The following is a 57,671-nucleotide window of genomic DNA, read 5'->3' on the forward strand; positions in this document are numbered from 1 at the left end:
CCTACCAACGGGGACACAGCATGACCATTAGGGACGCGCTCGACACCGCCATCGCCGCAACCACCGACCCCGACGGCTGACGCACATTCTGTGCTCAAGTCCGTGCACTGAAGCGCCATGCGATGGCCATATCGCGAGACATGGGCGTTTCCACCCGGTCATCGGCACGGTCGATCTGGCAAACCTCGGTCGGCTGGGAGCGGAGCGCATCCAGACGCTGCTCCGGACCTGCCACCGAGCCGCCGGTCGCGTGCCATGGTTCGTGCCATGAAATCGCGTCAAACAGAGCGGTCAGAGGCTGTCAGGGGGCCGGAATGCGAAGTACTGGCGCCTGAAGGCGGCCTATGTGGCAAGTGGCGTGGCTCTCATAATCCCTTGCCCTCGACTGCACTCCACTTCCCTGCCGGTGAGGCTGCGTACCTGGGCCGCTGGGCACGATTTGGAGGGGTGTCCGGACTAGTTCAGCGCGCCGGCATTTGCCGCCGGGCTGGACAGCCACAACACCCGTTCACGCCCCGGTTCGCTGGCAGTGTGGATGGCGCAGCTCGTTATCGACGTCAACCTGAGCCGTATCGACGAGCGCCCGATACGTCTACGATCATCTGGCGACAGCTCTGCTTTGGGAGGGGAAGAGCATGTCAGGTTCCGATCGTGGCGACAGAATCCATCGGGGTCTCAGCTCGGCAGCGGCAGCGGCAGCGATACTGACCTTCGTCTTGGTCGCGTTCGGGGTCAAACACTTCGCCAGTGACTCGCCGCATGCAGCACCGCCCAGCACCGGTATCACGAGCAGTGCTGGTCTCGCGCCGTCGAATTCGTCACCCGCTCCAGCAGTGGTTACGACCACCGCCGATCCAGTGCCGACCGACAAGATCCTCAGTGTCACGGCCGAGATCTCGTCAAGTTACCGAGTGGGACCGAACGAAGGTAAGGCCTGTCTCGATGAATTGCATGGTTCGTACTGCCTAGCGATCGAGCCCACCGTGCTCTCGGATGCCGGTCCCCTCGAGGGGCCTACGGGATGCTACCTCTCATGGGTCATCTACCGCGTGGGAGTCAAGGCGCCGGTTGATGCTGGCAACGGCGTCAGGTGTAGTAGCGACTACATCTCCGCTGGCGGATCGGGAACAATGGTTCCCGGCCATTACCGTCTTGTCATGACAGTCAGGACCGACGGCGGGCAAACTGTTGTGAGCCGCTATGACTTCGCTCTGGTGAAGTCGGACAGCTAGGCCGAATGCTGAGTCGGCTGCACGGTTCGAAGGCCCTCAGGGCTCGATCGTGTGCACCCCGTCCGTTCTCCGTGAGCAGTTCAGCGGGGAACAGTGCGGGAACGAGGAGGTGTCGAATCGAGTCAACTGGAGTCGAGACGGGCCGAACTGGTGATGTCTCGTTAGGCGTGAAGAGGCGGGTGTCGACGGAGCCCCTCGGTTTCCTAAACCGTCCATCTGAAGCCGAGCTGCGGCTCCAAGCAGCCGGACTCGTCCGCGTTGCCTACCTGCCGCGCGCGGCGCCTGCGGCGAGATCGCGGATCCACGACGCGCGATCTCTACGAGCGATGCCTTCCAATGCTATGTCTGCCCCCTCACTGCCAATGCGGGCCAACGCCTTGACGACGGCCACCCGGACTTGCTCGAATTCATCGTCCGCATAACGCATGATCGTGGTGAGGTTGGACTCGCCTCCGACGCGACCCAGAGCGTCGATCGCCGCGATCCTCCCTTGGCGGTCGAGTCCCGGCAGGATTCGCTCAAGGACCCCTGGAAGGGCGGGGTCCTCCCACCGCCCAAGGGCGTAGATGGCCCTCGCACGGCTATTCGGTGCATCGACAGCGATCTCCCCGAGCGTAACGGCCCGTAAAACTGCGAGATCCTCCTCGCGACCCGAGCGCACTATCTGGTCAAGTTCGCCCGACTCATCGGCGCTCAATGCCCTGGCGACTCTCACCGAACCTTCCGGGTGTTCAGACATGGTGCTCCAAATGACACATGCGACGGACCTACAGATTGAGGACGATGGAGGAGAGGTCTAACAGCGCGGGATCACTGAGGATGCGCTGGCATTGTTCCGCGGTGAGGTCGGGCGGCGGATTTGTGATGGTTCCGGTGTTGCTGATCATCAGGTTGTCCGTGTCGGCGACGTGTGGGTTCCCGCCCACCACATGCGTGAGCTCGTGGATGAAGGTCCACTCGGTGGCGGAGTCGCCGACCCAGCAACCCCTCCGGCCGGGCGGATGAGCTGCGCAGCCACGGAACCCAGCCACGTCGGACGCAATGTAATAGACGACGACATCTGCTCCGGCGCCTCGCCCTAGATCAAAGAGCCGGTCCTCCTCTGCACTCACGACGTGACCTGTCCTCAGGCAATCGTCCTGGTCCAGAGTTAGTAGTTCCGGACGATCGGCGGTGATCTCCATGACAACGTCCGCCCAGACTCCAGCTTGCTCCCCCCAAACAAGGTTGCCGTTGGCAAGGTCACTATCTAGGTCGGCATCGGCTCCCTTGAGGGTCACGATCGCCGCCGGCAGGATCACCGTGGTCACTCCTTGGCCATAACTTACAAGTCAGCAGACGGCATGGAGCACGTCCCTTAGAGTCCACCCAGGAGAACGTCCGTGACCTCGGCGGAGTTGTCAGGGTGGAAGACGGTGACCGTCGAGTTGTTAGTATGTGCCTCACGCAATATCGACAGCCACATGCTGTGCAGCACCCGGGTGAACGAGGTCACCTGCGCCGGGATCTGAGCGCCGGGATTGAACCAGAGGATCAACGTCTCCCGTGTTCCGTCGGCCTCTTCGATCTGGGTCCACCCTGCGAAGTCACCAACCTGCACACAGCGCACGGTGCCCGTAATGCTAGCCATCGGCGCCCTCCTTCGGTCCCAACTGACCGGTTCCTGCTTCCTTGTTGCGCAAGCGCCTAGCCAGCAGCCTCGCGAGCCGGAGGTCTCCTCGTACCCTGACCGTGCCCAGCCCCATGGCCTCAACCGGTGCCAGCCGCCCGGAGGCGATCTGCATCCATGTGGCTACGTCCGTGAGAATCTCAAGCTGCGGACGTTCTGACCTAGCTTCGAGAACCTCACACCCCTTGGGCGTGAGCACGAGACTCCAACTGCGCACGCCTTCCGTCTCCCGGATGGTGACTTGGATTGAGCCGGTGACGTCGCTGCCACCCATGATCGAGGCCATCCGATCGAAACCGCTGCCCAAATCTTGCGCGCCACCGAGAACGTCCTGGAAGGGAGTCACAAAGTCGGACAGAAGTGGGTTTGAGGCGAAATGTTGGGCAATCTCTGCCAGAGTGGCTGGTTGACGACTAGCCATGAGACCCCGCAAGGACAGGAGAGACTCTCGCCGGGATGACGCCGAGCGTGCCATAGGCATCGACCGACGCCACAACGGCCCGATTCATAATCGTCCCACTGCATGCCGCACGTGTCTAGCGATCACCGCGCCTTCGCGCCGCTGTGGAAGCCGTGCGAGCGAGCGCCAGGTCGACTGCGTTGTGCACTCGCTACTCTGCCCGCGTCCCGCTGCCGAGCGTTGGAAGGGGGGCGGCTGGAGGATCGATGCAACGGTCGTCAACTTCGCGCCCTTGGCGACGGCTTGACGGTCTCGGACGGCGGGGCTGATCCTGAAATCGGGAATGCACCCCAGATTGCGTCGGAAGGTCGCCTTCACCTCGAATGGATGCTATATGCGTCGGGGAGTCGCGCGAGGCGCCCGGGTTGCACCGCAAATCGGGAGGGAACGAAGGGAATGTCCACTCCAACGAGCGACGTACCAACGAGACCGGACGACCCTCTGTTCCCGTGGTTTTGTCCTAAGCCAACGGTCCGCATCTTATTTTACACCGACGACTCGTTGGTCAATCTTCTCGACGACGTCGAGGCCAACGAGTTTGGTGTGCGGATCCTGCGGGACCTCATCGTCAGTCAGGGCGCCGACATCGCTGATTTCCAGATCACCCGACTCGAGCGAGACCATGCCGTACCGAACCCCGCCACACAGCTGACGCCAAAGGTGCTAGCGGGATACGACCAGGTGTGGTTCTTCGGCACGGCGTTGGCGAACAGACACAATCAACCGAATAACGAACTCACAGACGCTGAGGTCACCGCACTGAACAACTGGATGACGTCCGGCGGCGTGCTCATGACCGGCGACCACTCCAACCCTCGTCAGGCCGACGCCGACCCGAACCTCAACGACCTGCTCGGTCTAGGCCGCGCCATTGGTCACCGAGTACCGCGTGCCGGCCTGCTGCGACGATGGGAGGGCAACCCACCGCAGTTCGACACCGTCCCGGACGAGATCATCGGTCTCGGACCCCTCCAGGACGGCGCCCCGGTAGGCGACGTGGCCGAGACCTACAACACTCAGGTGCCGACGGGACTGGCGCTCATCAACGACCTTGCCCTGCAGCAGGACAGCTGGCCACAGCGGCTAGTCCTCAAGACATATCCCGACCCCAATGGTTCGCCCGATCCCACTGCGTTGCCGGGTCGACATGTCCATCGATTGTTCTGCGGGCGAACGGGACCGATCACAGTCTTCCCCGACCACATGCATGAAGGCCACCTCGAAATACCGTCGCAACTGCCTGCCGCCACGTGGCCGGCCGGGCCTACTGGTCAACCTGTCCCTGAGGTAATCGCACGCGGCATTGACCACGCCCATGGCAGGATCCGAGATCTTGTCATCGCCTACGACGGCAGCCCCGCCGGCGTCGGCCGAATCGTGGCCGACTCGACCTGGCACCACTACTTCAACACCAACCTCACGGGCTTCCCAGCCGGTGGTTTCGTCCGCACCCAGCTAGGCGAGTTCTATGTGAACCTCGCGGTGTGGCTCTGCCCACCGGCCAAGCGACGAGCGATCGCTTGCTGGCAGCTGTGGAACCTGCTCCGCAACCCCACCGTCCAGATGACCTTTGGGAACTCGCGCCCATACTTGGGCAAGGTTGCCGCCAACGTCATGCTGCAAACGATGAGTCCGTGTGTGCTCAGGGACGTCGTCTTAGGCATCGCGGGCGCCCCTCAGCCGGCCGTCGGCAGCATAGAGCCGCCGATCGAACTCATGCTCGGTGGAGTTGTGCACGCGCACCTAGAGGTCTTCGAGCGCGCCGAGGCTGGACACAGCCCAGACCGCGATGACGATTCGGACAATCTGCTAGTCCGCGGTGTCCGCGCCGCCCACGACGACCTGCTCGATCATCTCGAGCGGGTCACCGCCCGCGCCGAGCGAGCTCGCGTGCTTTTTGAGGAGAGCCAGAGACGCGACGGCCGCCAATGACGACAGCGACGGCCACCCGCGCCAGCCGTCCGCGCCCGCCGCGCAGCAAACGGCAAATTTCGGTCGGCAGCGGATATTGAAGCGCCTCAGGTTTCCTGCCGCTCTTATGCGGGTCGCGGCTGTGGGGTGAGAGCCGCGTCGTTGCCGGGCTAGGGCCCGTACCTCCTCCTCGCGAGCGGTATCGCGGTTAGTGGTCGGGGAGTCGTCCTTATCAGGACTTCCTATCAGGCGACTGTGCTTGGCAGTCTTGGATAGCAAGCGACGAAACCTGGCGACCTGGGCAACGAGCAGCTGCATTACGGGCGACAGGCGCGAGCGTTGGGAGGCGGCTCGGGCTCGAGTTGTGATCCTGCATGTCGCGTATCAGAGGACGCCTCACATCACTCCGTATATTAAAGCGGCCTTGTTTTGAGCGGGGCCGACCCTCGCGCTAGACGATCAGACACTGGTTTCGCCGATCATATGTAGCGGCCGGACATGGTCGCAGAAAGGGGACGCTGCTGTGTTCACCATCATGACCTGGAACGTGGAGAACTTCTTCACGCCGAAGCCAGCTGACCGCGCGGCATACGACGCCAAGGTGGCAGAACTCGCAAGCGTGATCAATGCAGCCGCACCGGACTTGCTAGCGCTGCAGGAGGTAGGGGACGAAGACTCGTTCGAGGCGCTGCGCGCCACGCTAGGCGCCAATTGGACCGGAGCGTTATCGACGCATTTTGAGAGTCCTCACACGATCCGCGTGGGCTGGCTCTCCCCTGGAGACCTGTCCGATGTGCAAGAGGTCGTGGACCTACCGGACGCCTTGTCACCGGTGACGGTCGACGACAGCGGCACCGCGATCACCCAACTCGGTCGCGGGGCGCTCGCAGTCACTTACACGACCGCCTCCGGCACCGTGGTCCGGGCACTGACCGCGCACCTCAAATCGAAGCTCCTCACCTTTCCCGGCCACCGATTCGACACCACAGACGAGACCGAAAGAGCCCGCTACGGCGTGTACGCCCTCGACCGGCGCGCCGCCGAGGCAGCCGCCACCCGGGACTGGGCCACCGCCTCGCTAGCGGGAGCCTGGGCAGACAAGCCATTGCTGGTATGCGGCGACCTCAACGACACCATGGACGCAGCGACAACCCAGCTGCTCTTCGGCCCGCCGGGCTCGCAGATCGGCACAGGCGGGTTTAACCACCCCGACCGCGGCGACCCGCAACGGCTATGGGACATCGGCTACGCAATGCCCCCGCCCGACGACTACTCCCGCATCAACCAAGGCCGCCGCGAACTCATCGACCATATCCTCGTCTCGCACGCGATGGTCAATCGCCTCACCGATGCGGCGACCGTGTCACTCGACGTGCCCAGCGTCGGCCTCCAACCCCACACCGCACCGCGAACAGACCCACCTTCAGATCACCGACCCGTCGTAGGCCACTTCGACCTCTGACGGCCAAGCAAATCAACCCCCACTCGCCCCACCCGACAACAGCAGGACCGATGACGACGCATCTGGTGGCCCAGCTGTCACGGTCTCCCCAGACTCTCGCACCGCTACGTCCTTACTGACGAGATGAAGCGTATTCCGCGACGAACTGGTCCGGAATCCTGAACTCGAAGGGGGTGTCGCCCGCCCGCTCCATAGGAGCCGCATCCGGCAGGCTGCCCTCGGCGCCAGCTCTCGGGCGAGTTGGGGCGTCGGCGAGCAGGCCTGCCCAGCCCTGCGCTGCGGAGGCCATCGAGCACATGTGGAACACTTTGTGGAACGAACTGGCGAGTAGCAGAGTTGCCGGAGTCGACAAGAGCCGGACTCAGCGTGGCTCCTGAGGCTCAAATCGGCACCTGTCGATGAGGTCCGGCGGCCTTCTAATCCGTTGGTCGCAGGTTCGAGTCCTGCCGGGGGCCCCCAGACAAGACTGCAGGTCAGGGCCTCGTCCGGCGATACCGGCACCACACCGATCGGCTTCGCGTGGGGCCATACATGGTGCGAAACACAGATAAGAGGTGTCGATCCGCGCGGCGTTTGGCCTTGGTCAAGCGCCGACACATGCCCTCGCGGACGCATATTCAATGTGCCCCGCTGCCCTGCGCAGGTGGCACCACGCATCGTCGACCTCGTCGCTGAGTAACTCAGCCGCAGTGCAGCCGAGTTGTCCACAGGCGGACCGACATGGTCGGCCGAATACAAATAGAGCTAACCGGACTGGCCAGTGTCGAGCGCGGGCGTGGATGGTGTACGGATGTCCGTTCTTGTCACGCCGGCGTGTGACTTCGCGCGCGACCTTGCACACCCAGGTCGAGACGGACGATTTGATGTTCGGGGCCGCGAGGGATCGGCAACCTTCCTCCTTTAGGTAGCCGAGGAGCTGCGGCCGCCGGGGGTAGCGCGAGTTGAGTCCCCGATAGTGGTGTAGCGCGGTCGCCGGGTTCGTCGACAAGTTGGTCGTGGACGAGGACGCGGCCATCGCGTGATCCTTCGAGTCAACCTTCCACAGAATCCTCGAGGACCATCACGATGACCGCACCACACATTGTCGACCCTGCCGGCCTGCTTGGCGAAGCACTCGCCGAGGCCTCGCCGGATCTGATGCGCAGCCTGCTGCAATCGATCATCAACGCCTTGCTCTCGGCTGATGCTGACGCCGTCGCCGGCGCCGAGTGGGGCCGTCCCAGCCCGGGACGTGCAGCTCAGCGCAACGGCTACCGGCACCGCGACCTCGACACGCGCGTCGGCACCATCGACGTCGCGATCCCCAAGCTGCGCAAGGGCACCTACTTTCCCGAGTGGCTGCTCGAGCGCCGCAAGCGCGCCGAGTCCGCCCTGATCACCGTGGTCGCGGACTGCTACCTCGCCGGGGTCAGCACCCGGCGGATGGACAAGCTGGTCAAGACGCTTGGAATCGATTCGCTGTCGAAGTCCCAGGTGTCCCGGATGGCCGCCGACCTGGACGCGGTCGTGGAGGACTTCCGCCACCGGCCGCTGGATGCCGCGGGCCCGTTCACCTTCGTGGCCGCCGACGCGCTGACGATGAAGGTCCGCGAGGGCGGCCGCGTGGTCAACGCCGTGGTGCTGCTGGCCACCGGCGTCGACGGCGACGGGCACCGCGAAGTGCTCGGCATGCGCGTGGCCACCAGCGAGACCGGGCCGGCGTGGAACGAGTTCTTCGCCGACCTGGTCGCCCGCGGTCTGGGCGGTGTCCGGCTGGTCACCTCCGACGCGCACGCTGGGCTGCGGGAGGCGATTGCGGCCAACCTGCCCGGCGCCAGCTGGCAACGGTGCCGCACCCACTACGCCGCGAACCTGATGAGCATCTGTCCCAAGAGCATGTGGCCGGCGGTGAAAGCGATGCTGCACTCGGTCTACGACCAGCCCGACGCGACCGCCGTGCACGCCCAGTTCGACCGGCTGCTGGACTACGTCGCCGAGAAACTGCCCGCCGTGGCAGACCACCTTGCTGCCGCCCGCGAGGACGTCCTCGCCTTCACCGGCTTCCCCAAGGACGTGTGGACCCAGATCTGGTCCAACAACCCCGCCGAGCGCCTCAACAAGGAGATCCGGCGCCGCACCGACGCCGTCGGGATCTTCCCCAACCGCGACGCCATCGTCCGCCTCGTCGGCGCCGTCCTGGCCGAACAAACCGACGAATGGGCCGAAGGACGCCGCTACCTCGGCCTCGAGATCCTGGCCCGCTGCCGCCTCACCACCGTCACCACCACCAACCCCGAGATCGGAGCCGACGACCTGCCCGCACTCACCGCATAACCCAAACAGGATCGCGCAGCGCTACACCACTACAAGGGACTTGACCGTAGCGCGTGGCCGACTGAGAGCTGGTGAGGGCCAGCCGGCGGACGAAGCTCCAGAGCAGGCTCGATAGCGAATGTCTGCTCCGGGTGCGCGAACGCTCGATCGCTCGCGAAGCTTCCCACGGCGGAAAAGGGCAGGAGTCTGCCGGTTGGTCTGGCAGGACGAACTGCTCCGTGAGTCATCCATCGGTGACATCGGCCCAGACCGGTGGATACTGAGTTCGTGGGGAAAGCTTCCCTGGGGCCAGATCATCGTCTCGCAGGTCGGGGAGTCGAACAGCAGCTCCTCGTCAGCGCTCTGGAGGGGACCGCGAGCGGTCGTCCGTGCGCGGTAGTCGTGCATGGCGAAGCCGGTGTTGGCAAGACACGGCTTCTCCATGAGACATGCGACGGTCTGGGCGCCGATTTTCAGGTGCTGTGGGGCACCTGTGTGCACTTCGGACAAGCGTCAGTTCCGTTCGCGTCAGTATCCGGCGCGCTACAGGCCTGGCTGGAACGGGCTGATGCTCCTGCGCGGGCTGAGGTGTTCTCCGAGGCTGGCGAGCTCGGCATGCTGCTGCCCGCACTGGGTGACGCCCGCATGGGCGAACCGGGGCGGCTGCTGCCCCAGATCAACCTGGTCTTCAACCGTCTTGTCGGCAGAGGTCCGACCGTTCTCGTGATCGATGACCTGCACTGGGCGGACCGTAGCTCGCTGGATGTTCTCGCGTACCTAATCACGGGTTTCCGCGAGCAGCGCATGGCACTACTGGCCACGTGTCGCGACGAGCACCGCGGCGAAGGGCATCCATTGCACGGGTGGCTCGCAGATATGCGGCGGATGCCTGGATTCACAGAGATCCACCTTGACCGGCTCGACCTGGCCGCGACTGAGGCCCAGGTCAGAGGCCTCGTGGGGAACGTCGTCGACATCGGGTTCGCGGCCCAGGTGCACGAGCGATCCGACGGCAACCCATACCTGACCGAACTCCTGGTCCGTGGGTTATCCGGGGCCGAAACGGTCCTGCCGGCGGCCGCACCGGAAGACCTGAAGGACGCGCTGCTCGCCAATTGGCACAGCTTGTCGGCCGCCGCGCGCCAGGTCACGCGGGTGCTCGCGGTGGGCGGCCGCCCGACCGAGGTCACACGGCTGGCCGACGTCGTCGGCGAGCATGGCGTACCAGCGACGATGCTCGCGGGATGTCTGACCGAGGCCCGTGATCACGGAGTCGTTCGCCCAGATGACATGGGGCGCCCCTGGTTCCGACACCCGTTACTGGCCGAGGTGCTGTACGACGGCATCCCTCCTCACGAGGCTGCCAACATCCACGCCACATATGTGCGGGTGCTCCAACCACTCGCCGGCACCACGCCGGACGGATTGGCCGACGATCTCGCAGTCCATAACCACCGAGCCGGAAGAGTCGACGACACCTATCGATGGTCACTGGTCGCCGCGAGCCACGCCGCAGACCTTCATGCCCTATCCGAGGAGGCCATCCACCTCGACCGCGCCTGCTCCTTGTGGGAAGACGTTTCACCAGGTGTGCGCGGCTCACCAACCGGATACCTGGAACTGCTCCGCCGGGCGAGCGACGTCTGCGGCCGCGTCGGCCGGCTCGACGCGGCTGTCAGCCTGGCAGAACGGGCGTTGAACCTGGTCGATCGTGAATCCCAGCCGCTCCTGACGAGCACTCTGCTGGTTGCGTGCTGGAAAGCGATGTATCAACGCTCGCTGCCCGGGAAGATGGTGGGCGACGAGCTCGTCGACGCCGTACGACTCACTGTCCAATTCCCTGACAGCCCTGAGCGTGCCCTCGCATTGCAGGCGTTGGCGTTCGCCGAGCACACGGACGGGTCCTTCGCCCGAGCGGCGACCCATTCGGCGCAGGCTGTGTTGGCTGCGCAAAGATCCGCGTCAGCCCTGGCGTTAGCGGCCGCGCTCAGCACCCGCGCCTTTGTTCGGTCCGAACCTGCCTTGAACTCGTTGGCCGACGCGCAGGAAGCCGAGCGGCTGGCGCGGTCCTGCGGCTCCACCGACTGGTTGGCGAACGCAGCCATTGCAAAGGTCAGGTGCTTGTTGTCCCTCGGCAAGAACACGGAGGCCACCGCGACGGCTCGAGCGATGTTCGAGGAGCTACTCGCGGCCGGGTCTGAGCAGGCCTACCAACTCGCCACCCTCGCTGCCAACGGACTTCTGTGGAACGGGCACTGGAGCGAGTGTCGAGACCTGCTCCGGACAGCGTTGGCGGCTCGCTGCGAAGGTGTCACAGGAGCGTCGGTTCGATTGACGGCAGCACTGTTGGCCGCCCGATGCGGGCGGGCTGAGGAAGCCAAACAACACCTGAACCGAGCTACGGAATTGGTCTCCGCACAGTTCGCGAAACATCATCAGGCCCTAACCGTGGTCGCAGCAGAAGTCTTCCTAGCCTCCGGCGAACCCCACAAGGCGCTGCAATGGCTCTACAGCCGCATCCTCCCCGAGGACGCCGCGTACAACGAGGACTTCCTCAGCGACTTCGCCCACGCCGCTGCAGAGTCTGCCCGAACTGCACGCGATGCAGGCGACGAGAACGGCGCGGCCCAGGCCGTCGCTATCCTTGAGGACCTGATCGGCAGATGGCCACACGATCCGTTCACGACAATGCGGGCGGATGCTATGACCCTTGCGGGCAAGGCACTTCTCGATGCCGAAGTTGCGCGATGCCGAAACGATGCGGGTCAGCCGGAGCTGTGGCGACGGGCGATCGACGACTGTCATACGGCCGGGTGGCCTTGGCTGGAGGCACGGTCGCGGCTGCGGTGTGCGGAAGCGATGCTCGCATCCGGGTCAGCTGTGACTGCTGTGAGTGAGCTGTTGCGGCAGGCCCACCTGGCCTTTCTCGAACTTGGCGCGCAGCCGTTGTTGGAAGAGGTCGAGTCACTCGCACGGATCACACGCGTCAACCTCAGCCCACCCGTCCAAATCGCGGCCACACCTCGAGCTCCTTCCGGACTCGCCAGCCTGACCACCCGCGAACGAGAGATCCTGTCATTCCTGGTCGCCGGCCGCTCCAACGGCGAGATCGCCAAACAACTGGTAATCAGCGACAAGACCGTCAGCGTGCACGTCTCCAACATCCTGCGAAAGACCGGCACCTCGAGTCGGGTGGAAGCAGCAGCACTCGCAGAACGGCTAGGCAGCCGACGCAAGGGTTGACGGATTTCAGGCCGGATGGCGCAGCTGGCTGGCGATCAGGTGGCGACGCCGATACAGCCACACACCGCCAAGCGCGACAGCCGCACCACCAACTGCTGAGGCTCCCAACTGAACGCCTTCGAACCCCTTGCCATCTGCAGGGCTAGCCGCGGCCGCCACCGCCAATGGGGCGACGTCGCACGCCGGATCTTCCGGGTAGGTGCAACCAGCGTTCCTGACCGCGTAGCCCGGGTAGCCGGTGCCCTCATCCGGCCACTCAGTCACCATGGTCACGCCGGGCTCAGGCTTCAGAGTCGCCGATGCTTCGCTCGCGCCAAGCACGATGACGCCCATCCCAAGTGCGGACATTGCGAAGGCTGCGTATCTGCGGTTCATGAGTCCTCCCCTGAGGGTTGCTGCGGCAGATCGCCGCCTCAACCCACGGTCGTCCCACGGACCACACAGACACATCAGGTGTACCACCTCAGAAACCCGCGGGCACTCCCTCAGAAACCGCGGGACACCCCCCTCAGATTCCAGAGATCAATCGTCCCGGCAGTTTCTGTGACGCTCGTTTGGCAACGAGCCGTTCGCCCCTTCGCACTTCACGCATCGCGCGCCACCAGCGTGCCGGGCCGTCAACTCATGTCGCCGCCGAGGAAGCCGGTTCGCATCGCCGGCCACCGCCTTACAAGTGCGAGGGTCACCCGCGATGCGGCTGCATCGCGGTGTAAATCGTGGAGATGGCGATGTCTGTAGTGCCACTTGTGGCTTCAGACGGCTCTGGTTCATTGACAGACCCATTGACAGCCGTCGTGATCGAGAGTGTGCCGGGCCAACTACACCTGCGGCCGGCCGACCCCACCCACCGACTGCTGCTCGGTGGCTCTAGCCGATACGAAAATGCCCACGACACAATTGGTCGGGAATGCGGCACAGACGTTCGGCAGCGAGCCGTCGGACGCGACCCAGGTCCGGACGCGTACATCTTCACTCTCTTGGCAGTTGGTCCGAGCCGGGCAGTTGGTTGCGCACCCACTCGAGCATCTCCGTATCCGACTCCAGGTCCGGATGCTCGACCGCCCGATCCAACTCCACGACCCGCTCCAACTCCACTACCGCCAGCTCGAGCTTCCCCCTGTCGCGGTGGATCATCGCCACATTGAACCGGGTCACCGCCTCACCGGACCGGTCCCCGACCTCCCGCGCGATCGGCAACGCCAGCTCGTAGTACTCCAGCGCCCGCCCCGACTCCTCCAACCCGTAGTACAGATGACCGAGGTTGTTCAAGGTGGTCGCCTCGCCGGCCCGGTCCCCGACCTCCCGCGCGATCGGCAACGCCTGCCCGTAGTACTCCAGCGCCCGCCCCGACTCCCCCAACCGGTCGTACACCAGCCCGATGTTGTTCAGCGTGGTCGCCTCGCCGTACCGGTCCCCGACCTCCCGCTGGATCGGCAACGCCTGCCCGTAGTACTCCAGCGCCCGCCCCGACTCCCCCAACCCGCGGTACACCAGCCCGATGTTGTTCAACGTGGCCGCCTCACCGGCCCGGTCCCCGACCTCCCGCTGGATCGGCAACGCCAGCTCGTGGTACTCCAGCGCCCGCCGCGGCTCCCCTAACCCGCGGTACGCCGCGCCGATGTTGTTCAGCGTGGCCGCCTCACCGGCCTGGTCCCCGACCTCCTGCTGGATCGGCAACGCCAGCTCGTAGTACTCCAGCGCCCGCCGCCGCTCACCCAACCCGTCGTACACGCCACCGATGTTGTTCAACGTGACCGCCTCGTTGCCTCGATCCCCAGCCTCCCGATACAGCGCCAACGCCCGCTCATACGCCGACAACGCCGCCACCGGTGACCCGGTCGCCTGATTGGCCCACCCGAGGTCATACAACGCCCCGGCATCCTCACCCAAACTCAACGTCCGCTCCGCCAACCCGGCCACATCAGCAAACCGCGAACGAGGCAGCCACAAACGCCCAACCCGATCACCGACATCCCTGGCGATCCCAGCCTCCAGCCCCGCCACCGCCAACCGATGCACCTCCACCCACCGCACCACCGACCCAGCCGCCACCATCACACCCCCGAGTCCGTGCCAGCCAACTCACGACGCACCCGCTCCAGCATCTCCACATCCGACTCCAGGTCCGGATGCTCGACCTCCCGATCCAACTCCACCACCCGCTCCAGTTCCGCCACCGACCGCGCGAGTTGGCCCTCGGCGCGGTGCACCATCGCCAGATTGAACCGGGTGACTGCCTCACCGGCCCGGTCTCCGACCTCCCGCTGGATCGGCAACGCCTGCTCGTAGTACTCCAGCGCCGGCCGCCGCTCACCCAACCCGTCGTACACCAGCCCGATGTTGTTCAACGTGGTCGCCTCACCGGCCCGGTCCCCGACCTCCCGCGCGATCGGCAACGCCAGCTCGTAGTACTCCAGCGCCCGCCCCGACTCCCCCAACCCGCGATACACGCCACCGATGTTGTTCAACGTGACCGCCTCACCGGCCCGGTCCCCGACCTCCCGCGTGATCGGCAACGCCAGCCCGTAGTACTCCAACGGCCGCCCCGGCTCACCCAACCCGTCGTACACCAGCCCGATGTTGTTCAACGTGGCCGCCTCACCGGCCCGGTCCCCGACCTCCCGCGCGATCGGCAACGCCAGCTCGTAGTACTCCAACGCCCGCCGCCGCTCACCCAACCCGTTGTACACGCCACCGATGTTGTTCAACGTGGTCGCCTCACCGGCCCGGTCCCCGACCTCCCGCTGGATCGGCAACGCCCGCTCGTAGTACTCCAACGCCCGCCGCCGCTCACCCAACCCGTTGTGCACGGCACCGATGCTGGTCAACGTGGCCGCCTCGTTGCCTCGATCCCCAGCCTCCCGGTCCAGCGCCAACGCCCGCTCATACGCCGACAACGCCTGCGTGAGAGAGCCGGTCGCCTGCTTGGCCCACCCCAGGTCATACAACGCCCCGGCATCCTCACCCAAACTCAACGTCCGCTCCGCCAACCCGACCACATCAGCAAACCGCGAACGAGGCAGCCACAAACGCCCAACCCGACCACCGACATCACGCGCGATCCCAGCCTCCAACCCGGCCACCGCCAACCGATGCACCTCTAATCGCCGAGCCTCCGAGGTCATTGGTCTTCTGTGGCTGAGGGCTCTGCCACCCATATCTCGTAAAGGGACCGAGCGGCGGCGGCGCAGGCTTCTCGGTACTCGTCGTCTGTGATCAGCGGTCGGATCAGTGGACGGAGAACGTTCGACACGAGGTACTGCGCCTTGTTGGTGTCCGGGTCGATGCCCTCCTCGAGCAGGCCTAGTTCGACCGCCCGCCGGACATGCCTCTCCGCCTCGGGGTGGTCGTGGATCGCGTACACGGTCGCGGCAGGTACGGGGAGCTCGGCCACGTTGAGCTTGGCGAGCATCCGCCCGAGTTCGATGGGTTGGGTTCCGAGGAGCTTCTCGGCGAGAACGTTCTCTCTGAACCGCTCGGCCTCGCCCTCGATGGCGGCGATCAGGCCAGGCACGTCCAGCTTCTTGTCCGCCACGATCCTGTCCAGCCAATCGAGCAAACGGGGATTGCCGCCGGCGGCCTGGATCGCCCGGTCGCGGATCTCGGCCGCAGTAGGAGCGTCGGGGCCGAGGTTCGCCAGGTTCGTGAGCTTCTTGGTCTGCTCGATGTCGGTCAGCGTCTCCAGCCCCTCCACCCGGACGCTCGTCCCGCTCGGCGCGGGAAAGCGGAATCGGCTGGTGATGATCACCCGGCTAGCACTGTTCGACTCACGGATCGCAGTCAGGAGTGCCGGCAGAATGATCGCCATCTCGCTTGACAGCACGTAGCCGTCTGCACGCTCGTCGAGATTGCCCTGCTCGAAATCGTCGAACACGAACAAGCACGGGACATCTCCCAACGGTCCGTCGAACAGGTACTGCAACCGAACCGTCAGATCGACGTCGTCCCTGGCCAGGATCTCGGTCGCCGTGACCTGCTGATCCAGGCTCGCGAACCTGACCTTCGACACCAGTTCCCGGAGCTTGGTCAGGTCGACCCGCCCGAACCACACAACCCGTTGATGGGTTGGCATCCGCTCCAGCAGCCGAGACGCGAGCGTGCTCTTCCCTAACCCGCCCATGCCCTGCAAAACCAGCGCCTGAGCGGCTCCGGGAGAACCTGACGGTTGCTTGAGCGTTCGCAGACACCGCTGGATCACCCGCCGTCGGCCCACGAAATCGGCGCGTGACGCGACGCGCGAGAGCTGCGTCTGCGGGTCCAGGAACTCGACGTCGGCGTGCCGGATCTTGATCCTCGCCCGCTTCGGCGTGTTCCGAGGGGTGACCATCGCGGTCAACGGCGACTTGTCGGCGTACATGCGCAGCAGATGCCAGTTGCGGCTGTGCTCGGCGTACAGCTGCCGGCGCGCAGCGACCACCGACTGGTCGAGCGGCACCCCCGCCGCCAACTCCTTGTACAAGTGCGATGCGAACGCTGTCGCCGCCAGATCCCCCACCGGCAACGCCCACCCCAGCACCACGGGCGCGCCGGCTTTGACGAGGCTCTCGCTCATCGACGGGATCGTCCCACGCTCCGACGCGCCCCCTGTCAGGCAACCGGAGACGAAGACCAGCCGCGGCCATTGCCCGTTCATCGCTTGCGCGATCTCGTCAGCCGTGGCGGAAGCACCCCGACCGAGTTCGTTCTCCACCACGAATCGGGGCTCACCGTCCTCGATCGTCGCATGGCCGCTGATGTGCAGTACGTCGAAGAACCCAGACCCGTACGACTGAGCCGTGAACCGAAGCCCGTCCAGCGTGCCGCTCTCCTCAACGACCAACTCCGTACCGGTGTCCGCGGTAGCGCGCAGAATGCCGGCCTCCTCGGGCTCGTAACTCAGTACCGGCTCCACGCCTTCCGGTGACGTCGCCATGAACAGCACGCGCAGAGGACGATTGCCCACCTCCACCGAGGCATCGAGTGACGCGGTCTGGCTCGCCGCTCCGACCGGAAGCACTGGTCCTGTGTCACGCACCGCCAGATACGAGCCGTCCTTGACCATCAGCTCCCAGGGAAGGTGCCGCAACTGTCTGCCTGGCGCAATCCGCAACGTTGTGCCGCGCGGATCAGCCACCGCATCGCTCAGCCATCGCTGGTCTCCGTCAAGAAAGCCGTAGAGCCTTTCACCGAGCTCGCGCAGCTGCGCGGACCCAAACACGCGCTGCGCAATCGACTCCTGCGCATACGCCTGCTCGACGATCCCCACCAATTCGTCAACCGCTTGCCGATCCAGACCACGCGTCCTCAAACCCCCGCTACCGCCGGACAGCCGAACTTCGAAATAGTCCGACGTCTGCTCGAAAATCTCCACCTCGAGCTCGTTCACAACAACTCCCCCGCACTCACGACCCCGACGACTCCGACGCCTTGTCCAGCACAACCTCTAGCTGCCTGCGATCCACACCCGACAAATCAACCTGGGACCCGTCCTCCAGCAAGATCCGCACCGTCACGCCCTTCGACCGGCGACTACTCCACCAGTCCCACAACGTCTTCGCCGCCCCCACTCCGCTGAACACCAACCCGACCACTGCGATCACCAACTCCGCGGACCGATCCACCTCAACCGGCGACACAGTCTCCCCGGCTCCAGCCAGCGCCGATCGCAACTCGCCAGCCAGGCTTACGGCATCCACCCCCGAAACCTCAATCGAGGCAGTAGCAGCATTCTTCATCCGACGTCCCCCTCCACCCGTTCGTATTTGCACGTCGTCGACTGCGCATTGCATTGCAGGCGAAAAGCGTAGGCCACTTCGCCCACAGTGATGAAGACCCTGCGTCACGATTAGCTACCTGATCCGAGCTGAACGCCAATCGACAACACCGACAGGTCCGAGTCCACTCAGCCCGGGACTGGCTACACGCCCCCGAACCCGGAATCCCCCCCCCGCCGAACTGGTCAGCCAACTCTTTGCGTACTCGCTCGAGCATCTCCGCATCGGACCCCAGGTCGGGATGCTCGACCTCCCGATCCAGCTCGACCACGCGCTCCAATTCCTGCACCGCCCGCGCAAGCTCACCTTTAGCGCGGCACACCATCGCCACATTGAACCGGGTAACCGCCTCACCCGCCCGGTCCCCGACCTCCCGCTGGATCAGCAACGCCAGCTCGTAATACTCCAGCGCCCGCCCCGACTCACCCAACCCCCGATACACCAGCCCGATGTTGCTCAACGTGGCCGCCTCACCGGACCGGTCACCGACCTCCCGCGTGATCGGCAACGCCTGCTCGTAGTACTCCAGCGCCCGCCGCCGCTCACCCAACCCGTCATACACCAGCCCGATGTTGCTCAACGTGGCCGCCTCGCCGACCCGGTCTCCGACCTCCCGCCGCATCGGCAACGCCTGCTCGTAGTACTCCAGCGCCCGCCGCCGCTCACCCAACCCGTCGTACACCAGCCCGATGTTGTTCAGCGTGGCCGCCTCGCCGGCCCGGTCTCCGACCTCCCGCCGCATCGGCAACGCCTGCTCGTAGTACTCCAGCGCCCGCCCTGGCTCACCCAGCCCGTTGTACACCAGCCCGAGGTTGTTCAGCGTGGTCGCCTCGCCGGCCCGGTCACCGACCTTCCGCCGCATCGGCAACGCCAGCTCGAAGTACTCCAGCGCCCGCCCCGGCTCCCCTAACCCGTTGTACACCAGCCCGATGTTGCTCAACGTGGCCGCCTCACCGGACCGGTCACCGACCTCCCGCCGCATCGGCAACGCCTGCTCGTAGTACTCCAGCGCCCGCCCCGCCTCCCCCAACCCGTCGTACACCGCGCCGAGGTTGTTCAACGTGGTCGCCTCACCGGACCGGTCACCGACCTTCCGCCGCATCGGCAACGCCAGCTCGTAGTACTCCAACGCCCGGCCCGACTCACCCAGCCCCCGATACACCGCGCCGAGGTTGCTCAACGTGGTCGCCTCACCGGACCGGTCACCGACCTCCCGCGTGATCGGCAACGCCTGCTCGTAGTACTCCAGCGCCCGCCCCGACTCACCCAACCCGCGATAAACCAGGCCGAGGTTGTTCAACGTGGCCGCCTCACCGGCCCGGTCCCCGACCTCCCGCGTGATCGGCAACGCCTGCTCGTAGTACTCCAGCGCCCGACGCCGCTCACCCAACCCGTCGTACACCGCGCCGAGGTTGTTCAACGTTGCCGCCTCACCGGCGCGGTCACCGACCTCCCGCCGCATCGGCAACGCCCGCTCGTAGTACTCCAGCGCCCGCCGCCGCTCACCCAACCCGTCGTACACCAGCCCGATGTTGCTCAACGTCGTCGCCTCACCGGACCGGTCACCGACCTCTCGCTGGATCGGCAACGCCCGCTCGTAGTACTCCAGCGCCCGCCGCCGCTCACCCAACCCGTCGTACACCGCGCCGAGATTGCTCAGCGTTGCCGCCTCGTTGCCTCGATCCCCAGCCTCCCGATACAACGCCAACGCCCGCTCAAACGCCGCCAACGCCCCCACCGGCGACCCAGTCGCCTGCCTGGCCGACCCGAGGTCATACAACGCCCCCGCATCCTCACCCAAACTCAACGTCCGCTCCGCCAACCCGGCCACATCAGCAAACCGCGAACGCCCCAGCCACAAACGCCCAACCAGATCCCCGACATCGCTGGCGATCCCAGCCTCCCGCCCGGCCACCGCCAACCGATGCACCTCCACCCACCGCACCACCGACCCAGCCGCCACCATCACACCCCCGAGTCCGTGCCAGCCAACTCACGACGCACCCGCTGCACGTCGAAGAGGTCCTTTGTGATCGCTACGTTCCTCGCGTTCTGTTGGGATACCTGAACCACCTTCGGATCGTGAAGGCGGTTGGCGACGACGCCTCCGTTCCGGATCTCGATCCGATCCTGGACGCCTGCGGTGCCGCTGAACAGAGGAGTCACGCTGACGTCTCTCGTCGACTGGAGTCGCGGTGGCGCTGCCCTCTTGGCGTAAGGAACCTGGGCAGCTGCAAGCGCCAGTGCGGCGATGCCCACGATCAGACCCACTAGTGCCATGCGCTCGCCTCGACTGTCCGCCGCGACAACCGTCCGTTGATCTGCATGAAAGGACGGATCCGGCTTCGGCGCGAGAAATACAGAGTGTCGAGAATCGATCGTTTTCTCGACACCACTCGCGTGATGCCGATCGGCAACCGACACGCGGGATCTGAGTGTCGAGAAGACGTGTTGCAAAGTCGGGGTGTCCAATAACCCGCCACCGCCCGTTTCTCCCACAGTCGCGGTCCTGGCGACACCGCGACCGCACCGAACCTGCTCGCAGCCGAACCCGCGGTGCTGACCGGCGCCTCGGTCGCGAGTGTCGACTCACGGCCAGCTCCTCGACGGGCAGTTGCTGAGGCTGAACGAGGCCAGCTGTATCAAGGTGCTCGCCGACAATCAGTCAGGCCGCGACGCCGACCTCCCCGAGCTCATCGCCTGCCTGGCATACCAACGCCCGGGCGACACGCTCGTCGTGCCGAGCCTCGACCGGCTGGCCGTCGCTGCAGGATCTCCTCACCATCGTCGGGGACCTTCGGTCGCGGTGTCGGGTTCCGATCACTGCACGAGGCGATCGACACCACGACAGCCGCGCCTGGCAGCTCCTGCGCCCCGAGGTTCTGCGCCTTCCAGGGCGCCAGCGATTGCGCAAAACCCCCGACCCGATCCTGTACGCGTGCGGTTCCGCACCGAAAGAGCCCCGGCGACTCCCGGACGCTGAAGATCCCCGACTGCTTCCCGACGAGAGTGCCGCCGGTCGGCTCGCACGCCATTCGGCAGCTCCGTGCTTTACCGACAGCGGCGTAGAACGACGCTGGCTGGATCGACTTTTCGCAGCCGGACGCGCGCGATGCGCGGCGCGGACGAGCGACGCGATCTCGTTCCGTTGTGATGTCACAGGCCCGGCCGCTATCCGGTCCTACTAGTGCACCACCGATCACGCCATCGAACGTGACTCTGAATCACTCGAGCGGAGGCAAGACATGAGATCGTGGTTGTCGGCGACACCGGGTTTCGCGGTCGCCGGCCAGGCGTCGGTGGCCTTGATCGACGGCACGCAGCTGAAGATCTATCCCCGGCGCGCTGTACGGCATCACCGCTGGGGCGCCGCGTCACGCGAGCTGCGTTTTCGTGCCCGCTCCGCGAGGCCCGGGGCGCTGCGCAGGTTTGCGGCCGACGGGGCCCCGGGGGGTGGCCTGAATGAGTGATACGACCGGCGGCGCCGGGCGCGGTCGCCTCGCGGAGGTCCTGGCGACGCGCGGCGGACGGGCTGAGCCCGAGGCGCCCTTCGTCATCGAGCATCGCGAGGCGCTGATCTACATGCTGTGCCAGGCCGCCGAGCTCGAGCACGGGATCATGTGCCAGTACCTGTTCGCGGCGTTCTCGCTCAAGCAGCGCGCCGACGAAGGGCTCGTCCCCGGGGACCTCGACACGGTCGCACGTTGGCGAAGCACGATCGCCCACGTCGCAACCGACGAGATGCTGCACCTCGCGCTCGTGCAGAACGTGCTCTCCGCGATCGGCGCGGCGCCGCACCTGACCCGGCCGAACCTGCCCGCACCCGCACGCCACTATCCCGCGGGCGTGAACCTGACGCTGGTGCCCTTCGGCGAACCGGCCCTCCAGCACTTCATGTTCCTAGAGCGTCCGGAGGGGATGGTCCTCGAAGGGGGTGGAGGCATCGACGCGCCCGTCCACGAGGCGGTGCCCCTGATGGCCGAAGGCGACATCGTCCCCCAGTTGCAGGACTTCGCCACGATCGGCCACCTCTATCGCTCGATCGAGCAAGGTCTGGACCACCTTGCTGAGAAGTTCGGCGAGCGCAACTTGTTCGTCGGGCCGCCGCGAGCCCAGGCGACGAGCACCGACTTCCGGTGGCAAGAGCTCGTGGCAGTGACCGACCTCGCGTCGGCCCATCGAGCGCTCGACACGATCCTCGAGCAGGGCGAGGGGGCGCGCGGGCATTGGGAGACGGCCCACTTCGGCCAGTTCGTCGCGATCCTCGAGGAGTACCGACGGATGCTCTCGGCGAGCGCGGCGTTCGCCCCGGTCCGGCCCGTGATGTTCGCGACCGTGCGTCGTGGTGAGCACGACGACTCGATCCCCCTCATCGGCGACCGCGTGACGTCCCTGTGCACAGATCTCTTCAACGTCTGCTACGAGATCCTCCTGCAGATCCTGGAGCGGTACTTCGCGCACACCGAGGAGACCGACGCGCAGCTTCGGACGCTGGCGAACGCCGCCGTCACGCTGATGGGCGGCGTGCTCGTGCCGCTCGGCGACCTGATCACGACGCTGCCGGTCGGACCGGAGCACCCGGGACGCAACGCCGGGCCGAGCTTCGAGCTCTTCTACGAAGACGACGACCTCCTGCCCCATCGGGAGTCCGCCTGGGCGCTGCTCGAGGAGCGCGTGCGCGATGCCGCAACCCTCTGCAGTGCCCTCATCAAGAACTCACCGGAGCAGGTCACGACCGCGCTCGGACCGACTCAGCGAACGCTGACCGCCGTGGCCGACTCGCTTGCCGCGCATTTCGGCGACTGGGGCGCCACCAGTCGCTTTACCAGCGGCGACGGGGCAGACTCACCGAGTATGGCCGGATCAGACGAGCCAGTCGGCTTCGAGCAGCACATCAAGCCACTATTCCGCGAGCTCGATCGCGACTCGATGCGTCGCAGCTTCGATCTCTGGTCCCTCGACGACGTCTCGACGCACGCCGACGCCATCCTGCAGCGTCTCGACGCCGGCACGATGCCGTGCGACGGAGCATGGCCCGCCGAGAATGTCGCCCTCTTCCGCCGCTGGATCGACGCCGGCAAACCCGCATAGCTCGTCGCCGGCGTCGCTCCGCCGGATAACCGGCGGCGCGGATCGCGAGCGACAGCCAGCGCTGCTACATCGCCTTCATGACAATGGGGTTGGTCGGTGGCAGTCGACCGGTCGAGCCGTACTCCCTCCCGCCGGACGGCGACGCCGCGGGGGCACTCTCCAACGTCGTGACCACGAACCAGGTCGCTTGGCCATTTACTGAGCCGCTCTTGGGTGAACTCGACGAGTTCGTCGAGCGTTGGGGGTGGGGCTGGTTCGGGCAGGCAGCCTCGAACCAACTGTCCCGTCCGAGCCACATGCCGGAGCGGTCACCTGCAAACTCGTGGCGTCAACCGCCCGGGTCCCGGCTTTGAGCATCTCGGCCGGCGCCCCGCGATCAGCCGCCGCTATGTGACGCTCAGATCGAATCTCGACACTCAGCTCTTCGGCCGGCCTAAGGCCGGCTACTCACGCCACCGTCGCCGCTCACTCGTCAACGCCTTCGTCGGCGTTGGCGAGCAGCGCGGCCAAGCTCGCCGCGGCCAACTCGTCGCCAGCGGCGGCGTGGGGGCGCAGGATCTCGATCGCTTCGTCGAACTGGCCCTGGTCGGCGAGTCCATTGGCCAACCGCCGCGCGGCGGTCGCGTCGCCGGCGGCGGCGTCGGAGTCGGCACGCAGGATCTCGATCCTTTCATCGACCAGGTCCTGGCGGCGGGCGAGCAGCCTGATGAACTGTCCGTTTGCGTCCTCGTCGCCGGCAGCGGCGCGGGCACGCAGGATATCGATCCCTTCGTCGACCCGGCCCTGGCGGGCGAGCAGGTTGGCCAACTGCCCCGCGGTGAACTTGTCGCCAGCGGCGGCGTAGGGACGCAGAATCTCGATCGCTTCGTCGAACTGGCCCTGGTCGGCGAGCACCCTGGCCAAGTGCCCCGTGGCGCGCTCCTTGCTGGTGTTGTAGTGGGCGCGCAGGATCTCGATCGCCTCGTCGACCCGGCCCGAGCCCGCGAGCAGCCCGGCCAACTGACGCGCGGCGGACCTGTCGCCGGCGTGGGGGCGCAGGATCTCGATCGCTGCGTCGAGTCGGTCCTGGTCGGCGAGCATCTTCGGGGTCGATTGCGCTTCGGCGGCGGCCTCGGACTCGTCGCCGGCGCCCAACTCTTCGTCGGCGACGGAGTGGGGCGGTCTGGCCCGGCGTGTCTGTGTCAGCGCTCGCAGGACCTGGTCCCGTTTTACGAGCAGCTCCTCAGCGTCCGCGGTGACGGTCGTTAGCTGGACACCGGGTGCGTTCGCCAGGCGTTGACGCCGACGATCAGCGGCTGCTCGCTCCAAGACTCCGGAAGGGAGCCGGTCCAGCTCAACGCTCCACCCGGCGACCTCGCGCGGTCTCCGGGAGCGCCAATCGCCCTCCTGTTTCAACGACTTGGCGAGTTCCTGGAACTCTTTGTCGGAGAGGAACGATCTGGCGATCGGCTCAAGGTCGTCGTTGGAGAGGTCGGAGCCGTACTCCGCCAGCAGCTCTCTGTACAAGTTCCTGTCCTTGAGCTTGCTCAGGATGTCCGTAAGCAGCTCCCGCCTCTGAACGCTCTTCGCGTAACCGACGATCGACCACCCGGTCACGGCCACGGTCAATGCAAACAGCAATGCGGCTGACACCCACGCCAGTCCCTGCAGATAGTCAGCGGAGGTCATGGCGACTCCGCGATCCGCCGCAGGTCGTTCGCGTAGTCGAGATGTGCCTGGCGTGACAGAGCTGCGGCGAAGCTGGCAAGGACGACCAAGTTGACCAACACGACCCAAATGGCTGCCGGCACCGGCTTCACCGTCCGTTTAGTCGTGACCGTGGGTGGACTGGGCGACGCTGCAGCTAATGGGGTCTGCGTAGCTGGAGCCGTGGTTGTTGGCCCCAGGGTCTGGCCAGCGGGGCTCTTCGCTGTCGTGCCCTGAGCAGTGGGCGTGGACGTAGGGGACCCAGTTGCCGGCGGCTTCGTCTCCGTTGAAGTCGTCTCGACGGTGGCCACAACCCCCGCCAAGACGGCGATGATCAGGGACGCCGCGAGGGCACCCAGTCCGCGAGAAATTTGCCGCCACTGATCCTCGCGCCAGGTGTAGTAGGTCTTCGCCCCCTCCGTACCCCGGTCAGCCCCTTCGCCCGGTCCGCTGAGCTTGGCGAGGGCTCTGATATCCGCCGCCGGCAATCCACGATCCAGCGCGCCCGGCGACAACACCGCATAGACCAGCAGCGTGACCGCGAGTAGCCCGGAACAGACAACTACGATCGTCAATGGCAGCGACTCGGCCCAGAAGATACAGAGCGCCACCGTAACTACCAACGAGACAACGCCCGCCGCGCCCGTGAGCACCAGAGCTAGCTCAGGCGCCGACCATATCGGCCGCCGAGACTTCCAGCTCGTGAGCCACCGAGCTGATTTGAACAGCCACCCCCTGGCCTGCGGCATGTCTCTTGTGTAGCCACGCCGACGAATACACGCAAGAGTGTGAGTACCGGCCAGGACTCCCGACGTCCGCACCGACTGCCAGCACCATGCTCCCGCCGGTTCGGGTCCTGGCCGACAACTGCATCCGCGGACGACCATCGCTCGTGCTGGCCAGGAGTGTCTAGAGGTGCCGTCGGTGGCACGCCGGACGCATAGAGATGGCAGAGTTCATGCCGTCGCGCAGCCCTTAATCCGCAGGCTCAGGGTTCGAACCGAAAGGGCCTTCCAGGCAGATTCGACACCACGCCTTCAGCAGCAGATTTCGCGGCCGGTCGGGCGCTGACTGCCGGTCCGCGTGTCTGCGCTGCGCTGGCTCGGCTTCCTAAGGGGCAGGATTGGGTGATCGCTTGGGCGGCGTCGCGGTCGGCCGCGGTGATCGGCAGCGTGTACTTGCGGGCGACCTGGAGGTATTTCAGGACGTAGGTGCACCGGTAGCTGCGGTTGATCGGCATCCACTCGCCCGGCCCGTCGTCGTTCTTGGAGGCGTTCGCCGGTCCGTCGACAGCCAGCAGATTCGCGGCCTCGTCGTTCGCGAAGTCGACGCGTCGCTTCAGCGGCCAGCGGGCCGCGCCCATGTCCCACGCCCGGGCCAGCGGATACAGGTGATCGATCTGCACCTTGGTCGCAGCGGCCTTGCGGAACTCGATCCGGCGACCGGTGTACGGGTCGGCGGGAAGGGTGCCGGCGACGACGACGCATCTGGAGCGCCCGCGGTACTGCACCGCAGTCAGCTGGGCCGCGAGTACGTCGTTGCGCGTGTCGCAGCCATTGTGACCACCGCGGCCCGCGTGATCGTCGGTCCAGGTCTGCCCGAACTGGTCTCGCTTGTAGCCAGGCACATCGGGCCGGGCAGCGATGACTCGGATCTGGCGGAGTTCGGCAGAGATCAGCTTGGCCGTGCCGGTCGCTGGCGGGGCAGCTGCGGCACTGCGGGTTGCTGTGGTCCGCGGTGGCGGGTTCGGCCCAGCCGGGTCGGCGCCGGCTACCGGATAGGCGCACCCGGAAGCCGCGAAGCCGAACACGATCACGGCGGCAAGGACGCTGCGCATCACGCGACCTTAAGCCACGCCGAGATCTCACCCGGCGCCCGTAACGGCTCAGCCTAATCTCGGTCGCCACGAGCAACACGAGCTGGGCTAAAGCTCGACAGTTTCAGCATGGGAAGACACTGGGAGCCGAGAGGGTCGATTCGAGGCAACTGAAGTCAAGAACCACCAAACTGAGGTTCGCTGGCTGCCCTGGAGGGACCAACGTAGCTGGGATGACTCGGTTTCCTAACTCCGTTCGTCGCGGAAGCTGCCGCCGCACAGAAGCTCGCGATCGCATGTCACGCGGATTGTTCGGGACGATGGTTGGTTCTCGTGCAGCCGAGGAGGGAGGTCCAGTCTCGGAGGCGGCGGAGGGCGAGGGTTAGGTCTCGGTGGAAGGCCAGCGGGTCGGAGGGGGCGGCGTCTTCTTGGTAGCAGGCTTCCCAGAAGGTGCGGAGCGCGGAGAGTTCTTCGACTACAGCGCCGTGTTCGGGCCAGCAGGGTGGGATGACTTTGTGGTCGAGGCTGTAGCGACCCACGGCCCAGATCACCCATTCCGCGAGGCGTTCTAGTTCTTCTTGGGTGCTTGTCGGATCGAGGTTGCGCCAGCAGGTCACGTAGGGATCGGTGCCTGCGGCGAGCGCGAGGGCTCTCGCTAGCTCGTCGTTCATCAGCGCAGGGTCGCGTCGTAGATGCTGTGGCGGATCTGGTCGGCATCCGGCCGATCGGTCCACGGAGTCATCTTGAGGAGGATGGGTGGGGCAGTGCGGGCGAGGAGGACGCCGGTGCCGAAGGGGAGGGTGCGGATGATGTCGGGCGGGAGGATGGGGATGCGGCGGGTGCTGGTGGAGATGGTGCGGCCGCCGTCGGCCCCACGGCTCCAGTTGCGGATCTCCTCGTCGCGTTCGCCGCAGACGGCGGCGAGGTCCTGGAGGTCGCGGGGTTGGGCGGAGCCGCCGAGGATCAGCCGGAGGGTGGCAGCGTCCCACATGGCGGCTGCGGCTTGTTCGCCCCAGCGTTCGCGGGCCTGAGCAAGCGACTGGATGACGACGAGGGTGGATATCCCAGAGCCGCCGCCGTCGGCCATCAACGAAGGCAGGGAGGGTACGGCGCAGAGGTTGGCGATCTCATCGAGGACGAGGGCCAGCGGTGGCTCGAGGCGACCGCCAGGGTTGTGGGCAGCAAGTTGGCGGGCTGATTCTGTGATGTCTTCCAGGAGTGCCGCGATGAACGCCGATGTCGCGCTCGCGCCGGCGCCTGTGCCGAGAAGGTAGATGGTGCCTCGTTCGCGGATGAAGGTGGCTGGGTCAAAGCCTTCTCCGGGTGGTGGATCAAAGGAGCGACGTACGGCGGGGTCGGCGAGGGCGGACAGGGCCGAGCGGACGGCGGCCCAGATGGCGTCTCGGGTGCGGCCGTCCATGCGGACGATGCCGTCGAGGGTGTCGCCCCAGCCTTCGGCGGCGTCGTTGGAGCGGTTGAGGATGGCGACGGCCTCGATGGCCGAGGCGGGCTCGAGGCCCCATCGGTACAGCTGGGCAATGCCGGTGTCATCGATGGCGGCCGCGTGGAGGAGGCCGCGGAGCGCCATCTCGGTCTGGCCGTGCCAGAAGGCTCCATCGCTGACGTTGCCTTTGGCGAAGCCCGCTCCAGCCGCCAGACCGCTGGCGCGGACCATCGCTGTCGTCGGGTTTTCGCAACCTCGGACCGGCGACCAGCGGATGCCTTCGACGCGACCGAGCCCTTGCGGGTCGAAGATTGCCACCGGTCCGATGGCCCGGCGTAGGTCGAGTGTGGCGGCGAGGTTGTCCGGGCGCGTGGAGGTGGTGACGACGGCTCCGGGTGCGTCGATGATCGCGCTGATGATCTGGTGCAGGCCTTTGCCGGATCGGGGTGGTCCGACGACGATGATCGAGTCTTCGACTGATGCCCAGCATGCGCGGCCGCGGGAACTGCCGAGCAAGGTTCCGACCTCAGCCGGTGCGCCAGTACGTGCAAGAGGGCGGGCCGATCGCCCTCGCCGTACGACCTGTCGACGACCCACCGCCGCCTCGACGTCTCCTTTGGAGGCTAGGCCAGCACGGGCGGCGAGTGCCCGGGCGCGGCTGCTTGCTGTCGATCGTCGGCCTTGCCAGGCACGCACTCCGAGAAGTGCAACGCCCACGGGCAGCGCGACCAGCACCGCGAGGACCGTCCAGTACGTCGTCGTGCCGAGTTCCGCGGGGTTCAGTCCAAAGGCCACAGCAGGTTTGCCGAGGTGCATGGCGACCAGGAGTGCGTCTATCCATGGGGATCTGACCCATCGTCCTGTCGTCAACAGGCTCGCCAGACCACCGGCCAGATAGAGCACGCCGGCGCACGCGAAGAGCACTCCCCCGGCGATGAAGATCATGTCGGTCAAGTCGCGAGGCGGTCGTTGATTCATCGAATCAACATCCTGGCGTCGGTGTCGAAGAGCTCGACCTCACGGGCATGCCGGACCAGCTGTACGACGAACGATCGGTTGGGCAGCCGCCAAAGCGCTCGGCCCTTAGGCAGTTTGGCGATCGTGGCGATCTCTACGTCGGTGAGGCCGAGCAGGCTCGCCGTTCGCTCGAGTTGGTCGGGCTCTTGACGAAGCATGATGCGGGTCGAGCAATCGGCGAGGAGTCCTTCGGCGAGAGCTCGGGCCTCGGATCCAAGGTCGCCGATAGCGGCGAGGTCGGACAGACGGTGGACGATCAGGACGTTGGATACTCCCCAGGCGCGCGAGAGCTTCCACTGTTCCTGCATGCGTCGCAGCAGGGCCGGGTCGCGCATGACGCGCCACCCCTCGTCGTACACGATGTAGCGATTGCCGCCCGCCGGATCCGCGACTGCCGCCTCGAGCCAGGAGGATGCGCACGCCAACGTGAGGCGTAGTGCCTGGTCGTTGCCACCGCTGCCCAGCCATGACGAGTCCAGCGTGACCATCGGCAATGTCGGGTCGAACTCGGTCGTCGAAGGCCCATCGAACATTCCGGATAGGTCACCGTGCACCAGCCGCCGGATCGCGTGGGCGACCTCGCGCGCGTCAGTGGTCAGATTCGTGGTCGTTAATCCGGCCCGCTCGGCTCGCTCGGAGTCGGGCGTGAAAAGAGCGACCACGACGTCCGGGATGGTCGGCGACGCGACCTGGCTTGAGACTGTCTCCAGCGCCAGGTCGAGAGCGGTGTGCTCGATCGCTGCCAGGGGTCGTCCGAGTGTGGATTCAGCCAATGTCCCCAGCAAGGCCCGGCGACGCGACCACACGATCCGTTCCCATTCCGCGGTGTCGACCATGGTCGGTCGGCGTCCTGCGTCGAGGGGGTTGAGGCGCGTCGGGAGACCCGGCCCGAGCTTGATGACCGCGCCACCCATCGCGGTAGCGACCGGCGTCCACTCGCCCTTGGGGTCGCACGGCACGTACGCCTTGTGGCCTAGGGCAAGGGATCGGGTGATCAGTGCCTTTGCGGTGGATGACTTGCCGCTTCCGATCACGCCGGCCAGGAGGATGTTCGGGTTGGTGATGACTCTGCGTTGATAGAGCACCCAGGGGTCGTAGGCGAACGATCCGCCGCTGAACACGTCGGAGCCGATGTAGGTGCCATCGGCACCTAGTCCCCCCTCGGCGAGGAACGGATACGCGACGCGCAGCGCTCTGGTGGTAGCTCGATGCGTGTCGACCAGTAGCCGAGGACTGTTTCCACCGCTCGAGGCAACTTGATCCAGCGGATCGGCCTGCGGTGTTCGCTGTGCGGCGTACGGCGCTCTGCGGTTGGCGCGACGGGTCGCGCGGTCGGTGCCATCTCGTTCGTAGACCGCGGAGCGCTGTCTTGCCATCAGAGTCCAATCCCGAACGGCAGCGCCCCGGCGATGAAGCCTTCGACCTGCTGGCCGACCAATCGGCGGAGGTCCAGGAGAGCTTGGGTGGCGGCGATCTCGACCTCCATGCAGGCGTCGTCGAGGGCTTCCTCGTTGTCGGCCGAGACGACGACGAGACCGAGCCAGCGCACGTCGCCGTGGCCAGCTGCCAGGTCTCGCTCGCGCTGGGCGACGTCAGCGTCGAGCTGGCGATCCTCTTCGGTCTCCAGCTGTCCGATCTTGGTGCGAGTCGCACGATCGGTCACCCGCTCGACCTGGTGGCGGCGCGCATCTCGCATCGCCTTCGCCATGGGAATCGGCTGCATCACCAGAGTGAACGTACGGCGGATGCTCGGCTTCAACAGGAGCGGACTGAGGAACGAAGGCGTAGTTCGGACTCGGGGCCATTCCGTGATGACGTAGACGCGGTGGAACGACGAGTCGGTGCGCAGGTGATCCCAGGCGGCATCGACTCCAAGTGGGCCGGCTTCGGAGGCGTCCAGTGTGTCGGGAGACGGGATGGTCCGGGTCGCGGCCGGGTCGAACGCCACGCGGAGACTCGTCGCGAGCTCTCCGGCACTGAGCCAGCATCCAGCGACGCCTGCCGCCGCGAGCGAGGTCTGGAACGCTCGTGCCTCCGACTCAAGCACCGCTGTCGCCCCGACCATGCCGCCGCCGTGCTTGCGAACCTCACGCGACACCGCGTCTAGGTTCACGGCGAAGCTGAACAACGTCTCGTGCTTCGCAGCGGCCGGCGCCGCGCGTTTCAGCAGGTCCGTGTAGATCGCACCAGCCGGCGTACTCGGATCAACCTGACGCTTCTTCGCCCACTCCCCCAGCTCGTCGCCAGGGTCGGGCAGTGTCCGTTCGAGGATCTGCGCCCGAGCGATGCGGTTGCCCTGGCACAGTCCAGCGATCATGCGCCCGTACGCCGACACTCGACGGTCCTGCTCATCAGTGTTCTGCAACAAGTGCGCAGGCCCCTCGATCTTGGCCACGGCGATGAGCCGTCGGCGCCGCGGATCGTGGATGATGCCGACTCCCGACGCAGACGTCAGTATCCGCAACGCCCCTCCCTCCCCGGGCAGCAGGAGCTGTCCATGCCGACGCGGCTCGCTGAGCCGAGCGCGGAATGATCGCTGTCCGCGCAACGACCGCAGCACATGAACACCTCGCAGAACCAGCCAGCGGTAGAGCGGGAGGTCCTCGGCTCGGGCGAAGGCCACAGCCGCGCATAGCCCCGCCAGCAGCAGACCGCAGAATTTGGATGTTGCCGGCAGGCGGCTGACGAGGGAGAGCGGCACGATGACCACTGCGATCGTGAGCAGGGCGACCTGAACCGGCCGGAGGCCGAGCAGTACGGCGTTCCGCTCAGGCCGCGGGAATCGAGTTGAGAGCGTGCTAGGAGTAGTCATCAGCGCTCACCGCCCTGGTCGCTGTTGCTTGCGCCGTCGGCCTGCTCGCCTGGTCCGCCAGACCCGTCGACCGACACCTGACTCGTGGCCACGGCGATCGCTGTCGACCCTTCGCCACCGCCTGCCACCGAGCCGACAGCGCCGCCACCTGAACTCATCGGCTCGTCGCCATCCGGAGAAGTACCGCTATCGCTTGGGTCGCCGGCCGTCTGCTCAGGGACTGCCCCGTTCTCGCCAACCACTGTCCCCGACTCGCCGCCACCGGATCCCCCGAAATGATGTGCACCCCATTGCTGCGCCTGCTCGAATCGCTCCTTCAGAGCCGAGGTTCCCGCAGTGCCTTGCTGCAGGGCATGGGTCATCGCATGCCCCTGATCGCCGGCCCAGTGGATGAACGAATACGTCGCGAGAGGCGCGAAGGAGGCCATCGCGAAGAGCAGGATCCCCGTCATGAAGGTCCCGATACTGGTCTCGCCGTGCTGGTCGGTGTTCCCGGTGGCCGCCAGCCCGAGCGTGAAGACGACCGCCATGGCAATCTTCGAGAACACCAGGGCGCCGACGACCTCGATCCAGCGACGGAGCCAATGCCGGGTGGCGGACCAGGTCCAACTGGCTAGCGCGATCGGTGCGAAGACGACGAATGCGATGATCGCGACCTCACGGATCAGCATCACGAAGTACAACGACATGGTCGCCAGCAGGCCCAGCATCACAGCCAGCACCAGGAACCCGCCGATGGTCACACCAGTCAGCAATCCGGTGATATCCAGCATCCGCTTGAGGCCGGCGGTGGTGGCATCCGTCCTACCGAGGATCCCTGCAGAAATCCCATCGACGGCCTCACCGCAGCTAGCCACGACAGCCACCGCCAACGGGACACCAACTGTGCCGAGCAGCGCACCGAGCACTGCATGTCCGAGCCGACCCGGCTCCCGACGAATCGCGGCGGATACACATTGGAAGATGAACCCGGCGGCCAGCAATGGCAGCGAGATCGCGACCATGAGATCGAGGTTCTCGCGCCACCACTGATGGTCGAAGCGGGGCGACGTGCTGAGGCTGAATGCCTGGAACACGTACGACGTGATGTCGCCGAGACCGCGGGCCATCCAGCGGAGGAACGAGTCCCACGCCGACTCTGTGATTGCGTCAGCACCCTGCTGGACCAGGCAGGCTTTGGGGTTGTACAAACAGTCTTTCCAGGACACTGATCCACTCCCCGATCAGTTGATGTGGATGCCGCTGAAGAAACGGATCAGGCCGTTGGCCGAGCCGATCAGGATCGCGGCGCCGGCCGCCACCAAGCATCCCGTCTTGCCCTTGCCCGCGTAGTGAGCGTTGTTGTTGAAGCTGCCCATCGCCCAGGCCGCGGCGGAGATGACGAACGCCGCGACGCAGATCACGAGGCTGAACGTCAGCAGCGCGCCGACCATTTGTCGGAGCGCAGGGAGGCCGGGCAGGCCGTTGGTGTTCGGGCTGATCCCTGGGTCCTGGAGGATGACTTGCTGAGCGAGTCGTTCATGGATGAACAAGTGAATGTCCTTCGTTGGTCATGTGGCGGAGTAGATGGGCGGCGTCCAGCCGAGATACGTCGCGTTCCACTTGGACTCGATGAGTTCGAAGGCGACGAGGTAGACGCCGCCCTCGCCGGGGACGCGGTCGCCAATGTCGTTGGAGACAATGCGGCCGTTGCCCACGTACACGGCGACGTGGCCGTAGGGACCTCCGGTCTCCCAGAAGACGAGCGCGCCGACCGGCGGACGTCGATCCCGGACGTGTGCGTTGCCGCTCGCAACCATCTGCCGCCATTGCTCGGCCGCGGAGATGTATCCGGCGCGCGGACGGCCCCAGACGTTGGCGGCCAGCCGAGCGCACAGCTGGTAGTAGCCATGCCCTCCGACTAGGCGCAGCCCCCTCGCCACCGCCTGCCCAGAGTCAGGGATCGTGCCATTGCTGTCGCCGACAGGTGGTGGCTGGCAACCCCCAGGCACCGCCTCTGTGGGCGTGGCTACGCAGGAGTCGGGGCCGTGCGCAGCGATGGCGAGCGGCGCGATCAGGCCGAGGCCGCTGGCCAGCAGGCAGCCGGCCAGCGTCAGCTTGACGATCACGGCCGGACTTGGCTGGTCGCGGACCAGAACTTGCAGATCGGTGCGCACACGACGGCAACCACAGCCTGCCTCTCGACGACCAAGGTCTGGGAGTCGAGGAGGGTCGTCTGTCGTCCTGTAATGACGAAGCCGTGCCATCCGTTCGGGGCATCGTCGCTCTCTTCGAGCTGCCTCAGTTCCGGTGTCGTTTCAGCTGCGAGTTCTTCTGTAACGGCGGCATTCGCCTTTCGCTCCGAGAGTTGCCTCCACTCCGACATCAGGGGCAGGAGACTCATGGCAACGGTCGGAGCTGCACCGGTCGGATCGGCGTACGCGCTGACGGCGTTCTGCCAGTCTTCCAGGCTGTGGCGGAGGGTGTCGTAGGTCCAGATCGCCCGGGCATAGGCGATCGCGAACTCGTGGGGGTCGGTTGTCGTCGGCCGCGCCCACGCATCCAACTGTGCCGGCGTTTGCTGAATCTCACCGGGGACGACGGTGCCTGCGGCGTCCGGCGTACCGGATGGTTGCGCTGGGGCGTCGTGCCAGCGGGTGATCAGCGTCAGGATCAACGCGGCGATGCCCAGCAGGATCACGATGGGGATCACGATCTTCGATCGGATCGACTGCTTCACGACAATTCCTCTCTTGGGTACTTCGGTACGGCGCAGCCACGCGAACACGGCACCTGCGATCGGCGGCGGGATGATCCACAGCGCCGTGAGGACACGCAGCCCGAACTTGAGCTGCGCGCGGTAGTACCGGATGAGCCAGTGGTGGCGGGGTACGTTCTGGTGCGTCATACCGGGCCTCAACGGTTGAGGTCCGGCGACTTTTCGTCAGGCGGCTCGGAGCCACTCCACCCCAGCCGCTCGGCGGTGGCCGAGGCGGCTTCGTCGGCCGAAAAACCGCAGGTCACGGCCCACAGCGGCCCGGATCCAGCGCCGTACGACGGGGTCCGCGAAGACCTCCTCGGGTCGCTGCCCAACCGCAAGTTGGGCAAGTGCTGAGGTGCGGCCGGCGCCGCCTCTCAACAGCCAGGCAAGCGCCTCGGCCTGCGCACCTGTGGCGCCGGTCCGCCGGAGCCGCAGGATCATGGCTGCGCGGTAGAACGGCGGCCCGTCCGCCGCCACCCGGATCAGGCGGCGACCGAGGGACGCCGGCATCCCCGCACGCTCCAACTCCGACGCGATCCGCTCGAGGTGCGGCCCCAGGGATAGGCGGTGGGCGGCTTCACGCTCCGGTAGCTGATGGGTCAATGGGTGGCGCTGGTGCCGGAGTATGTCGGAGCGCACGGCGTCCATCAGCCGCCACCGGACCAGGTTGGCCAGGTATCCCCACGACACCCCAGCAGGCGGAGGGTTGACCGCCAGTTCGCGGCACCTTTCCCAGGCGATCACCCGGGCAAGCTGCGCTGCCTCATCATGACCCAGCGCAGCCCTCAGTCGACTCGACAACGGTGCGACGATGCGAGCCTCGATCGCCTCGGCCAGCCGCCGAGACGACTCCCCCGCCCAGTCCGCGCGAGCCGCGTCAGCGATGAGTTCGTCCAGCTCAACATCCATCGAGTGACTCCGACCCGGGAAGGAGGAGCTTGCCGCTCCTCGTCGTACTGCGGTGCCACCAATCTGGCTGTCCTTGCCTTCGACAAGAACCTGGATTGCGGAATCAAGGAGTCCTCGAGACGTCCGGAGGATCGGCTCCCACCTGCTCGCCGTACGAGCGCCGCTCTCGTCACGCGCCGAGCAGGTGGCCGTCAGCTACATTCGGCGAAGCCGGATCGTGTCTCTTGGCAACGAGCACTCATGGCGTGGGAGTGGCGCTGTTGCGTGCCATCATCTTCCGATGGCCGATGCATCAGCGATCTATGCCCTCATCAGCGGACTGGGCGGTGCCTTGATAGGGGCCGGAGCCACGGTCTACGTGTCGACTCGACAGTCCCGGCGCGAGATCAGGGAACGTGATCAGGAACGCAACAGACTGCACGCGCGCGTGGAGATCGTCCGGCTAACATCACTGCGCTTTGCCGGGCGCGCATGGCTGGACGCTGTCCTCCGAGCGCATCAGAGCCTTCAAGCCGGAGCAACCGTCGACCTGCAGCAATTCGACGACGACGTCAAGGAAACTGGTGGAGCGGCGGCCCGAGAGGGCTACACCATCGTGCGTCCCGACCCCTCAGTCGACGATCTCGCAGCCAACATCTACGACCACCTCACCGGTGCGACATGGCTCCTGCGAAGCGAAATCCTGGCTGCTGCAGCTGGCAATACACCGACGAACCTCGACTCACTGGGCAAACACCTTCGACGTGTAACTCAACTCCGTGCCGACCTCAACGTAAAGATCCTCGAACGGATCGAGGAACTGGCACTCGACGCCGGCACCCCTGACCAGATCACCCCAAAGGCGTGAATGGAGCGAGTAAGGCGGTAAGCACCGTCCAGCGGCTGGATCACAGGGGGCGGTCCCACATCAGAAATCCCAGCGCGAACGATAACCTGGTCATGTTGGGCTGATCCTTCGGCACAGTCGCCGGCCGAGCCACGTCGAACTGACGACGGAATCAAGGAGTCCTGGAAGTGTCCGGCGGATCAGCTCCCGCCTCGACGTTGTCGAGGCGGGAGTGAGACCGTCTGATCGGCCGGCTTCCGTTGCGCAGGCCGACCGTCGCGAGCACCTCACGCGACACGATCTGTTCCTCCAAGTGCACGGTCCGCGAGACCTTCGCAATTTCACCTGCGACCCGGTCGGCGGGCAACCGTGCCATCAGCGGGGCCACGGCCCGAACTGCGTTGACCTGTCCACTGATGTGATCGAGTACGGTGCTCCACCGCGCCAGCTCAACCTCGATCGCAAGGTCGACCAGTGGACGTGGTGAACTGAGCGCCGCACGCAACCGTCTCGGGTCAGCTGCGAACAGCGAGGCTGGATCGTGCTCCTCCGGCAGCGCAACGACGAGGACCTCGTCGAAGACCTCAGACAGGACATCGAGACTTCGGATCGCGCCGTTGCGGCCTGCGAGGTTTCCGTCGAGCGAAACGATGACCGCGTCGATCCGTGAGTGCTTCTTGAGGATCAACGCTTGTGCTCGCGTGATCGCTGTACCGCAGCAGGCTGCGCCTGCCCACTCGTCTCCGAGCAGGCTGACGGCTGCCGCGTCCATCGTTCCTTCGACGAGGACCGGGACGGCGCCGGCTCGGAGCCGCTCTCGTTGACCGTCGAGACCCACGAGGGTCTTCGCCTTCGAGTAGATCCCTGTGTTCGGAGTATTCAGATATCTCAAGCGATTGCCGCGAGCGCGACCGATGAAGCCAACCGGGTGCAAGTCGATGTCATGAGCAACGAACATGAGGCGATCCCGAAACCGATCAAACAGGTATCCGTTGCTGGTCACCGAGGCCAATCCCGCGGCCACGACCACCTCGTCAGAGAACCCTGTGCGACGCAGGTGGTTGACGAGCCGGGACCAGGCGTCCGGGGCATAGCCCACCCACCAGCCCGCGTTCGGCGCGAGTACCGTACCCAGCCCGCGTTTCTTCAGATGGGCAGCGGCCCAACCATCGTGCCGCTCGTACAACTGGTGCTGATAGAACGCTGCGGCCGCACGGTGAGCCTCAAGCAGCGGTTTCTGACTCATCGCGGCGCATCACAGTCCAGGCCCAGGATCGGGCGGATCCGGATCGGCGTTATGCACGACTGCGAACCCTCTGCCGCTGGCTCTGTAGGTCATCAACGGACGCGAGTTGGACAACACGTCGTCCAGGTGCTGCGCGCCTGATGCCGATGAAGACAAGGCCGACGGACTTCCAGGCAACTCGACGGCACGTACTCGGTCGAAGAAGAAGGCCAGGTCGAGCAAGTATCCAGCAGACTGGTTGCGCTGACGCTGGTCGCCGCTGAGCGCGACAATCACTTTCTCACTTGCACTGAATCGGTGCAGGATCCGAGCCTGTGCTGTCGACAATCCAACGCCGCAGACCGGGATGCCAGCCCACCGACCCTTCGTCTGCCGGCTCGCATTCGACACTGCGATCGCGTCCATCGGTTCATCGACAATGACGGGAATCGCTCCCCCGCCGAGAAGCTCGAGCTGCTCCTCTACTCCGACCAAGACGTTCGATGGCCTGTGGATCGCTGTAACCGGGGTCAACGATCGAGTCTGCTCATCCTGACCGATACCGATGAAGCCGACCGGCGAAAGCCGCTGATCTCGAGCTACCAGCATCAACTGATCGCGATGTCGGTCAACCGCCTCCCCATTCTCCGTCCACTCCACCAACCCCGCCCTGACCAGCGTCGCGAACCCGAACCCTTGCGCCCGCAGATGGTCGACTAGGCTCGTCCAGGTACTCGGCGCGTACCCGACCTTCCACGCCGACTCGGTCGACAACACCCGTTCGGCACCCGACGCCTTCAGATACTCCAGCGGCCACTTGTTCGTTGTCCGAAGCAACTCCCGCCGGTAGAACTTCGCGGCGGCGACATTTGCCTCCACCAGCCGTCTCCGCTCCTCCAACGAGGCCGCAAAACCAGAATCACTCACCGAGACCTCCAACACAGCCGAAACAATTCCGGCCTCGAAGATCACCCGGCCATCCCCTCGCCAGAACCCGGATCACGAGTTCCAGGACGCGAGTTCGGCCACAAACCTCCCATGTCTCAAGGCAATTCGAGCTGGTCCGCTTGTTCTTCGAGCAGCGTCTGGCCATCAGCCGCCTGCGACTTCAGGGCATGGCTCCGTGGCCGGCGAGCTGCTCGGCGCGCCAGACCGCCGTTTGGTGTGTCGTCCCAAAGCCCCGCCGATCGCGCCAACTGGGCACCCGCAGAGTCGATCGCCTCATCCAGCAGACGGATCAGCGTCGCGATTGACCAGGCAAGGCTTAGGCCGTCAGGAGGCCGCTCCGGACAGTCGAGCACGTCATCGCCACCTACAGCCGAGTCTGCGTCCATGGTGATCGACAATCGCCGTCCGGAAGACTGCACAGAACCAGGATCAGGAGATCCAGGACCAACTCGACGAGATCCCGTTGAGGAACGACCGGCGGTGGAAGGCTGGCACGCGAGCCCTCAGGGCGACCGCACAGCTCAATCCGCGGTTCGCACTGTAGCCTCCAGGCCCGTGCGAAGGGCCGACACGGTTACGATCGCCGAACCGATCTACCGCGCCGACCCCGCGCTTGCAATCTCAGATCTTCAACGACCTGTATCGAGGCCATCTGAGATCGCCCGCGCGCTCATGCCGTAGGCGCCTCCCGCGCCCCGTTTCCCAACTATTGCCGGGGTCGAGCTGAAAACGTTCGGTCGTCGTCGGACGCGCCGAGCTAGGGAGTTGCGCTTGCGTGACTGAGGCTGCGTTGTACGAACGAGGGAAAGCGTGTTGTGAACTCATCGGACGCTTTGAGGAGGTCGCGAGCGTAGCCGGGCGAGTTTGAGGCAGATGCGTCGACGTCGAGTTCGAGGATCGAGCGGACATCGGCGGGGCCCTCGATCAGGGACGCTTCTACGTGGAGCCCGTCTTGGTGGATCTCGTCGACGAGGTCGCGGGTTAGTACGTGGAAGGGCATCAGGACTGTCGATGCGCCGATCCTCTTGACCTCATCACGCCAGTCACTGTCCAGGTGTGGAACGTGCAATCCGACTCCTCGCGCCAGGCCGGGGCTTGCCGCGACGAAGTCAGCGAGTGAGAGTGAACTGAAGCTTGTCACGATGCATCGTGCTTGATCGCGCTCATCCCGCTGACTCAATAGGTCGGCGAGGGGTCGTGCCGCGGCCAGCGCTTTGATCTCGACCCTGAGAAGGGCGGTCGTCGATTCAAGTACCTCGTCCAGGGTCGGGATCCGCTGATCCTCGCCCAGGTCGACACTTCGGACCTGTTCAAGGGTCAAGTCCTCGATGACCGCCCGCAGATGGGGGGTTGAGGTCGCGGCAGTACGTTCGACAGTGCGGTCATGGATGACAACGAGGACACCATCTCGTGTGAGTTGAACGTCGAGTTCGATTTCGTCGACGCCGACGCTTTCTGCACTTGCAAATGAGAGCAGCGTGTTCTCTGGCGCAGCAGCCATGTTTCCGCGATGCCCGGCGAGGACGAAGGTCCGAGGTGTGGTCAACATATCTCTCCTTGATCAGGGGTCAGTTCAGATGGTTCTGGTTGCGTTCGGTGGGCTGGTCCTTCATTGGTGCTGCAGATGTGGGGTGATCGCGTTTGCGAGCAGCGGATGGGCGGCCAGGAGGAGAGGCGCTCGTGGTGAGTCCTTCCCGCCTTGAACTCGGGCGCCCGCCCGAGTGGCGATGAGTGCCGCAGCCGCGTAGTCCCAGATTGGGAGGTCCCACAAGAACAAGGCGTTGAGTCGCCCATCGGCGACTCCGCAGATTTCCAGAGAGGCCGCACCGTTGAGTCTGAAGTCGCGGATCTTGGGAGCGAGCCCAGACATGGCGGCGAGGACGCGGTCGCGCCTGGTGTGGTCATATGGGAAGCCAGTCGCGACCAGAGCGTTGTCGAGGGTGACTTGGTCATCAACCTGCAGTTCACGTCCGTTGAGGAGTGCAGGCTGATCTGCGGTCGCGGTGTACTCGGCGTTGAGTTCGGGTGCGAAGACGCAGCCCGCCAATGTGCGGCGGCGACCGTCCTGCTCGCGGACCGTCGCAGCGATCGACACCGCGTAGTACGGCGACCCGAACAGATAGTTCACGGTTCCGTCGATGGGGTCGACGACCCAGGTGATCCCCGATGTCCCATCGGTCGGATCGCCCTCCTCACCGAGGAACCCGTCGTCGGGGCGAGTCGTTGCGAGGCTCCTCCGGATCAGCGACTCGACCGCGGTGTCCGCCTGTGTGACGATGTCCAGCCGATTCGATTTCGTCGACTCGACGCTGATTCCATCGGCGCGCATCTCAGCGGCCAGCGCGCCGGCCCGTTTGGCGCTGCTTCGAGCGATGTTCAGGAGATGTTGGGTGTCGAAGTTCGTCAAGTCGGCTACCGTTTCACGTGGTTGATCTTGCAGGTCTGGTGACTTGTTGCAGGGATCGGCGATGCGGAGATGTGGCGCGGCCCGGGAGAATCGCGCGATTGATGCCGTCAGCCATGGAGAGGTGCTGGGCGGTCACGCTCCAGCACGCATCGCGAATGGGACTAGCGTGTGGGCGCCGGCCCCGTTGTGCGGCTTACAAGCAGCTCACCGGGAACGAACACGCCGCCGAGCTCAACTTCCTCGGCCTGAATCAGCTTGTGCACGAGATCCACTGCTGCGGCTGCCAAGCCAGCCGTCGGGACGCGGTATGTCGTCAGCCCGAGCGCCTCATGATCAAATGGCGGAAGCCCGTCGAACCCCGTGACCGATAGATCGCCAGGAACCGACAACCCGAGGTGCGCGGCCGCAGCCAGCACATCAAGCGCGATGAAATCGTTGTTGCACAACACTGCAGTCACCGACGCCTGGTGCAGTCCGGAGACCAGCTCAACCAGATTCATCCCAGGTTCAACAGTGACGATGCGGTTGCGGATGCCTCGGGCTTCGAGGTGGCTGCGCATCCTTTCGATCCGGACCCACTGCGTTGGAGATTGTTCAGGCGAGACGGCGGTCAGGGCCACGGATGTATGTCCGAGAGCGGCAACGTGCTCGATGAGTACTACCCCATCGTCGGGGTCCGGGGCAACGAACGGCACGTCGGGGTTGGATGCCTGGCCCATCTGACCGACGAGCACCAGGGGGACGCGTGTTGCGACACGCCGTATCGTCAGCGGGTCGACAACGGGTGAGGCAACAACGATCCCGGCAGCCCGAAGACCGGCGAGAACCATCAGCGACTGGTAGTTGGCGTCGTCCGGCTGATCGAACGAGGAGACGGATAACACCTCGTACCCGCGCAGGCCGGCCTCGCCGACGAACCCTTTGGCGAGGTGACCGTAGAACGGGTATTCCGCATTTCGCAGGAAGAGACCCAGCGTGGCCGGTGACGGCACCGACAGACTGCGGGCAATCTGGTTCGGAATGAAGTCGAGCTGCTGGACTGCCCGCTGCACCTTCTCCATGTTCGCCCGGCTGACCCCAGGCTGCCCCAGCAGTGCCCGGGATGCCGTCGACTTCGACACCCCAGCCGCCGAGGCGACGTCTCGGATCGTGCTCGCCTTTCGGGGGTCTCCCTGAGAAGCGCCGTCTGGGGAAACGCCGTCTGGGGAGTCGGCGCTGCTGGGCATGTGACTCATGTTATCTGCCCCCGACCTGTGCACGGAGATGCGCTCGCCCCAGAGGCAGAGCTGTTCGCGATCGCGCCGCACGCCTCATCATCGTCGGCTCCACCTCGGCGCAGGCATGGAGCGCTCAAGAGGTGCAGACGTCATGGCGAAGTCCCTTCTGTCATCGATCACTTCAGCCCGCTTCGGGCGACGCTGGCGATGAACCGCTTCTGGAGGATGAGGAAGATGGCGATCATCGGCAACGCGGCCAGCACGCCGGCGGACATCAAGACGTTGTAATCGGTGGTGTACGAGCCGCGGAGCAGGGCGATTCCTGGTCCGAGGGTCAGCTTGTCGATCGACCTGTTGACCACGATCGGCCACAGCAGCTCTTTCCACTCCGAGAGCACCGTCAGGATCGCGAGCGTGATGAGTCCGCCGCGGGCGATCGGCACGACGATCGTCGTCATGATCCGCAGATGCGATGCGCCGTCCATCCGCGCCGCCTCCACCAGCTCCCGGGGGATGCCCCGGAAGAACTGATACAGCAGGAACACCCCGAACACGTCGAAGATCGACGGCAGGAACAAGGCCAGGAGGGTGTCGGTGAGGCCGAACGCGGAGATGATCGCGAAGTTCGGGACGATGAAGATGTCGCCGGGAACCATGATCAAGGCGAGGACAGTGACCAGGATGACCCGGGCCCCCGGGACTTTGATGACGGCGAGCGCATACGCAGCGAGGGTGCAGATGAACAGCGTTCCGATCACCCGACCGATCGACGCGATCACAGTGTTCCCCAGGAGGGTTAGATACGGGATCCGGTCGAACACCCCCCGCGCCCCGTCGAGGGTCGCCGGGTCGGGGATCACCTTCGGTGGGACCAGGAGGGTCTGGCCCGGGGTCATCAAGGCCGTGGCAACCATCCAGGCGAAGGGCACCAGAACCAAGAGCCCGATCACGGCGATGACAGCGAAGGTCCACCAACGGACGCGATATTGCTGCAGCATCAGCCATCCTCCCCGTAGTGAACGAACCGACGTTGCAGCCGGAACATCACGATCGAGACGGCGAGGATCAGCACGAACAGCAGCAGGGAGACGGCCGAGGCGTATCCGCGGTCACCGATGTTCAGGAAGGCCAGTTGGTAGTAGTAGTACACGGCCGTGAGCCCGAAATTCACCGAGGCGGACTGCTCGGGCGGCAACAAGACGTAGGCCACGTCGAACAGCTTCAGTGTGCCGATCGTCGTGGTGAGGATGACGAAGAACAGTGACGGGCTGAGGAGCGGCAATGTGAGCGAGAAGAATCGGCGCGCAGGGCCGGCACCGTCGAGGGTGGCCGATTCGTAGATTTCGGACGGGATCTCCTGCATGCCGGCGTACAGGATGATCGTCGGGACGCTGAAGGACAGGAAGACGACGATCACCGTGATGACGACCGTGACGCCAGCCGGGGATCCGAACCAGCTGACCGATGAGCCGCCGACAGCTTGGATCACGGCGTTGATGAGGCCATACCGAGTCTGGAACAGCCACCCGAACAACAAGATGGCCGCCGTCGGGAGACACACCGCGGGCAGGAACACGATGACTCGGAAGGCTGACTGTCCACGGAACTTGTACTGCATCAGGGTCGCCGACAGCAGCGCCATCACGACCACACCAGGGACGACGATCGCGGTGAACTTGAACGTGTTGACCAACGCGATCCAGAGTTGGCTGTCGGAGAGCAACCGCTGGTAGTTGTCGAGCCCGGTGAACCTCGCTCGGCCGAAGGCGCCGGCCTTGTTGAACGACAGCCATACGTTGTAGCCGAAGCCGTAGAAGCGGAACACGAAAAGGCCGGCAAAGAGAGGAAGCAGGAACAGGAAGCCGATCCAGGCGTCTCGCCGGCCGGGTTTGCGCCGCACCGTTGGGCGGCGCAAACCCTCGTCGACGCCTGCGGGGCGCCGTAGCGTGAGGTTGGTCATTGTTTCAAAGACTTCGTGAGGATGGCGTCGGCCTTGCTCGCCGCCTCCGACGCGGACATCGATCCGGCGTAGTACGGTCCTGCGACCGTGCTCTCGATCTCTGGCATGACCGCACGGATCTTCGGGAACTCGGTGGTAGTGCGCAGGTAGTTCTGCTTGAGCGTCACATCGAAGGTTTCCTGCATTCCGGCGATCGTGCTGAACGCTTTGTAGTACGCCTGCTTGACATCAGGTGAGACGTTGGCCGGGAAGGACGCGCCACCTTCGGCCTGCAGCTTGGCACCCTCGTCGGAGGTGAGGTACTTGATGAGCTTCCACGCCGCGTCCTTCTGCTTGGAGTTGGCGTTCATGACGTAGGACAGCCCGTTGGTGTCGGTCGCTCGCGACCCGTTGATCGAGGGCTGCGGAACCATGTGGAACGTACCGGTCGGGACATTGGCCTGCGCGAGTAGGGACAGCTCCCAGGACGGAACCTTCGCCATCGCGATGCTGCCCGAGAGAAGGGACTGCGTCCCCTTGAAGTCCGCCGAGTCCTTGACCGGCGGGATCAGCTCCTTGTCCTGCAGGTCCTTGATCATCTCGAACGCCTCGATGCCCTGTGGTGAGGACACGGTGCCCTTACCATCCTTGACGACGGTGCCCTCGAGAGAGTGGATGAGGCTGCCCACTCCGCGGTTGAAGTCGTAGTTGTAGTACATCGGCACGTCCGCAGACGAGGTCTGCTTCGCCTTGATCTCCCCGGCGATTCGGAGCATGTCCTCCCACGTCCAGCCCGCCGTGGGGACGTCTGTCACTCCGAGCTTCTTGAACACTGCGCTGTTGTAGACGACCGACCAGACGTCCTGATCCTTGGGGATGCCGTACTGCTTGCCGTCAAACTTGTACAAGTTGACGAACTTGTCAGGGTAGGCGTCCATCGACACCTTGTCCTTCTCGATGTAGTGATCCAACGGCTCCAGGGCGCCGCCCTCGATATAGACCGGAGCCCGCGAACTCTGCCACATCACATCCGGGCCTTCGCCGGCGCCCAGCGAGGCATCAAGCTTGGTGTAGTACTGGTCCTCCGGGACCTGCTCCAGAGAGACCCTGACGTCCGGGTTCGCGGCCTGGAAACCGTCCACGGCCTTTTGCACACCCGCCTTCTGAGCCGGATCCCAGATCATCAAACTCACCGTGCTCGGGCCACCACCCGAAGAACCCGCAGAGCCCGACGAGCAACCGGCAAGGGTTGCAGCGACGGTCGCCATGACCGTGGCCAGGACAAGGGGCCCGCGGGGGCGTTTGAAACGGCGCATCTTCATGCCTTCCGACGAGATATGGTTCGAGAGCGATGAGCTGGGACCGGTCCCGGGATCGGTCCCAGTCGGGGACGCTACCACCACCTGAACCCGGCGAGAAGAGGGAGCTATGCGAAATTCATCCTTGCTTCACCCGACCCACACCGGCCGGATCCAACGGCAGCGCCGTCTCCGCACACCAGCCTCCGCTGGCGCTCCGACGCAGAACCCGCGGAGGGTTTGAGGATGGGCTGGGCCTGGACTGGAACAACGACAATCGAGCTTCAGTTGCTCGGACTCGCCTTCGTGCTGTGCGCGATCATCGGCCTTGAACGCCTGTACCACCAGAAGGCCGCGGGCCTGCGCACCCACACACTCGTCGGGATGGGCTCGGCAGTCTTCACCCTCGTCTCCGCCTACGGATTCGCAGGCGTCGTCGGTACGGACGTTGTCGTCGATCCATCGCGCATCGCCGCGCAGATCGTCTCAGGTATCGGCTTCCTCGGAGCCGGCGTGATCTTCATGCGCCGCGACATCGTCCGCGGGCTGACCACGGCCGCAACCGTCTGGGTATCCGCAGGCGTCGGCATGGCATGCGCCGCCGGCATGCCAGTCGTCGCCACAGCAGTCACCGCCCTACATCTCGTGACGATCTTCGTACTCGCGCCACTCGGGCGCACACTCCCGACCACGGACCGACGGAGAGCCCTCACCGTCCGATACCACGACGGCGAAGGCGTACTGCGCACCGTGCTCGCGACCGCCACCGACATGGGATTCCACACCGCGATCCTGTCAACATCGCTGCACGAAAAGCCCGACGGCGACCGCATCGTCGCGGTCAACTGCCGGTTCCGTGGCAAAGTACCGCTTCGCGACCTCATTACTGCACTGACGGCCGTACCCGGCGTCACCGCCATCCACCCCCAGCACGACAACTCCGACGACGACTAGCTGACCCGCGCACGGGCCGATGCCACGTCATGCACCTTTGCCGCTTCTGCACCGACGCGCCGGCCCCAAGCGTGCTGGTCCGCGCCCGGTTCGTCGGCGTGCACTATGCGGGCTCGGGGCTGCGCCGGCAAGGCCCGGCCCACGCCGGCGCCCAGATCCTGGCCAAGCCCGACCGCCCGCGCCGACGGTCACCAACAACGCTGCGCTGACAGACACCCAGGCATTGGTGCGGATACATGCAGTGTGGAGCCACGACTGCCGCTGCAAGCCTGGTCGCAGCATCAAGAGCGACGCCGTGAACACACGAAACGCTAGCTCCACCAGCAGAGCCGAGACATCACAGTGCAACTCCCCCATGCAGCCTTGCCCTCCAGATTCACACCACTCACCGGCTCCCCCGGCCGGATCTCGAGGCGAACTCGGTCGAGCTCGTGCCAAACCAGCACCACCCACGAGGCGCAACTGCAGTCCCTCCTGCCGCGTGATGTCGGGTCCGCGAAACCAGATCGTGTCCGGCGTTGGTCGAGATCGGCGGCAAGCTCCTCACGGCGGGCAGGTGCTGGTTGCCCAGGAACGCCGCGGGATCGGCTACATCCGCCTGGACGGCGCGCTCTTCCCGCATCTCGATGTCACCGGCAACAACTTCCCCGGGCCGAACGCCGCAGCACACAGCGTCGGACACACAACAACGACGCACAGCAACGACGCACAGCACCGCACATCGACAGACGCCGGAGCCGGTTTCATCGACATTGGCCAGGATTGCCCAGGTTCACTTCTGCGAGACAGGTCGTGAGGGCGGTCATGTTGCCTGCGCGGGCCTCGTTGACGGCACTCAGCAGCTGCTCTTGCTGAGCCTCGGTTGCAACCGTTTGCGTTGCTGCTTTGAACTTTGCCTCAAGGTCTGCCCAGGACAGCGGGTTCGTCGCCTCACCACGTGGTGTTACCACGCCGGACGTAAGTCGCTGCTCTCCACAGGTGATGGTGACGCGGGCCAGCGTCTCCGCTGGAAAACGTGCGTCGAACGCGGGACTGAGCGACAGCTTGACCTTACGCGCCAGCGCGGTCGCGCCGTCCAGCCTCAGAGCCTCGGGAGTCAGCGGCAGCAAAGCCCCCGAGCCTGCGATGGCGGTGAGGGCTAGGCAGTAGGGGATGCTGTATTGAACATCGATGAGATTTGTGGGACACACCTTGTTCGTGATGCGCAGTGCCCCGCTGGTGGTCTCCACCTCAATGGCGTCGATCTCGCCAGCAGCGAGGTCGTGCCGTTCGAGCAGTTGCAGCATGCCGTCGATAGGAGCGTGGATGTGTCGGCAGCAGGCATAGGGCTTGAAGTAGACATTGCAGATGTGTTGGGACGATCCCAGTACGAGTTCGTCCGGGAAACGGTACTGGCGGGGACTGTCGAGAATGTTGCGTGGCCCGGTGTGCCCTGCCTCCGCCAATTCAAGTGCGGCCAGTCCGGTGACGACCGACCACGGGATTCCTTCCTTGACGGCGCTGCCTTCGGGAGCGGGCATGCGTGGAGCTGGGGCGCTCGCGAACGACTGATTGGGTGCGCTCTCTCCGGCGATCGCTAGGGCGTGGGCCAAGACGTCGTATGACGTTTGGCGAAGTGCGGCGGCGGTGGCAACAACGGCGTACGAGGCCCAGGTTCCGGTGCTTCCGTAGGTTGTGCGTGCGGCACCAACCGTGACGCCCACCTCGTAGCCGATGACGATGGAGCCGATGATGTCCTCGAGCGTGGCGTTCGTCTCGGTGGCGACAGCGAAGGCGGTTGGGATTACAGCCGCTCCCGGATGCCCCCTAGCCAGGCGGTGGCCGTCATCGAGGTCGAGGGCTGCGGCCGCCGCGCTGTTGGCCCACGCGGCTCCGATGACGGAAGTCGATTCACCCGAGAGCCAGATGGGGGCGGAGCCAGCGGCCATGGCCTTACCGACCGCGCCGCGGATCGCAATCGGCCCGGCTTGACCGACGCCGGCAGCTGCCGCACCTAGCAGGTCAAAGATCACCCTGAAGGCCGCTTCCCGTACCGGCTCGGCGACGCGTTCGCCGCGCGCAGCGACGACATAGGAGGCGATACGACCGACCATGCCATGTTGAGGCTCGAGCGCATTTGCATGAGGCTGGTGGTCCGTGTGCGTAGGCATTCAGGCTGATCCCACCAAGCAGTCGTATAGTGCTGAGACCTGGTGTTCGGGTCTGGTCACAGTTCGTTGTGCAGAGGCATCTGCGTCCTCGTATTCGCGTTGTCCCGTCCGTACGTCGCGGCGCTCATTCCAGTGAGGCTCTCGGCGGCGTGGATCACCGTGATCGATGTTCTCCGACGGTGAACTTGTAGGTAAGGCCGATGACGCCTGCGCCGACGATCAGGGCGGTTGTTCTCGTACTCTCTCCTGTCCGCAGGTTTGCGGTCCGCTGTCGATCGGGTCAGCGTGTGGAGACATAAGCAGAGACTGCTGGTCGGGAGGTCAAGGCGGTGAGCGTGCATTACCCGTGCTCAGGACGTGGCGCTAACATTTCACCGATAGCTTTCGAACTCTGAATATCCTCCAAGTTCATGATTGACTTGCGAACTGCGTCAGCCGCCTCGTGGTGAATCGGGGTGCTCGCCATCGATGCACAGTCGTGGAACTTTGATACGAGTTCGTCATCGCTCATTGGGTCATCTGGGCTGCCGTGGAATGTGTTGACCTTCGCCTCGTACGTCTCTCCATCGAGAGTCTCGAAGGCAATGATGGCTTCTCGAGCGCCTTCTCGTTCCCGGATTCGTGGATCCGCGTAGGTTGTGATCAGATCCACTACCCTCGTCACCTCAGGGTCGGCTTCGTGATGCGGTCCCATGTCCTGAACCTTCAGACCTCGCCCATTCACTGTCACCAATGCCGCGACCCATGGCAGGCTGAACTGGCAATCGATGAGTGAGCTTGGGCGGCGCTTCTGCTCAGGTGGCTCGCCGAGATCCTTCTGACCTCCTGCCGATGTTCCGATCCGCATCGAGCGGAGAGTCTCGGGTCGGAGCTTGCCGGCCTCAACCGCTGCAAGTACGAGATCGATGGCCCCGTGGATGGCCCGGCAACAGGGATAGGGCTTGAACGCCAGTTGATCGATTTGCCACTCGGACCCGAGCCCGCGAACTGCGCGAGATGAGTCGTACTTGTCGCGGAAGTACAACGATGCGAGGCCGTATTTACCATTGAGGAAGCCTCGCGAGCCAGTCAGCCCGACCTGAGCAAGCTCAGCGGCCCGGATGCCGGCTCCCGCTGCGAGCCCTGGCTGGAGTCGCTTGGCGAGGCTTCCGTCTGCTGACGTCTGGCAGTTGCCGGCTGCCTCTGAGTACGCGATGCCCATCGCATTCCAGATGATCTCGTGATCACCGCCGAGCAATTTGGCGACGCCCGCGGCGGCGCCGATTGAGCCCAGCACGGAGGTGTACACCCAGCCGTATTCGAATGGGCTGCTCTGGACGCCGACGCCGAGGCGGCCGTGGACCTCGGTGCCGCAGACGATCGACTCGATCAATCGCTTCCCGTCGGCAATGCCTGCAGCTTCGGCCGCCGCTAGAACCGCGGGTATCACTGCCACAGCTGTATGCATCTCTGCCTCGTCGAGGGTTTCGTCGAAGTCGAGCGCATGCGCCATGTAGCCGTTCGCCACAGCGACGTCGGTAGACCGGCCCGTTCCACCGAAGCTGCCGACTGTCGCTTGGCTCTCGCGAGACGGACCGCCGGCCCATTTCGCGATCGCAGCAGCGCCCTCTTGCGAGGACCCCGCGAACATTGTTCCTACGGTGTCAAGCAGCACACGCTTCGTACTCGTGATCGTGGCCTCGGGAAGATCGCGATAGCGAAGGCCGGCGACTGTCGAACAGAGCGCTTCTTCAACATTCACTTCTGATTCTCCTGGAGGTCTGTTCGAGAGGTTGCTGGTGCGTTCGCTTCCGGTCGGCGCGGCACTGCTGAGGATGTAGATGTCGAAGGTGTCTGGCTGCTTCGTCCAGGCCGTGTTGAGCGTTGCCTCGGTGGACTGGGGAGGGGGGCGGTGACGCCGAAATCGACGATTTCGCAGGTGTGGGGTTTGCACGCGGGGCCGAGATCGAACTGTGCCTGGCGGTTCGTGCAGTCAAAGACGACCGAGGCAACGGTGCAGGTCTCCTCGGTGGGAGCGGGGTGCCGACAGATCGACAGTGGCAGCCCTTCGTGGTCGCGCAGAATCTGGCGCACGCGGCTCAGTTGGTCGTTGTCCTTGTGGGGTCGCTCCAGCAGTTCAGCTGCGCGGTGTGCGCGGTGTGCCGAGGACGGAAACACGGACTCCTGCAATTTCCGGTCTTCAACCGCCCGGACTCTCGGGGCCACCGCATGGTTGGCGTGCGCTACATCGGCCGCATCCGTCCTGACGGCAGGCGCCTCGTAGGGGACAACTTCCATGGCCGCGAGCACTCCAGCCGAGTCTGCGAGCACGTAGCTGCGCAAGGCGGGATGCTGGATGGCCAGTGCTGCCGACAGCGCCGAGGAGCTGTCGGTCTGCTTGAGGAGAATGCGCCGGATCACTTGACTGGGCGCCGTGAGTGCGATCGGGCCCCCGAGGAGGTCGTTGTTGACGAGTCCGAGCCCGTACTCGTTCATACCGAGCCAGCCCAGGCTGCCGGGTGAGGCAAGCACGGCGACTTCCGGGACGTTGGGGTCGCGGTGCCGATGGACCGTCAGTCCCCTCGCGCGCTGTGGGTTCGCATCCCAGTTCTGGGCGATGACAGTCCCACCACTCGTTGTCGCCCCAACGACAGTGCATCCTCCCTGCTCCACCGAATCCGAGAGCTTGATTGCCTCGAAGCTGTTCAGCAGCACGACCTCCGCGAGCGTCGCGCCGGAACCAGCGGCGATACCTGCAATCTCACGGGCGAGGTCTGTGTCAAGCTCTTCGGTCGCGTCCAGCCAGGGCTGGGCGAGGCGGGTCCGCTGGATTGCGGACAGATCGGAGGGCAGCAAGCGGCCCACGCGATCGGCAATGGCGCGTGCGAGTTCCCTGCCGTGCTGTTCGCCACGTTGGTGTGCGGTTCCGGTGAACGTGTACATCAGGACTCGATCAGCTCGCGCGGTGTCTGGGTGAGCCGCTCCCAGCCGTCGTCGGTGATGAGCACCGTCTCGCTGAATGACAGTTCCGGACTCGTCCCAGCCAGCATATGGAACGTCATTCCAGCCTGGAGTTCCATCGTTGCGCTCTCGCGGAAGTCGAGGGTGTGGGCTTCGCCTGCGTTCGGTGGGAAGCCGATGCCCATGGAGTAGCCAAGCCGCCGATTAGTGCCGGGATAGGCAGCGATGCTGAGCTGAAACTCGTTGGGGTCGCCATCGTGCAACGCGATCCGGACGGCGTTGAAATCCCGCACCCGGAGAGCGTTGATGCAGTCGCGGCCGCGTTTGGTGACCTCGCTGACAGAAGCCCCGGGCTTGAGCTCGGCCAGCATCTGATCCTGAACATCGAGAATGATCGCGGCGGACTGGCGCACAGCCCTTGACGCTCGACCGATGTGCACGGTGCGGATGAGGGCGGCGTGGTAGCGGCGCTTCACGCCGAGGAACTCCATATGAAGCAACTCACCTGGCTCAAGAATCTTGTCGCTGGCAGTGGCGTGCTGGAGCATGCAGCGTTCCCCGGACTTCACGAAGTGGGGCAGCGCAGGGTACTCACCACCCGCCATGAAGTGCTCCTGATATGCCGCGGCGGCCACGTCGAGCTCGCTGCGGCCGGCCGCAGCGGCCGCCACGGCCGCGGCCATCGTCTTGTCCGCGATCGCAGCCGCAGCCCGGACGTACGCCTGCTCGGCCGGACTCTTGACCAGCCGCCTCAGCTCGACGATCCGTCCGGCATCGACCACCTTGTGCCGTGGCATCTTGGATGTCAGCGCCGTACTCACCTGCGCGGTGACGAACCACGAGTGGAACTCGAGTCCGACGCGAGCCGAGCCGGGAGCACCGAGCGAGTCCACGAGCTGGGCAGTAGCCTCAAAGTAGTCGACATCCGCAGTCCACAAGGATGCGTTGGCCAACCAGGTGTACTCGTCGACGTTGAACCGCTCGGTGTTACGGATAAGCAAGCCGGGCTGTCCGGAGGCAGGCACCGCCAAAACCTGATACTCGAAGTATCCCGACGTTTCGAAGCCGGTCAGATAATTGATGTTCTCGGGAGTATGAACCAGCAGAACATCCAGACCTGCGTCGACCAGATCGCCTTGGACCTGACCGACCCGCGCAGCATATTCATCACGACCGAACGCCTGACTTCTAGCCTGCGGCACGATGCCATGAACGTTCGAGCTGCCACCGATCAGCGTGGCACTAGCAGACTCCCCGGCGGAGCGTGTCATGAGTGGTCCTTCCGTGATAGCAGTTCAGGATCGTTGTCAGGCCGGTGCGCGTTGGCTAAGACAGATCTCCGCGCGGAGTTGAGAGCACCACCTGGCGGACATGCGGTTGTGGGGCGAGTACGACTACGGACGGAAACAGTCACGACGCCCTCGTCAGAATCTGCATGCCGTCCCGCACCGGTGTCAGGCAAGCCTTTACTCCTGCGACCCCGTCGACTGTGACGACGCAGTCGTCGCACGTCCCGACACCGCAGAACGCTCTGCGCGGCTCACCCTCCGGAGTACGTCGCCAACCACGGATACCCAGGGAGATGAGGAGTGCCGCGATGGTCTGTCCTTCTGATGCTCGCGTGGTGGCCCCGTCGATCTCCAGCTCGGCGGCCGGCTGCGAGGCCGTCCCTGATGTCATCGTCGTCACTCCAACCCGGCTGTGCGGGATGTTCCAGGACTCTTGGAGGCAGGCTCGGGTGCTGCCGCCAGGAGGTCACGGGTGTACTCGTGCTGCGGGCTGCCGAAGAGGTCATCAATCCGGCCGTATTCGACAACCGAGCCCTCGCGCATGACGTACACGTCGTCTGCGATCGCGCGCACGACGCCGAGGTCATGAGAGATGAACAGCACTGCAGTGTCGTGTGTGGCTTGCATTCGCGCGAGCGTCTCGAGGATGGCGGCCTGAACGGATACGTCCTGGCCGGAGGTGATCTCGTCGCAGACCACAACTACCGGATCGGCCAGGAACGCGCTCGCGATGGCGACGCGCTGCTTCTGGCCGCCGCTCAGCTCACCTGGGTAGCGATTGAGCAGCTGGCTTGAGAGCCGGACCGACTCCAAGATCTCCTCGACCGCAGCCTGTCGGCGCGCCGGTTCCAGAAAGCACGACGCTACGTGATGTAGGTGGTCGCCCACGCGCCGGCGCGGGTTGAGGGATCCGGTTGTGCTCTGGAAGACGAGCTGGATCTGTTTCCGCTGGCGTTTGGATCTCCGCCTCGGATCTGCAGGGAGCTCGGCTCCGTCGAACTCAATGGAGCCGCTACTTGGTCGGAGTAGACCGGCGATGGCATGACCGAGGGACGATTTGCCGCTGCCGCTCTCGCCGACGAGAGCAGTGACGTTTCCCTTCCTGAGCGTCAGGCTGACCTCGTCGACGGCTCGCACGCAGGAGCGATTGGCTTGGTACTCCACCACGACATCACGCGCGGAGAGGATCACCTCACCGGATGCCGGTGCCAGGCGCTCCCCGAACTCACTGGGAGCGTCAAGAGTGAGGTCGGAAGCCCTACAACATCGGGTCAGGTGGTCCACAGAAACCGTACGAAGTGCGGGCTTCTCCTCGATACACCGTGGCTCAGCGTGGGAACAGCGCGGCGCGAATGCGCATGCCCCTTCCACTACACGGCCCGGCGGCAGGCCCGGGATGCTTGCTGGTAGTTCGGTGCGCCCTGGAGAGGGAACGGCGTCGACGAGGGCACGTGTGTAGGGATGGCGCGGCCGGCTGAGAACCGAAGCGACGTCGCCGTGTTCCACGATTTCACCTGCGTACATGACGACTAGCTCGTCGGCGTACTCGCCCAATAGCGCGATGTCGTGACTGATGAACAGAACGGCGACGCGCTCGTCGGTCGCGAGCTTTCGCAGCGCATCGACGACGATCCGCTGCGTTGTGACGTCGAGTGCCGTCGTCGGCTCATCCAGGACGAGGAGATCGGGTCTCGGTGCTAGGGCGAGGGCGATCGCGATTCGTTGCAGCTGGCCGCCCGAGAACTCATGCGGGTAGCGCCTCAGCGCGGCCTGCGTCTCGGGAATGCCGGCACCTTGGAGTAACTCGATCGCGCGCGCGTCGGCTTCGGCCTTTCCGAGGCCACGGTTGATGCGGAGGGTCTCGCGGAACTGCCTACGGATCCGGAAGGACGGGTGGAGCGCACCGCCGACTTCTTGGGGCACATAACCGACGTGCTGACCCCAGATCTTTCGAAGGTGTCGCGGAGGTAGGTCCAGAATCTCTTCGCCGAGAACGGCGCTGCGGCCCGCAGTTCGACGGAGTGCCGGCGATGCCCACCCGATCGCGGCGAGGCCTACGGTCGACTTGCCGCTCCCGCTTTCGCCTACGACGCCGTAAATCACACCGCGGCTCGCGGCGAGCGTGAAGTCGTTGACAGTTGTGACTCCGCCCTCTCGTCCGCGGTACTCGACCTCGAGTCCGCGAATGTTGAGGACTGGACACTCGTCTGTGCCCAGCGTCAGTTGTAGGGCTTCGGTCATCGTGCGCTCCGTCCCGCGAGTTGGTCCATCGCAATGCGAGCCGCGTACTCGTCGGCGAGCAGGCTGACGCCCACGGTGAGTGCGGCGATCAGCGCAGTGGCCGTCATGGGGGCTGCCGGATTGCTACGAAGCAGGTGAAGCGTTTCCGACACCATCAGGCCCCAGTTGGCAGTCGGGGGCTGAGCCCCGAGGCCGAGGAAGTTCAGCGTCGCCACGAACATGATCACACTGCCCAAACGAGCGGCGAACTCGACGACTAGGATGCCGGCGATATTCGGTACGAGATCGCGCCACAGGATCGTGCGCGTGCTCAGACCGCGTAGCCGGGATGCCTTCACGTAGTCGTTGGCGACCACCGGGACGGTGACGCCGCGAACGATTCTGACGATGCGCGGCACAAAGAACGCCGAGGTGACAAGCACTAGCACGTGCAGCGAACTTCCGAAGCTCGAGATGAACACGATGGCGAGTAGCAGCGGCGGAAGGGCGATGAGAAGGTCGACCGACCTGGTCACTGCGAGGTCGAACCGGCCCTGCACGTAGCCGGCGGCCATCCCCAAGCCCGCGCCGACTACGAAGGCCACCACGGTCGCAAGGACCGCTACCATGACGACGTTGATCCCGCCGGACAACACGCGCGAGAACAGATCGCGACCCAGCTCATCTGTGCCCAGCGGGTACTCGAGCGAGGGCCGCAGCATTGGACTGGCGACCAACTCATTGGGATCGTGTGGCCGGAACACCGGCCCTAGGAACGCCGTGCCCAAGCTCGCGATGAGCAGGATCGTGCCGATGGCAGCGGCAACCGTCGGTCGCGGCACTCGGATTCGCCGTTCGATTGCGAGAGGCGTATTGGTAGTCACCGGTGTGCTCCCCTCGTTCGCGGGTTCAACAGCACAACGAGGGCGTCGGCACACAGATTGATCGCCACCAAGAGCGCCGAGGTGACGACGGCTACTGCCTCGATCACGGGCAGGTCATTACTCTCCACGGCAGTTATCAAGAGCGTACCCAGCCCCGGGTAAGAGAAGACGTTCTCCACGACCACCACTCCGCCCAGCAGGACGATTGCGTGGAGGGCGACGACATTGACGACGGCGCTGCTGGCAACCGGGAGCACGTGATGAGTCGTGGCCCGTAGTGGTGAGACCCCGCGTAAGGCAGCCGACCGGACGAATGGAGCCTGTCCCGCCTCGATCACTCCAACCCGCGAGAAGCGGTAAACGTAAGAGATCCCCATCAGTCCCAGCGTCAGAGCTGGGAGCACGAACGCGCGGAAGTCTCCATTCTCGATTCCGGTGCTAACCAGCGGCAAGAGGTCAAGCTTCGAGGCGAACAACCACGCGAGCACGATGCCGAGCCCAAACTCTGGGATTGCGTGCAGGGAGAGCGTGAGCAGGTTCGCGGTAGCGTCAAACGGCCCGCCCGGCCTACGTCCAGCGATGAGCGCAAGCGGAAGCCCCACGGCAACGCTCAACGCCACCGCTGCCAAGGCCAACATCGCGGTGTAGTACAAGCGCGGACCCAGATCATCGACGATTGGCCGGCCCGACACGATGCTGGACCCGAAGTCCCCCTGAACCATCCCGCCCGCCCAACGCAAGTACCGAGTCGCTGCAGGATCGTCCAGGCCATGCGCCTCGCGGAAAGCCGTCCTCTGCGCAGGGGTCGACTCGATACCGAGCGCTGTGAGTGCCGGGTCCTGGGGCAGCACCTCAACCGCAGCAAATACAACCAGGCTCGCTAACCAGACCGTGGTCAGCCCGACCAGGAACTTCACGGCAAGCGTCCGAGCCAATCCGCTACGGCGCGATGCTCGAGAGCCTGACTCGGCCACTGGTACGGGCTCGGTTGCCCGAACGTGTGCCTCGGTCATGTAGAAACGCCCGCCTTCCGCAAGTCAAGCAGGTACACGGGGTTCGTGGTGAGGCCCGACACTTTCGATGTCACGCCCGAGAGCCGCGGGACGTGCGCAGAGATGACCGTGGAATCGCGCTCGGCGATCAACCGCTGCGCGATGGCGTACTGCTTCTTCTGGACCTCGACATCGGTCGTCTTCGCGGCTGCGTCGATCGCCGCGTCGATCTCGGGGTCCTTCTTCTTGGACATGTTCCAGGCACCCCTGCTGGAGAAGCAGAGTTTGAGAACCTCGTCGGCGCCCCTGCGTGTGTAAGTGTTGGAGTAGAAGGGCTTCTTGAGCCAGGAGTCGGTCCAGAAGGTCGCTGTAGGAACACGCTTGATATCGAATCGGATGCCGACGTCCTTGAGTTGCTGCTGAAGCACGAGCGCCATGCTGATGACCGACGGAGCTTCAAGCACCTCAAGAGTCGGAAGCGTGATGCCGTTTCCATGGCCGGCTCGAGCCAGGAGATCTCGCGCAGCACCTGGGTCGTACCTGGGCTGCTCGAGGCCACTGAACATGACGTCGTTGGACGGGATCGGCTGGTCGTAGCCAAGCGTGCCGTAGCCGCCCAGACCGATCTTGATCACCCGCTCGCGGTCCACCGCCAACTTGATCGCCCGGACGACGTCCGGATTGTTGAATGGCGCGACCGTTGTGTCGAGCGCAAGCGGGATCCAATTGGCGTTCTTCTCTTCGAGGATAGAGAGGCCCTTCTTTGCCAAGATGTCTGGCGCGGAAGACGTCGCGAGTTCGAACATCACATCAACGTCGCCGTCGATGAAGGCCGAGAGACGGGT

At 65.1% G+C, this 57,671-nt stretch carries 51 protein-coding genes (2 of these 51 only partly in view); 10 read left to right on the forward strand and 41 right to left on the reverse strand.

Features of this window, described 5'->3' with window-relative positions; genetic code table 11:
- A protein-coding gene (locus ACZ6O0_RS07545) for a hypothetical protein (RefSeq protein ID WP_465763980.1) crosses the window boundary here: on the forward strand, nucleotides 1–80 show its end. 1,171 nt of this gene lie to the left of the window's left edge; 80 of the gene's 1,251 nt are visible here — the last part of the coding sequence; its start codon lies beyond the left edge, outside the window; the stop codon is at nucleotides 78–80.
- A gap of 1,414 nt (nucleotides 81–1,494) precedes the next feature.
- Here ACZ6O0_RS07545 and ACZ6O0_RS07550 read toward each other — a convergent pair.
- From ACZ6O0_RS07550 to ACZ6O0_RS07565, 4 genes are read right to left on the reverse strand one after another with little or no spacing between them, the layout of a single operon-like run.
- Nucleotides 1,495–1,971, reverse strand: coding sequence for a HEAT repeat domain-containing protein (locus ACZ6O0_RS07550; protein WP_465763981.1), 477 nt, complete (start codon nucleotides 1,969–1,971; stop codon nucleotides 1,495–1,497).
- A gap of 28 nt (nucleotides 1,972–1,999) precedes the next feature.
- Complete coding sequence (locus tag ACZ6O0_RS07555) at nucleotides 2,000–2,542, reverse strand: hypothetical protein (RefSeq protein WP_465763982.1); 543 nt, start codon at nucleotides 2,540–2,542, stop codon at nucleotides 2,000–2,002.
- 47 nt (nucleotides 2,543–2,589) lie between these two features.
- The gene (locus ACZ6O0_RS07560) at nucleotides 2,590–2,862 is read right to left on the reverse strand and encodes a hypothetical protein (protein ID WP_465763983.1); all 273 of its coding nucleotides are present in this window, start codon (nucleotides 2,860–2,862) and stop codon (nucleotides 2,590–2,592) included.
- Nucleotides 2,855–3,247 (reverse strand): SCP2 sterol-binding domain-containing protein, encoded by a 393-nt coding sequence (locus tag ACZ6O0_RS07565; protein WP_465763984.1) that lies wholly within the window; start codon nucleotides 3,245–3,247, stop codon nucleotides 2,855–2,857. Before ACZ6O0_RS07565 ends, ACZ6O0_RS07560 begins: the two co-directional genes overlap by 8 nt.
- A gap of 510 nt (nucleotides 3,248–3,757) precedes the next feature.
- On the opposite strand from ACZ6O0_RS07565, the gene ACZ6O0_RS07570 reads away from it, so the two are divergent.
- The 4 genes from ACZ6O0_RS07570 (at nucleotide 3,758) to ACZ6O0_RS07585 (ending at nucleotide 12,269) form a co-directional block, all read left to right on the forward strand.
- On the forward strand, nucleotides 3,758–5,293 hold the full coding sequence (locus ACZ6O0_RS07570; protein ID WP_465763985.1) for a hypothetical protein: 1,536 nt from the start codon (nucleotides 3,758–3,760) through the stop codon (nucleotides 5,291–5,293).
- 502 nt (nucleotides 5,294–5,795) lie between these two features.
- Nucleotides 5,796–6,734: an endonuclease/exonuclease/phosphatase family protein gene (locus tag ACZ6O0_RS07575; RefSeq protein ID WP_465763986.1), complete on the forward strand. Its 939-nt coding sequence runs from the start codon at nucleotides 5,796–5,798 to the stop codon at nucleotides 6,732–6,734.
- A gap of 1,065 nt (nucleotides 6,735–7,799) precedes the next feature.
- On the forward strand, nucleotides 7,800–9,047 hold the full coding sequence (locus tag ACZ6O0_RS07580) for an IS256 family transposase (protein WP_465763987.1): 1,248 nt from the start codon (nucleotides 7,800–7,802) through the stop codon (nucleotides 9,045–9,047).
- Between the two features lie 252 nt (nucleotides 9,048–9,299).
- A complete protein-coding gene (locus tag ACZ6O0_RS07585; protein ID WP_465763988.1) occupies nucleotides 9,300–12,269 on the forward strand; it encodes a helix-turn-helix transcriptional regulator in 2,970 nt (989 codons plus the stop codon).
- A 6-nt stretch (nucleotides 12,270–12,275) separates the two neighbouring features.
- On the opposite strand, the gene ACZ6O0_RS07590 is transcribed toward ACZ6O0_RS07585, so the two are convergent.
- The 7 genes from ACZ6O0_RS07590 to ACZ6O0_RS07620 form a co-directional block, all read right to left on the reverse strand.
- Nucleotides 12,276–12,644 carry a hypothetical protein gene (locus ACZ6O0_RS07590; protein ID WP_465763989.1) on the reverse strand — a complete coding sequence of 123 codons (369 nt, stop codon included), beginning with the start codon at nucleotides 12,642–12,644 and terminating at the stop codon, nucleotides 12,276–12,278.
- Nucleotides 12,645–13,238: 594 nt separating this feature from the next.
- A complete protein-coding gene (locus ACZ6O0_RS07595; protein WP_465763990.1) occupies nucleotides 13,239–14,165 on the reverse strand; it encodes a tetratricopeptide repeat protein in 927 nt (308 codons plus the stop codon).
- 158 nt (nucleotides 14,166–14,323) lie between these two features.
- Nucleotides 14,324–15,244, reverse strand: a complete 921-nt coding sequence (locus ACZ6O0_RS07600) for a tetratricopeptide repeat protein (RefSeq protein WP_465763991.1) — start codon at nucleotides 15,242–15,244, stop codon at nucleotides 14,324–14,326.
- Nucleotides 15,245–15,390: 146 nt separating this feature from the next.
- Nucleotides 15,391–17,634 (reverse strand): CHAT domain-containing protein, encoded by a 2,244-nt coding sequence (locus ACZ6O0_RS07605; protein ID WP_465763992.1) that lies wholly within the window; start codon nucleotides 17,632–17,634, stop codon nucleotides 15,391–15,393.
- A gap of 16 nt (nucleotides 17,635–17,650) precedes the next feature.
- Nucleotides 17,651–17,944: an effector-associated constant component EACC1 gene (locus tag ACZ6O0_RS07610; RefSeq protein ID WP_465763993.1), complete on the reverse strand. Its 294-nt coding sequence runs from the start codon at nucleotides 17,942–17,944 to the stop codon at nucleotides 17,651–17,653.
- A 10-nt stretch (nucleotides 17,945–17,954) separates the two neighbouring features.
- Nucleotides 17,955–19,988, reverse strand: a complete 2,034-nt coding sequence (locus ACZ6O0_RS07615) for a tetratricopeptide repeat protein (protein ID WP_465763994.1) — start codon at nucleotides 19,986–19,988, stop codon at nucleotides 17,955–17,957.
- A complete protein-coding gene (locus tag ACZ6O0_RS07620) occupies nucleotides 19,988–20,302 on the reverse strand; it encodes a hypothetical protein (protein ID WP_465763995.1) in 315 nt (104 codons plus the stop codon). Before ACZ6O0_RS07620 ends, ACZ6O0_RS07615 begins: the two co-directional genes overlap by 1 nt.
- Before the next feature lie 301 nt (nucleotides 20,303–20,603).
- Between ACZ6O0_RS07620 and ACZ6O0_RS07625 the strand changes: the two genes are divergently transcribed.
- Together ACZ6O0_RS07625 and ACZ6O0_RS07630 are read left to right on the forward strand one after the other, a co-directional pair.
- Nucleotides 20,604–21,005, forward strand: coding sequence for a recombinase family protein (locus ACZ6O0_RS07625; RefSeq protein ID WP_465763996.1), 402 nt, complete (start codon nucleotides 20,604–20,606; stop codon nucleotides 21,003–21,005).
- 479 nt (nucleotides 21,006–21,484) lie between these two features.
- Nucleotides 21,485–23,113 (forward strand): ferritin-like domain-containing protein, encoded by a 1,629-nt coding sequence (locus ACZ6O0_RS07630; RefSeq protein WP_465763997.1) that lies wholly within the window; start codon nucleotides 21,485–21,487, stop codon nucleotides 23,111–23,113.
- A 465-nt stretch (nucleotides 23,114–23,578) separates the two neighbouring features.
- Here ACZ6O0_RS07630 and ACZ6O0_RS07635 read toward each other — a convergent pair whose 3' ends face one another.
- The 12 genes from ACZ6O0_RS07635 to ACZ6O0_RS07690 form a co-directional block, all read right to left on the reverse strand.
- The gene (locus tag ACZ6O0_RS07635) at nucleotides 23,579–24,781 is read right to left on the reverse strand and encodes a hypothetical protein (protein ID WP_465763998.1); all 1,203 of its coding nucleotides are present in this window, start codon (nucleotides 24,779–24,781) and stop codon (nucleotides 23,579–23,581) included.
- Nucleotides 24,778–25,452, reverse strand: a complete 675-nt coding sequence (locus tag ACZ6O0_RS07640) for a hypothetical protein (RefSeq protein WP_465763999.1) — start codon at nucleotides 25,450–25,452, stop codon at nucleotides 24,778–24,780. Before ACZ6O0_RS07640 ends, ACZ6O0_RS07635 begins: the two co-directional genes overlap by 4 nt.
- A 335-nt stretch (nucleotides 25,453–25,787) precedes the next feature.
- Nucleotides 25,788–26,636 carry an HNH endonuclease family protein gene (locus tag ACZ6O0_RS07645; protein ID WP_465764000.1) on the reverse strand — a complete coding sequence of 283 codons (849 nt, stop codon included), beginning with the start codon at nucleotides 26,634–26,636 and terminating at the stop codon, nucleotides 25,788–25,790.
- A 278-nt stretch (nucleotides 26,637–26,914) separates the two neighbouring features.
- On the reverse strand, nucleotides 26,915–27,286 hold the full coding sequence (locus ACZ6O0_RS07650) for a hypothetical protein (protein WP_465764001.1): 372 nt from the start codon (nucleotides 27,284–27,286) through the stop codon (nucleotides 26,915–26,917).
- Nucleotides 27,286–28,575, reverse strand: coding sequence for a type IV secretory system conjugative DNA transfer family protein (locus ACZ6O0_RS07655; RefSeq protein WP_465764002.1), 1,290 nt, complete (start codon nucleotides 28,573–28,575; stop codon nucleotides 27,286–27,288). The genes ACZ6O0_RS07650 and ACZ6O0_RS07655 overlap by 1 nt, the downstream gene beginning before the upstream one ends.
- 458 nt (nucleotides 28,576–29,033) lie before the next feature.
- Nucleotides 29,034–30,452, reverse strand: a complete 1,419-nt coding sequence (locus tag ACZ6O0_RS07660) for an ATP-binding protein (RefSeq protein WP_465764003.1) — start codon at nucleotides 30,450–30,452, stop codon at nucleotides 29,034–29,036.
- Entirely contained in the window at nucleotides 30,452–31,888 is a 1,437-nt protein-coding gene (locus ACZ6O0_RS07665; RefSeq protein WP_465764004.1) for an SCO6880 family protein, read from the reverse strand. Before ACZ6O0_RS07665 ends, ACZ6O0_RS07660 begins: the two co-directional genes overlap by 1 nt.
- Nucleotides 31,888–32,964, reverse strand: a complete 1,077-nt coding sequence (locus ACZ6O0_RS07670) for a TrbL/VirB6 family protein (protein ID WP_465764005.1) — start codon at nucleotides 32,962–32,964, stop codon at nucleotides 31,888–31,890. Before ACZ6O0_RS07670 ends, ACZ6O0_RS07665 begins: the two co-directional genes overlap by 1 nt.
- A 147-nt stretch (nucleotides 32,965–33,111) precedes the next feature.
- Complete coding sequence (locus tag ACZ6O0_RS07675) at nucleotides 33,112–33,420, reverse strand: DUF6112 family protein (RefSeq protein WP_465764006.1); 309 nt, start codon at nucleotides 33,418–33,420, stop codon at nucleotides 33,112–33,114.
- Nucleotides 33,421–33,438: 18 nt separating this feature from the next.
- On the reverse strand, nucleotides 33,439–33,996 hold the full coding sequence (locus ACZ6O0_RS07680; RefSeq protein WP_465764007.1) for a CHAP domain-containing protein: 558 nt from the start codon (nucleotides 33,994–33,996) through the stop codon (nucleotides 33,439–33,441).
- Nucleotides 33,993–34,607, reverse strand: a complete 615-nt coding sequence (locus ACZ6O0_RS07685; RefSeq protein ID WP_465764008.1) for a hypothetical protein — start codon at nucleotides 34,605–34,607, stop codon at nucleotides 33,993–33,995. Before ACZ6O0_RS07685 ends, ACZ6O0_RS07680 begins: the two co-directional genes overlap by 4 nt.
- Nucleotides 34,608–34,811: 204 nt before the next feature.
- Complete coding sequence (locus tag ACZ6O0_RS07690; protein WP_465764009.1) at nucleotides 34,812–35,537, reverse strand: hypothetical protein; 726 nt, start codon at nucleotides 35,535–35,537, stop codon at nucleotides 34,812–34,814.
- 280 nt (nucleotides 35,538–35,817) lie between these two features.
- On the opposite strand from ACZ6O0_RS07690, the gene ACZ6O0_RS07695 reads away from it, so the two are divergent.
- A complete protein-coding gene (locus tag ACZ6O0_RS07695) occupies nucleotides 35,818–36,384 on the forward strand; it encodes a hypothetical protein (protein ID WP_465764010.1) in 567 nt (188 codons plus the stop codon).
- A gap of 151 nt (nucleotides 36,385–36,535) precedes the next feature.
- Here the strand turns inward: ACZ6O0_RS07695 and ACZ6O0_RS07700 are convergent, their stop codons facing one another.
- The 9 genes from ACZ6O0_RS07700 to ACZ6O0_RS07740 form a co-directional block, all read right to left on the reverse strand.
- Complete coding sequence (locus ACZ6O0_RS07700) at nucleotides 36,536–37,609, reverse strand: toprim domain-containing protein (RefSeq protein WP_465764011.1); 1,074 nt, start codon at nucleotides 37,607–37,609, stop codon at nucleotides 36,536–36,538.
- A 9-nt stretch (nucleotides 37,610–37,618) separates the two neighbouring features.
- Entirely contained in the window at nucleotides 37,619–38,560 is a 942-nt protein-coding gene (locus ACZ6O0_RS07705) for a hypothetical protein (RefSeq protein WP_465764012.1), read from the reverse strand.
- A 71-nt stretch (nucleotides 38,561–38,631) separates the two neighbouring features.
- Nucleotides 38,632–38,955: a hypothetical protein gene (locus ACZ6O0_RS07710; protein WP_465764013.1), complete on the reverse strand. Its 324-nt coding sequence runs from the start codon at nucleotides 38,953–38,955 to the stop codon at nucleotides 38,632–38,634.
- A gap of 338 nt (nucleotides 38,956–39,293) precedes the next feature.
- Nucleotides 39,294–40,085 (reverse strand): glycerophosphodiester phosphodiesterase, encoded by a 792-nt coding sequence (locus ACZ6O0_RS07715; protein WP_465764014.1) that lies wholly within the window; start codon nucleotides 40,083–40,085, stop codon nucleotides 39,294–39,296.
- A gap of 60 nt (nucleotides 40,086–40,145) precedes the next feature.
- A complete protein-coding gene (locus ACZ6O0_RS07720) occupies nucleotides 40,146–40,943 on the reverse strand; it encodes an inositol monophosphatase family protein (protein ID WP_465764015.1) in 798 nt (265 codons plus the stop codon).
- Between the two features lie 161 nt (nucleotides 40,944–41,104).
- Nucleotides 41,105–42,178, reverse strand: a complete 1,074-nt coding sequence (locus tag ACZ6O0_RS07725) for a LacI family DNA-binding transcriptional regulator (RefSeq protein WP_465764016.1) — start codon at nucleotides 42,176–42,178, stop codon at nucleotides 41,105–41,107.
- Between the two features lie 158 nt (nucleotides 42,179–42,336).
- Nucleotides 42,337–43,158, reverse strand: coding sequence for a carbohydrate ABC transporter permease (locus ACZ6O0_RS07730; RefSeq protein WP_465764017.1), 822 nt, complete (start codon nucleotides 43,156–43,158; stop codon nucleotides 42,337–42,339).
- Nucleotides 43,158–44,120: a carbohydrate ABC transporter permease gene (locus ACZ6O0_RS07735; protein WP_465764018.1), complete on the reverse strand. Its 963-nt coding sequence runs from the start codon at nucleotides 44,118–44,120 to the stop codon at nucleotides 43,158–43,160. Before ACZ6O0_RS07735 ends, ACZ6O0_RS07730 begins: the two co-directional genes overlap by 1 nt.
- Complete coding sequence (locus ACZ6O0_RS07740; protein ID WP_465764019.1) at nucleotides 44,117–45,283, reverse strand: ABC transporter substrate-binding protein; 1,167 nt, start codon at nucleotides 45,281–45,283, stop codon at nucleotides 44,117–44,119. The genes ACZ6O0_RS07735 and ACZ6O0_RS07740 overlap by 4 nt, the downstream gene beginning before the upstream one ends.
- Before the next feature lie 360 nt (nucleotides 45,284–45,643).
- Between ACZ6O0_RS07740 and ACZ6O0_RS07745 the strand changes: the two genes are divergently transcribed.
- Nucleotides 45,644–46,351, forward strand: coding sequence for an MgtC/SapB family protein (locus ACZ6O0_RS07745; protein ID WP_465764020.1), 708 nt, complete (start codon nucleotides 45,644–45,646; stop codon nucleotides 46,349–46,351).
- A 29-nt stretch (nucleotides 46,352–46,380) separates the two neighbouring features.
- Entirely contained in the window at nucleotides 46,381–46,560 is a 180-nt protein-coding gene (locus ACZ6O0_RS07750; protein WP_465764021.1) for a hypothetical protein, read from the forward strand.
- A gap of 534 nt (nucleotides 46,561–47,094) precedes the next feature.
- On the opposite strand, the gene ACZ6O0_RS07755 is transcribed toward ACZ6O0_RS07750, so the two are convergent.
- The 9 genes from ACZ6O0_RS07755 to ACZ6O0_RS07795 form a co-directional block, all read right to left on the reverse strand.
- Entirely contained in the window at nucleotides 47,095–48,444 is a 1,350-nt protein-coding gene (locus ACZ6O0_RS07755; RefSeq protein WP_465764022.1) for an MmgE/PrpD family protein, read from the reverse strand.
- Nucleotides 48,445–48,841: 397 nt separating this feature from the next.
- A complete protein-coding gene (locus ACZ6O0_RS07760) occupies nucleotides 48,842–50,242 on the reverse strand; it encodes an MmgE/PrpD family protein (protein WP_465764023.1) in 1,401 nt (466 codons plus the stop codon).
- Nucleotides 50,239–51,423, reverse strand: a complete 1,185-nt coding sequence (locus tag ACZ6O0_RS07765) for a C45 family autoproteolytic acyltransferase/hydolase (RefSeq protein ID WP_465764024.1) — start codon at nucleotides 51,421–51,423, stop codon at nucleotides 50,239–50,241. The genes ACZ6O0_RS07760 and ACZ6O0_RS07765 overlap by 4 nt, the downstream gene beginning before the upstream one ends.
- Nucleotides 51,423–52,712 carry a M24 family metallopeptidase gene (locus tag ACZ6O0_RS07770; protein ID WP_465764025.1) on the reverse strand — a complete coding sequence of 430 codons (1,290 nt, stop codon included), beginning with the start codon at nucleotides 52,710–52,712 and terminating at the stop codon, nucleotides 51,423–51,425. Before ACZ6O0_RS07770 ends, ACZ6O0_RS07765 begins: the two co-directional genes overlap by 1 nt.
- 139 nt (nucleotides 52,713–52,851) lie before the next feature.
- The gene (locus ACZ6O0_RS07775; RefSeq protein ID WP_465764026.1) at nucleotides 52,852–53,121 is read right to left on the reverse strand and encodes a (2Fe-2S)-binding protein; all 270 of its coding nucleotides are present in this window, start codon (nucleotides 53,119–53,121) and stop codon (nucleotides 52,852–52,854) included.
- A 5-nt stretch (nucleotides 53,122–53,126) separates the two neighbouring features.
- A complete protein-coding gene (locus tag ACZ6O0_RS07780) occupies nucleotides 53,127–54,971 on the reverse strand; it encodes a dipeptide ABC transporter ATP-binding protein (protein WP_465764027.1) in 1,845 nt (614 codons plus the stop codon).
- Complete coding sequence (locus tag ACZ6O0_RS07785) at nucleotides 54,968–55,834, reverse strand: ABC transporter permease (protein ID WP_465764028.1); 867 nt, start codon at nucleotides 55,832–55,834, stop codon at nucleotides 54,968–54,970. Before ACZ6O0_RS07785 ends, ACZ6O0_RS07780 begins: the two co-directional genes overlap by 4 nt.
- Nucleotides 55,831–56,751 (reverse strand): ABC transporter permease, encoded by a 921-nt coding sequence (locus tag ACZ6O0_RS07790; protein ID WP_465764029.1) that lies wholly within the window; start codon nucleotides 56,749–56,751, stop codon nucleotides 55,831–55,833. The genes ACZ6O0_RS07785 and ACZ6O0_RS07790 overlap by 4 nt, the downstream gene beginning before the upstream one ends.
- Before the next feature lie 92 nt (nucleotides 56,752–56,843).
- Nucleotides 56,844–57,671 carry the 3' portion of an ABC transporter substrate-binding protein gene (locus ACZ6O0_RS07795; protein WP_465764030.1) on the reverse strand. It continues 726 nt past the right edge of the window, so only the last 828 of its 1,554 coding nucleotides appear in the window; its start codon lies off the right edge, out of view — the gene reads right to left on this strand; the stop codon is at nucleotides 56,844–56,846.

It is taken from the genome of Kribbella sp. NPDC048837 (assembly GCF_055586945.1).

Coding starts and splice junctions, on each gene's coding strand:
- ACZ6O0_RS07550 (WP_465763981.1), bottom strand. CDS start 1,971: ATGTCTGAACACCCGGAAGGTTCGGTGAGAGTCGCCAGGGCATTGAGC.
- ACZ6O0_RS07560 (WP_465763983.1), bottom strand. CDS start 2,862: ATGGCTAGCATTACGGGCACCGTGCGCTGTGTGCAGGTTGGTGACTTC.
- ACZ6O0_RS07570 (WP_465763985.1), top strand. CDS start 3,758: ATGTCCACTCCAACGAGCGACGTACCAACGAGACCGGACGACCCTCTG.
- ACZ6O0_RS07580 (WP_465763987.1), top strand. CDS start 7,800: ATGACCGCACCACACATTGTCGACCCTGCCGGCCTGCTTGGCGAAGCA.
- ACZ6O0_RS07590 (WP_465763989.1), bottom strand. CDS start 12,644: ATGAACCGCAGATACGCAGCCTTCGCAATGTCCGCACTTGGGATGGGC.
- ACZ6O0_RS07615 (WP_465763994.1), bottom strand. CDS start 19,988: ATGGTGGCGGCTGGGTCGGTGGTGCGGTGGGTGGAGGTGCATCGGTTG.
- ACZ6O0_RS07620 (WP_465763995.1), bottom strand. CDS start 20,302: ATGGCACTAGTGGGTCTGATCGTGGGCATCGCCGCACTGGCGCTTGCA.
- ACZ6O0_RS07630 (WP_465763997.1), top strand. CDS start 21,485: ATGAGTGATACGACCGGCGGCGCCGGGCGCGGTCGCCTCGCGGAGGTC.
- ACZ6O0_RS07635 (WP_465763998.1), bottom strand. CDS start 24,781: ATGACCTCCGCTGACTATCTGCAGGGACTGGCGTGGGTGTCAGCCGCA.
- ACZ6O0_RS07645 (WP_465764000.1), bottom strand. CDS start 26,636: ATGCGCAGCGTCCTTGCCGCCGTGATCGTGTTCGGCTTCGCGGCTTCC.
- ACZ6O0_RS07650 (WP_465764001.1), bottom strand. CDS start 27,286: ATGAACGACGAGCTAGCGAGAGCCCTCGCGCTCGCCGCAGGCACCGAT.
- ACZ6O0_RS07660 (WP_465764003.1), bottom strand. CDS start 30,452: ATGGCAAGACAGCGCTCCGCGGTCTACGAACGAGATGGCACCGACCGC.
- ACZ6O0_RS07665 (WP_465764004.1), bottom strand. CDS start 31,888: ATGACTACTCCTAGCACGCTCTCAACTCGATTCCCGCGGCCTGAGCGG.
- ACZ6O0_RS07690 (WP_465764009.1), bottom strand. CDS start 35,537: ATGGATGTTGAGCTGGACGAACTCATCGCTGACGCGGCTCGCGCGGAC.
- ACZ6O0_RS07695 (WP_465764010.1), top strand. CDS start 35,818: ATGGCCGATGCATCAGCGATCTATGCCCTCATCAGCGGACTGGGCGGT.
- ACZ6O0_RS07700 (WP_465764011.1), bottom strand. CDS start 37,609: ATGAGTCAGAAACCGCTGCTTGAGGCTCACCGTGCGGCCGCAGCGTTC.
- ACZ6O0_RS07715 (WP_465764014.1), bottom strand. CDS start 40,085: ATGTTGACCACACCTCGGACCTTCGTCCTCGCCGGGCATCGCGGAAAC.
- ACZ6O0_RS07725 (WP_465764016.1), bottom strand. CDS start 42,178: ATGAGTCACATGCCCAGCAGCGCCGACTCCCCAGACGGCGTTTCCCCA.
- ACZ6O0_RS07730 (WP_465764017.1), bottom strand. CDS start 43,158: ATGCTGCAGCAATATCGCGTCCGTTGGTGGACCTTCGCTGTCATCGCC.
- ACZ6O0_RS07735 (WP_465764018.1), bottom strand. CDS start 44,120: ATGACCAACCTCACGCTACGGCGCCCCGCAGGCGTCGACGAGGGTTTG.
- ACZ6O0_RS07740 (WP_465764019.1), bottom strand. CDS start 45,283: ATGATCTGGGATCCGGCTCAGAAGGCGGGTGTGCAAAAGGCCGTGGAC.
- ACZ6O0_RS07745 (WP_465764020.1), top strand. CDS start 45,644: ATGGGCTGGGCCTGGACTGGAACAACGACAATCGAGCTTCAGTTGCTC.
- ACZ6O0_RS07750 (WP_465764021.1), top strand. CDS start 46,381: ATGCACCTTTGCCGCTTCTGCACCGACGCGCCGGCCCCAAGCGTGCTG.
- ACZ6O0_RS07755 (WP_465764022.1), bottom strand. CDS start 48,444: ATGGTCGGTCGTATCGCCTCCTATGTCGTCGCTGCGCGCGGCGAACGC.
- ACZ6O0_RS07765 (WP_465764024.1), bottom strand. CDS start 51,423: ATGTACACGTTCACCGGAACCGCACACCAACGTGGCGAACAGCACGGC.
- ACZ6O0_RS07770 (WP_465764025.1), bottom strand. CDS start 52,712: ATGACACGCTCCGCCGGGGAGTCTGCTAGTGCCACGCTGATCGGTGGC.
- ACZ6O0_RS07775 (WP_465764026.1), bottom strand. CDS start 53,121: ATGACATCAGGGACGGCCTCGCAGCCGGCCGCCGAGCTGGAGATCGAC.
- ACZ6O0_RS07780 (WP_465764027.1), bottom strand. CDS start 54,971: ATGACCGAAGCCCTACAACTGACGCTGGGCACAGACGAGTGTCCAGTC.